Raw genomic sequence first — 45,070 nt, 5'->3', positions numbered from 1 at the left:
ACTCTGGTCATGGGTGGTCTGAGTCTCCTTTCTGACCCCGTTTCTCCGGGGCCCTCGGTGTATTTGGCTACACCTTCAGAATAACTCAGGCCGCCCTCTTTTTACAGGAGCCTCAGGACATCACCTTCTGACTTGCCGGGTGGGTCGCTTTTGCCCAGCCTCACCTGTGCGTGAGAACGATGGCCACGCGGGATCCCAAGGAGGCTAAGATCGCGGGGCTGGTTGGCACCGTGTGGGTTTGCCTCATGATGATAGGGTCGCTCTCCTTAGGCATCCTCGCGAGAGCCCTTTCCACCAAGATGGGCACCCCCTTGGCGGATCCCGAGACAGCAGCGCCGTTCCTTGTCAGCAACCTCTTCCACCCAGCTGTCGTAGGTCTCCTGACGGTTGCCACGCTAGCTGCGCTGATGTCAAGCGATTCTCAGTTGCTCATAGCCAGCACCAGCCTTGTCCGGGACCTGTACCACAAGATACTGGGGCGTGACTTATCGGCAAAGACTGAGCTTCTTTACTCTCGCATTGCCGGGTTGGTAGTCGTCGGCGTCCGCCCTGATTATCGCCCGAGTCCCCCCCCCCCCCCCAGGCAATCTACTTCCTGGTAGGGCTGGCATGGAACGGAATGGGTTCCATGTTCGGCCCTTCGTTGGTGGCAGCCCTCTGGTGGAAACGCGCAACAATAAGGAAGGTGTGCTGTCATCGATGATTGGTAGCTTCGTCGTGAGCATGATATGGAACAATACGCCAGCGCTTAAGGCGATGCTGCACTTCCAATGGGCCTCTCTAACAGTCACCCCCCTGTGTGCTGCTAATATTCGTCAGTCTTGCCACTCGGCCAGCCGAGGGTATCGAAGAGGGGTTCAGGTTGGTGGCACAGGCATCGGTTAAGCCGAGCGCGGACTATCGCCAGGCCCTAGCCCAGGAGAACCAGGCAACTACGAACTCTCTTCGCCAAGAGCAACCTGTCGTACTGTGGCCGGGTGTCGTCGGTCCAAACGATGTGAGGGGTTTCCATAAGGGGATAGCCAGTAACCCTTATCGCGGTTCCGTCGGCACCCGATTTTTCCCAGAGAGCACCAGCATACACATCTTACCACCATAGGCACCAGCCTTGGAGTACAAAGGGGGCACGCTGATGAATTCTAGAGAGCGGGTTCTAGCCGCGCTTAACCTTAGAGAGCCCGACAGGGTCCCCTATATAGAGCTGCAGGTTGGTGACGCCTTTGTAAACCATTTTCTTGGCTTGGATACCGGGAACAGAGGTGTCGGCCAGTCCCTGAACACCGTGAGGGACTGTGGCACCGAAAAGGCCTTTTCCTCGGCATTGGGCAAAGACAACATCATATCTTCAATAAGACCACCCTTCCTGGCTGAAAAAAGGATGGGAAGGGATGGAAGGGTGGTATACGGTCGGGGCCTCATTACTACCAAGGAAGACGTCCTGAACATCGACTTGGCTGATCCGACTGACAAGGCCTTGTACGATGCCGTCAGGCAGATGGCTTCGGAAAAAAGAGGACTTCGCAATGTGTGCCATGACCCGCTTGGGGATGTCCAATACGTGGATAGGAATGGGCCTTGAGAGATTCACGTACGCCCTTTGGATGACCCTATATTCGTCGAAGCAGTGTTGGACGTCTATGCCAGTTGGGATACATCTTACCTCAGTTGGGTAGGGGCAGACTGTTGCGGCCGTGATGCCGGTGAGGCGGTGGAGCTCGCTCTCAAATTGACATGATGATCTTACCTATTAGTTTAGTCGACCGGGGTTGTCCGTGAGGCATCGGGAAAAGAACGCTCAGGCCGTATCTTGCTCTTGCGCCGTTCGCTCTTCTGAATGACGCCGATCTCCCTCAGGAAGGCTGTCCTAGCTTTCTCCACATGCATTATGGCCAGGTGTTCGGCAAGGGAGGATTCTTTGTTTGCTATTGCCTCAACTATTTCACTGTGCTCCATCCAGGCCTCTTCTCTCCGTCCAGGAATCATGAGCGAAACTCGCCGGGTGCGGGTGAAGTAGTCGCTATATGTACTTAACAGGACAAAAAGCCTTTGGTTCTTCGAGGCCAGATAAAAGGCCTCGTTGAACTTGGCATGGGCTTGAAGAAGCTCCCTGATGTCTCCTTCACCCGACTTCTTAATGTGTTCCAGTGTTTCATAGAGACGGTCGATATCCTCATCGTCAGCAAACTGGGACGCTAGGCGAGCAGCATAGCCTTCGAGGATGGCCCGTATCCCGAAGATGTCCTCAAGTTCTTTAGGTGAAATCCGCTTAACTACCATTCCTTTTCTGGGCTGATGTTCAGCTAAACCCTCCAACTCCAGCTTACGGAGAGCCTCCCGTACCGGAGTGCGGCTAACTCCTAACTTCTCTGCAAGATCTAGCTCGATAAGTCTTTGTTCTTCGCTGAATAGCCCCTCAAGTATGGCCTTGCGAAGGAAACTGTAGACAATATCCCGGGCTGGTTGGTAGTTCTCACGCCTTATTGTCTTCAGAATATCATCCATTTCACTGCTGTCGAACATTGCGTGTCTCCTCTCGTTGAGGTCCGCAAGCCTCAACAAGTTCCTACTGGCTCATACCTAGAGAATACTCCGAAGGCTGACGAAGTCCTTCAGGAACTCACAGATGCTGCGAGGATGGTCAACCCTGAGTGGTTACGATGATCATCCCCATCACAGGACATAGGACGGGAAAATCTACTGTCTCGCCTTGGCCCCTCGACTCAAATACCCCTTGGGCATAGACGCCACGAGAGAGTAGTTGGTGTCCACGATGTTTCCAACATAAACCGCCCACCTGGGTGAAGAGCTGGTAGGCCTCCCAGCGAGAGTACCCGAACTCCTCCTCCATCCAGAGAATGATTTCGGTACAGGCGATGCGGGCGGCATCCTATCGGCCTTGCGCTTCCCACCACCATGGCCGCATCACTTGATTCAATCCGAGGCCATGCTATCTTTTTCTCCTTGACCACGTCAAAGACCACCGTCACCTTGCACGATATCTTCAGGACCACGCCGCAGGCTTCACCCTGACCCTGGTTTCCATGGCAGTCCCCGGTGTAGAAAAGGGCGCCGGGGTTGGAGACAGGCAGGAAGACGGTATTTCCCAGCCTCACGTCAGGGACATCCATGTTTCCTCCGAAGGGGCCCGGCGTCAGGGAGGATATGGCCTCCAACTCCGGAGCCACGGAGAATGTGCCCATGAAGGGACGCGAGGGCACCCTCACCCTCAAGTCCTCGCTGTACAGGCAAGGGCCATCCTCTCCCTCCTCCAGTCTCCATATCCACACCTTCTCCGGCAAGGGTTCCTGGAGTAGCCGGGTGAGTCCCGTTGACGTAAGTCCACCGAAAAAGGCATAAAGCAGCTGACCGCAAAATCCCGGGTGGGCTCTATGCTCTTGATGCGGACAGCCAGCGTGTCACCGGGTTCCGCCCCATTGATGAAGATGGGCCCTGTCTAGGGGTTTAGAAACTTGGCAGTTGCCAAGGCGATGTTCGGCAGGTCCTCTTTCGACTTTATCCGGCTCCCAAAGGTATCGTCAGTGTGAATGGTCACCCTGTCACCGGGGTTGACGTAGGCTACGGGAGTCTCATATGGGCTTAACACGTAACTGTACCTGTCGGGAAGCACTTCCACTGCCACTGCCTTTACCTCCCCTAGTACCGCTGCTGAGGTCCCTGAGATCACCACACCACTGAAGTGAAATCCTATCGTGCCTCGGTCAAAGCCTCGATCTTTCTTCCATGCCCTGGCAGCAAATCCTGCTAGTGTACGGCTCTGTGGTGGAAACCAGCAAGACTCACTGGCAACATCGGTTGGTAAAGGCGGGAACGCTGGGGACCCGCCGCTCCGGAGGCAGTCATTGACTTCCTCCAATTGCGAAGGTACAATTGTCCTGGAGGTGAAGGGATTTTGGCCAACATCAAATCGGCCGAGAAGAGGCAACGCCTCGCGGAACGGCGGAGACTGAGAAATGTTATGTGGAAGAGCCGGGTGAAAAAGTCCGTCCGTCGCTTCCTGGGAGCGCTGCCTGCCGGCCAGCCGGAGGCCGTTACGGCCTACAGGGAAGCCGCTCGGATTATCGATAAAGCGGTATCCAAGGGCGTCTATCACCGGAATTCCGGCGCTAGGAAGAAGTCCCGGATGGCCCGGAAGCTCAACCAGGCACTTGCCCAGTAGACAACCCTTTCTGAACCAGGAGACTGCCGGGAGAGAGCAGTCTTCTATCTTTCCAGGGGGTGAGTCCCTTGGTGCGTTCTCGGAGGCCCCCTCTGGGCTGGAAGGCAATCCTGCTGGCACTCGTGCTCCTCATGGCAGGAGCCGCCTACGGCGCCTACGCTGTGTACGCTGTGTACGAGGCCAACCCAGCCTCAGGGAGGCCCGCCGGTGAAGTCCTGCTGCTATGCGACACCGAGACCGCAGGCGTGGGACGCCAGCTGTCCGCCCTGTTCGAAGCTGCATACCCCGGCTGCCGGGTGGACCTCCGGGAAATGCCCTTTGCTGAAGCCCAGGCCCTTCTGGTGTTCGCCGAGGCTGACCTGGGACTCTACCCTGAGTCACAGGACTTGGGTGACCTTCACTACCAGCGCCTGTTCTTCCACCACCGGATAGCTGTTTCCCCCCTCTTCGGTCCCTGTGAATCGTTAACACTCTCCGAGGCTGAGACCTTGACTGGCGGCACCCTGAGTGATCCCTTCGGCACAACCTGTTTCCTTACCACTTGGGATCAGATGGAGCCCGGGATGCGCTTGGTGCCCGTCGAGGGCGTGCTCCCCAACCCTGAGAACCTCAAGAACGGTACCTACCCCTTGACCAAGCCTGTGGGTATGTACTGGGGCACGCCCCCTAGAAGAGGCATACTTGACCTCTTCCGGTCCCATCCGGAAAACGCCGGGAACATCGAGGACTTCCGCGAGCTGGCCGCATCCCCCGAGAGCGAGAAGGTCTACTACCCTGGCATGGTAAGCCACATCACCCTGCGGGCAGCCGGGGATATCATGTTGGGACGAGGTGTGGATACCCGCATGCAGGAGTTCGGCTGGGACTACCCCCTGGCCCAGGTTGCCCAGTACCTGTCCGAGGCTGACCTGTGCATCGCCAACCTCGAGTCCCCCATTGGCGTAAAGGGCCAGCCCCTGCCGGGCAAGATGATATGGTTTAGAGCCCGGCCGGAATCAGCCCAAGGCTTGGTCCAGGCGGGAATAGAAGCTGTGAACCTTGCCAACAATCACATCCTTGACTATGATACGGAAAACTTCCTGGAGACCATGGAAATCCTCGATAACCTGGGCATCCGGCACTTCGGAGGCGGCAGGGACATCCACGAATCGCGGAAACCCCTCATCCTGGAGTCTGGCGGCATCCAGGTGGCCTTCCTAGGCTACTGCGAGTTCGCTCACCCAGACCTGTTCTGGAGTGTCCAGTATCCCCGGACATTCGAAGCCAAAGAGGGCGTCCCCGGTATAACCCCCATAAACAAGGACTACATATCCGAGGATATCGCACTTGCTCGGGACGAAGCTGACGTCGTGGTCGCAATGTTCCACTGGGGGGCTGAGGACGTCCACTACCCGGAGCCCTTCTGGATAGACCAGGTGGAGATAGCGCGCTTCGCCGTGGATGCCGGCGCCGACCTGGTGCTCGGCACCCACCCCCACGCTGTTCAGGGCATTGAACTCTACAACGGGCGTTACATCGCCTACAGCCTGGGGAACTTCGTCATGGATCAGAGGAGGGAATTCCAGAAGGAATCCCTAATACTAACCTTTACCGTGACCGAGAGGGGCATCTCCTGCCTCGCCTTGGACCCCTGCTACATCACGGAGTGCCAGCCCAGCATCCTGCAGGGGGAGGCCAGGCGGGATCTCCTGGACAGGGTGGCACACTACTCTAGAGGCCTTCGCTAGGAGGACATCCATGATCCCCCGGGCTAAGCAATCCAGCCTTTCAGTGGTACTCATCGACGCCCAGCCGGCCTTCTGGGAGGCCATGTGTGGCGACCCAGAACCCGTACTCTCGCGCCTGGAGCAGCTCCTCATAGCCTGCGAGTGGTTTGATCTCCCCCTCCTGGCCACTTTCGAGGAACCCACGGAAGTGAAGGGCTGGCTTCCCCAGCGCCTGGAAAGGGTGTTCCCCCACCAGGGGCACCGTATGGTCAAGCGAACCTTCGATCTAATCCAGGAACCCACGATAGCCCGGGGACTGGCCCAGATGGGCCGGCCTCAACTGGCCCTGGCAGGCGCTGAAACCGACGTGTGCGTCCTCCAATCCGCCCTGGGACTTCTTGAGGCGGGCTACACAGTCTTCCTCCTGGAGGATTGCGTCTTCACCTCCGAGCCGGACCCCAGGACCGCACTTCGCAGGGCGTACCAGGCAGGAGCCGTCCCGTGCACCTACAAGACCCTCCACTACGAGCTACTGGCCACGGTGGATCCCCTGGCCTGGCAGGAGAAGCACCGTGAAGCCGTTTCCAGGGGATTTCGCGATCCCGAAAGCCTCCCTCCCATCTAGTCCCAGTTACCGAGCCACATTCACCCCTAGGCCCCAGCTGCATAACATGGCCTAGGAGGTGTCAAGCGCTTGGATCATGCCATCATTCTGGCAACCCGCCTGTTCCCCAACGGTTCGCCCGTTAGCGAGACCAGGCTTAACAGCCACACGATCCTGCAATACCAGCTGTCTTTGCTCCGCGCCTACCATGTTCCGAGCATAACCGTGATCACCAGCTCCCCTGCCCGTGGGGAGTTTGGCCGCCTTAAACCCAAGGGGCCTGTTTCGTCCCAGCTTTGGGAAGCCCTCTCCTCAACAGCCAGGGGCAACCATGTACTCCTGGCGGACGGGGCCTGTCTCTATTCAGGCTCGCACCTGGCTCACATACTAGACTGCCCCATAGAGGCGCTAATCACCGTAAAACCAGCGATAAGCCACAGTGAGCCAGGCGTGCGCGTGGTCACCGCCAGCTGCGGGCGGGTAAGGGATGCGGGCAAGGGTATTGATCCCCCTGTGTTTCCCTGGGACCTGTGGAGCGGGCTTCTCAGTCTCAGGCCCAGGGCGGCAAGGGCCATGAAGGCGCTCCTGGCCGGGACTGACTGCTCCGCCCTGGATCTCGGCAACATTCTCGGCTTTTTCGTCCGGTCCTACCCTGTTTACGCCTACGCCTTCGACGGGCGCTGGGTGAGGGTGGAGGATAGCGGCGATGTGGAAATGGCGCGAGGATTTGTAAGAAGCCACGGCTGAAGATCGCACATAACACTCTCCCGGGATGAAGGTGAGGCCTCGCACCTTCTCTTGCCTTCTTCGCCACCGGCGGGTGGCTACCTCCCCCCATGCCCTGGAAGGCGACCGCCCAGGGAAGTGCTATGTAGAGCTGGTCAGGTCAATGATGAGCCTCTTCAGGGCCTCGCCCCCCCCAGCCTCTCCTGTCTTGAGCGCGAGGTCGACCCTGAGAAGACCCTCCATGGCCTCCTCCAAGTCACGGGAGGAGAAGTTCTTAGCCTGCCTGTGGTATCTCTCAGCCAGGAAGGCTTGAACCTCCAGGAGTGAAGCCAGTTCACCAGCAGGCTTGTCCAGATCCTTCGTCCTTACCAGGTATCTTACGTGCCTGGCCAGCATGAATAGGATGTAGGCGGGCTGAGCCCCTCCCTCCAGGAGGTCCCCCAGAGCCCTCAGGGCCCCCCCCGTATCCCGGGCACCTAGGGCATCTGCAAGATTAAAGATGCCCTGGGCAGTCTTGTTGCTTAGAACCCTCTTCACGTGATCCTCCTCCACCCGGGGGGAATTGGCGTAGAGGAATGCCTTCTCTATCTCGTTGTCCAGCGCCCAGAGGTCCAAGACCCCAGCATGAGCCAGGAACGCCACAGCAGACCTGGTGGGGGTAGCGCCCCGGGCCTCGAACCTCTCCTGGATCCAGTTCTCCAGCATCTTGCCCTTCATGGGTCCGCAGTCCACGGTGGCGCAGGACTTCGCGAGCCCGCGACAGACAAGAACCGAGAGAGCACCCTTCTGGGGCACGGAAAACACCAGGATAGAATGGGCGGGGGGTTTCTCCAGGTAGGACAGGATCGAACTGAGGCCAGTGCCGGGTGACACCTTGTCGCCTTCCTTCCCCTTGGAGGCGAAGACGGGCCCGTCTCCCACCACGATTACTCGCACCCGCCCGAGGAAGGGAATGGTGCCCGCGAGCCCTGAGGCAGCCAGCAGGCCCTCATCAGTCCCCTCGAACCGGTGGAAGTTCAGGGTTTCGTCCCCTTTGGCGATCCAAGCCCTCTTCACCGCCTCGATGAACTCCTCGTGGAGAAAGAGCTCTTCACCGTGGAGGAGGTACGCAGGTCCTGGGCTTGCCTGGACGCTGTCGAGAGCCTCTTTGTACTTCATATACAACCCCCCGGATGCCCAGGATGCGTCGTCATTCCGGACGGCCTGGTGCAGGGCCATCCTCCAGGTGCACCGTGTGACCGGGTCCCGCCTAAACCCGGAATTGCACCAAGCCCAGGGAGCAGGCTCTCGGCCCAGCCTTCGCAGGAGACTGGGGTTATGCCAGGCGAGGAAGGAAGGCCCCTCGCGTAAGGGGGGCCAGCTAAGCCGGAGCCGGCGGTGCCCCCTTACTCCCCGTTACACCTAGTTCGGGAGGGCACCGGTCATGTCCTGCGTCAAACCACCCCAGAAAGCCCGTGCCGGGGTGGCCAACCCTTGGCGCCCCGGCACTCCACAATCTTCTAGCCGACGCTTCCGTCTGGGTTTACCGGAGGGGGTTCTTCATCTCCGCCTCCGGATTGACCACCGATGGGATCTGGGCCCGCGCTCGGATCCAGCAGCTTGCTGGGAACACAGATTACCTGCCCGGGGAAGATCAGGTTGGGATTGGCTATCTGTGGGTTGGCTCTGATGATTGCCTGCAAGCTCACCCCAAACCGCTGGGCAATGGTGAATAGGGTGTCCCCCCTGCGGACCGTGTAGAGGAACCCACCAGGGCACGCAGGCGGCGCCGGGCTGACCGGCACGCAGATCTGCTGCCCAGGGAATATCAGGTTCGGGTTAGCGATCTGAGGGTTGGCCGCGATCAGCGCGTTCAGGGACACGCCAAAGCGCCTGGCGATGAGGAATAGGGTGTCTCCCGGCCTTACAGTTACCAGGAAACCTTCAGGGCAGGGTGGCGGCGGTGGGATACGTTGCATCTTTGATTCACCTCCTGGGCCAACGTATGCGGGTTTTTCGCAAAGTGTGCCTGTGGTGAGCCAGGCCGTCACCCAGGGAAAAGTACGGGCCCCCCACAAGCGGGGGGCCCGGATTTACTTCTTCTGACGTCCCCTTTTAGTAGTCCATGTCAGGGGCTGGCGGGTAAGGAGGCTTCTTCTCCTTCTCAGGGACCTCAACCACCAGCACCTCAGTTGTCAGCACCATTGCAGCCACGCTTGCAGCGTTCTCCAGGGCGCTCCTTTGCACCTTGACAGGGTCAACGATACCGGCCTTGGCTAGGTCAACGATCTCCTCGGACATGGCGTCCAAGCCCCAGCCCTTCTTGTTCAGGCTCTTGACCTTCTCGACTATGACTGAGCCTTCGAGCCCCGCATTATGGGCAATCTGGCGGAGAGGCTCCTCCAGGGCCCTGCGAACGATGGCCACTCCCACCTTCTCATCGCCTTCAGCCTCTACCTTATCCATCTCGGGGATGATGTTGACGTAGGTGACACCTCCGCCGGCCACAATGCCCTCTTCCACAGCAGCCCTTGTGGCTGCCAGCGCATCCTCCACGCGGTGCTTCTTCTCCTTGAGCTCCGTCTCAGTGGCGGCACCCACCTTGACAACAGCCACGCCGCCAGCCAGCTTCGCCAGGCGCTCCTGGAGCTTCTCCCTGTCATAGTCCGAGTCCGTATCTTCTATCTGCTTGCGTATCTGGGAGATACGACCCTCGATCTTCTTCCTGTCACCCTTGCCCTCGACTATCGTGGTCTTCTCCTTGTTTATCTTCACCTTGTTGGCCTCACCGAGCATATTCATCTCGACGTTCTCCAGCTTGATCCCGATGTCTTCCGAGACGAACTGCCCGCCGGTGAGAATGGCGATGTCCTCCAGCATGGCCTTGCGCCGGTCACCGAAACCAGGCGCCTTCACGGCAGCACAGCTGAAGGTCCCGCGGAGCCTGTTGACCACAAGGGTTGCCAGGGCTTCGCCCTCGACGTCCTCGGCAATGACCAGGAGGGGCCTGCCGGAGCGGGCCACCTTCTCCAGCATGGGCAGGAGGTCTGTGACGGCGGAAATCTTCTTCTCAAAGATGAGGATGTAGGGGTTCTCAAGAACCGCCTCCATGGCCTCAGGGTTGGTGACAAAATAGGGGGAGATGTAACCACGGTCGAATTCCATGCCCTCCACCACTTCCACGGTGGTGGCAGTACCCTTGGATTCCTCTACGGTAATGACGCCGTCCTTGCCCACCTTCTCCATGGCTTCGGCTATGAGGGTTCCGATGGCGGAGTCATTCCCAGCGATGGCCGCTACATGGGCGATGTCTTCCTTGCCCTCGACGCTGACGCTGAGGCTCTTGATGGACTCCACGGCCTTGGCGACAGCCTTGTCAATGCCCCTCTTCAGGAAGATGGGGTTGGCACCGGCCGCCACGTTCTTGAGTCCCTCTTTCACAATGGCCTGGGCCAGGACCGTCGCCGTGGTCGTGCCGTCACCAGCGACATCGTTGGTCTTGGAGGCCACTTCTTTGCACAGTTGAGCCCCCATGTTCTCGTAGGGGTCTTCCAGCTCGATCTCCTTGGCTACAGTAACGCCGTCTTTGGTGATCTGCGGGGAGCCAAACTTCCTATCCAGCACCACATTGCGTCCCTTGGGTCCAAGGGTTACCCTGACAGCACGGGTCACAGCGTCAACGCCGCGCTCCAGGGCCTTCCTTGCTTCAACGTCAAAGGCCAGCTGCTTTGCCGGCAAGGCGCATCTACCTCCTTTTCCTAGATGATCCTTACTTGATGGCGAGAATATCGCTTTCCCGGAGGATCAGGTGCTCTTCACCATCGATCTTGATCTCCGTACCGCTGTACTTGGAGTACACTACAGTGTCCCCCACTTTTACCTCAGGGGCTACCCGCGTCCCGTTCTCCAGGAGCTTGCCGGGACCTACGGCTACCGCAGTCCCCTCCTGGGGCTTATCCTTGGCTGTGTCCGGCAGGACTATGCCGCCCTTGGTCTTCTCCTCGGCGGCGCTGGGCTTCACGACTACCCGGTCGGCAAGCGGTTTGATCACCTCATACCCTCCTTTCCGTGATTAGCACTCACCCAAGGCGAGTGCTAGTAGCAATTCATATATTAATAGACATTCCTGGCAGATGTCAATGGCCGCGGACAAGTTTTTCTAGGGAACCTCATCGCTACCTCATGGGTCAGAAACTGGTATAATCAACAACAGGGAAAGGAGGGAGGGGTGTGTCACCCATGTACTTACTGGGTAGGTCGTTCGCGGGCATTGTCTTCGTGCTCCTGTCCCTGGTGCCTCTCTTCATGGCCATCTACGCCTTGATCATGCTGAAGGCCGTCAAGGATAACACCGAGGCCACCCGGGAACTCCTCCAGGACATCAAAGAGGTACTCAGGCAGCAGGAGTAGATGCCCCGGGGTCCGTATCGCCAAGGCATCAAGCGCCCCGCCAAGACTGCTGGCGGGGCCGTGGGTTCTCGGGACCACGAGCAGCTCACTCTTGGGGCAAGCACCATCCAGATATCTCACAGTAGTGGCAGGCCTCCCGGTCTCCAGGGATCACCTCTTCGTCATCGTTTTCCCGGATGCGCCGGGCCACGTCACCCAGGATGGCCAGGGTATCCGTATCCCCCTCAGGGACCTCCCACAGGCTGCCCCCAGGGAGTTCCAGGAGGAACATCCGAGCCCCCTCAAGCGTGGGATCGACGCTGGCCGCGGCCATCCTGTAGAGCCTCACCTGGTGCCCGTATATATCCATCTCCTGTCTCACGCTGCCTGTCTTGTAATCGATGATCTCCGGGGCGGCCCCTGTTCCCCGCCGGATCCGGTCCACCACGCCAGCGAACTCCACTACGGTCCCGCCGGCCTCCAGCCGCCACCGGAGTTCCCTCTCCAGGTCCTGGGGGTCTGGCGTGTCCTGGGCGAGTTCCGTCCCTAGGTAACCCTGGAATAGTGCTAGGGCACGCTCCCGGTAAAGCCGCTGGTACTCCTCACCAGGGTACAGGCCTTCGCAATGGGCGGCCTCTTCCAAGAGCGTGGAGGTATCCCGAGGCTTGCCCCCCAGGTGATACCACACTATCGCCCGGTGTACCAGCCGGCCCAGAAGGGAGGCATCAACGCCGCCTTCGCCCGGCCGGGGCAGGGGCTCAAGGCCCCACTGGTAAAGGGCCCTGTAACGCCTGGGGCAGGTTAGGTAGGTCCTGAGGGCACTGAAGCTTAGAGAGAGCCTAGTCTTGACCAGCCGTTGTGACACGGGGGGGGACTCGGGCAGGGTCGTGGCAACACCCGCCAGGACCTCCCTGGCCTGTGGAGGGGACTCTACACCGGCCTTGGCTCCTTCCACCATGGGAGTAGCTTCCACCTCTATTCCCTCTATCCCCTCTATCCCCACCATCTCACCGGTGGACAGGCTCCCCCGGAGTTCCTCGAAGAACCGGCCCGCCTCTCCTGAAGATGTTATCCAGAGTCGATCCTTAGCCCTGGTAAGCGCCACATACCACACCCTTCTCTCCTCATCCCAGAAGTCTCTCTCACATACTTCCCGGCGGGACCACCAACCTGGAATGCCCTTGGGATTGAACTTAAGTGTCTCCTCTCCCTGGATATCCTTCCTCACGAGCAGCCCGATCCCCGGCTGGAAGTGGAGGGGACCGTAGTGGGGCTTCAGAGGGAAATGGTCCTTAGCAGCATCAACGACAAACACCAGGGGGAACTCCAGCCCCTTTGCCTGGTGAACCGTCATTAAGGTGACCACATCCAGCCCTGGAGGGGGCGCCTCAGGCTCAGCCACGGAGTCATCCAGGGAGAACATCACGTAATGGACGAATTCTCCCAGTCCTCGCATGCTCCCAGCCCTTTCGAACGAGGACGCCATGTTGAAGAGCTTGGTGAGGTTTCCCAGGGCCCTCCTTGAGTCATCCAGTGCCATGGAGTAAAGGTGCCTGGCGTAACCGCTCTCCTCCACAGCCCTGAGCAGGAACTCCCGCAGTGGCATCCTTGAACGGTATGCCATGAGCCAGTCTAGGAAGGCCAACACCCTAGCGGCCTCCGGCAGGCCTGACTCCTTAAGCGCATCATAGAGGTAAAGCCCGTGCCGGTCATCAGGCACCCTGGATGCCTCGCTTGAGGCTATCGCCTGCATGATCCCATCCCCTATGCTGAAGGGCGGCCGCTGCATCACCCTGACCAGCGCCAGGTTGTCGTAGGGGTTATGGGCGACCCTGATGAACGCCAGGATATCCCTGATCTCCTGCCGGTCATAGAACCCGCTCCCGCCCACGGCCCGGTAGGGAATCCCCAGGCGCCTGAGGGCATCCTCATAGGGCGCCGAGCGTTTCATGCTGCGCATGAGAATGGCCATGTCCTTATACTGGGAGCCACCATCGTGTTCCGACTGGATGGTCCTGGCCACGAAGGCGGCCTCCGGCAATGCGCCGGGGGCATGAGCCAGCACCACGCAAGGTCCAGGTGACTCTCCCTTGCATGCCTGGAGCTTGGGGGGAACACTCTGGCAGAACCTGCCCTCCCGTGTTATGCTGGTATGAGCCACCTCCAGGATCTGCCGGTAGGAGCGATAGTTGATATCAAGGGTTACCTCCCGGCCGCCCCAGTCCCTCGCGGCGAAGTCCTCCACGTTCTCGACCCTGGCGTTCCGCCAGCCGTAGATCGCCTGCTTCTCGTCGCCTACCACAGAGACGTTGGCCATGCCGGGCGCCGCCAGGAGCTCCAAGAGCCGGAACTGGGCCTCGTTGGTGTCCTGGAACTCGTCCACCAGGATGTGGCGATAGGCCTGTTGAAGCCGGGAGCGCAGGTCTCCATTGTTCTCTAACAGGTTCTTAGCGTACAGAAGCAGGTCTCCGAAGTCCATAAGGCCCCTCTTCCTCAGTGCCTCCTGGTACGCCTGGTAGATCTGGAAGATGGCCTCCGCCATGGCCTCCTCGTAGGTTGCCTCCCTGGCGGCGCGCTCAAGAAGCCCTTCCCTCCTCAAACCCGTAAGTGCCGTGTGCGGGCGAATGTGCTCAGGCAGGTGGTCAAGCCCTGCCCTGGCTGCGCCCAAGAAGGCCCTGGGGTCTATTGCCGAATCCTTGAGCCTCTGCACGAACCCGAACAACTCCTTGCGGAAGAACCCCAGCCTCTCGTAGGGCAACCCCGGGGGACGGCCCTGGGTGCCCGGGCCAAGGTAGTCCTCTACCACTCGAAGCCAGGTTAGCCTGGCTCCGGGCTCCTCGGTCACCTCCATGCCCGGGTCAAGGCCCGCCGCTATGGAGTGTTTCTTGAGGAGTCGCCCCGCGAAGGAATGGAAGGTCCCGATGAAGGCCTCCAGGAAGTCCTCCTCGCTTGCGAGACCCTCATGGCAGGCCTGCTTAACGATACGGTGCCTCATCTCGGCGGCAGCCTTGTTGGAAAAGGTGAGGGCCAGCACCTGGCTGGGACGGATGCCCGCCTGGCGCAGGCATTCAAGATACCTCAAGGCGAGTACCGTGGTCTTTCCTGTGCCCGCGCCAGCCACGACCTTAAGAGGCCTGTCCAGAGGGGAGTGGATCGCCTCCCTTTGCGCCTCATTCGGCTCCGTCATCCCCGTCACCCCCCTCCTCACAGTCACAGGCAAAGGCGAAGTCACACTGGGAACAGGCCCACCGGTCCTGCCTCTTGAGGTAGGAGCCACTGAGTATCTCTTCTATGACATCATCCAGGGCCTTGCTGGCCAGTGACAGGGCCTGGTCATCCAGGTCCCGGCCCTCACCCACATGAAGGCGGCGCTTGAAGGGAAGGCCCGTTCGTTTCGACCTGCAGCCCAGCTGGTACACCGAAAGGGTTCTTGGATTCTCCATCCGGCCAGCCATGGCAAGGTAGTAAAGGTACAGCTGCAGGTCCTTGGGTCGCCAGTTCTCCTCCCCGCTCGGCACGAAGGCCTTTAGAAGGGTGGCCTCGGCCTCCTTCTGGGACCCGGTCTTGTAGTCGATGACCTCCACGTCCCCGCCGGGCAGCCGGTCCACCCTGTCGATGATGCCTCGCAAGACCACCGGTCCATACGGGAGGCTGAAGCCAGTCTCTGTCCCCAGGAGTGTCCTTGGCTCCTCCTTCACCTCGGCCATGAGGTAAGGGTGAAGCATCTCTCCGGCAAGATCCCGCAGGCGGCCCTCGGAGGCCCCCCTAGTCTTCGGAGGGAACTCCCTGTCCCATTTATCCTGCACCCGCTTCTGAAGGCCCGGCCAGAGGGCCTCGGGGCTCTTGCCCACTACACTGCCGTGCTCCTCGTGAAACTCACGAAGCACAGCGTGGACCAGGGTGCCCAGGGTGGTTGCAGGCCCTGGGGACACCTCAAGCCTGAGCAGGTACTGGAAGAAGAAACGCCTCGGGCATGTGAGGTAGGTCCTGAGGGACGAAGCGCTGAGCCCGAAACCCGGGGGTACCAAGGCGGGGTCTCGCTCACGGCGAGGTGCCCCGGTACCCTTCAGGCCAGCCCTGAAGGCTGGCAGGCACAGCTGGGCCTCAGGCGGTACCTGAGGCCTCTCCCACTCCACAGCCAGGTCTATGAGGAAGGGGGACGGCCTGGCATCCTCCACGCCCGGGTAGGATTGGGACAGTGACAGGAAGGCCCCTCCCTGGGCGGACCCCAGGACTCGCAGGAATGCTGCCTTCTCCCGGGCCAGGTGGACTCCGGGCTCAAACCCCGGTTCCGGCTCTATTGGAGCCAGGGCCCCCAGCAGGGCCCAGCGCTGCTGGTCTGGCAAGAGCGGAGCAGTGGGAACCGGGAGTGGAACCATGGGAGACGATACGCCCATGAAGAATACGTAGCGGGTAATGTCCACGTCCCGGGGGTCGCTGACCCTGACAGCGTTTTCGACACCCCTGTGACCCAGGGGCAGGAAGGTTAGGCAGTCTTCCAGGTCCTGCATGAGCCGCCCCGGATCCCTGGCCCGGGTTCCCAGCCCCCCGATCTCCCTTACCATCCCCAGGAACACCCCAAGGCTCCTGAGAGCCGTGTCGCGCTGGGCGGGCGTAAGGGGGCCATGGGGGTCCATGGCCCTCCTCACCGCACCGGAAGCCTCAAGGAATTCGGTAAGGAGCACAGGCAGGGCCACCCCATGCCCCCACTTGTGCCTGTGGTCAAGAGCCATGTCCAGGAGGGGCCCGCACCCGCGGGCCCCACACCGGAGGGCATTCCCGGGATCCTCTCCCTTTCGCCTGGCCCTGTGGAACAGCCGCCCTATCTCAGCCGCATCAAGTCCCACGAGGGGAGAAGCCAGGAACCCCAGGGGGGATTCCTCCCGCCCCTCGAGGTACCTGAGGTACTCCCAAACCAGCCGGACCATGATATCCCCGTGAAAGGGAGCAAAGCCCGGGGCAATGTAGTCAATGCCATGGACCCCGAAGGCCTGCGCCAGGGCCTCTATGGCCTGGGGGTTGCCATTCACTACCAGCACATGACCGAGATTGGCCTCAGGGTCCCCCGCCATCAAATCGAGGATCCGGGATGCCACCAGACAGGCCTCCTCCTGAGGGTTCCCTGCCTCCATGACCTTGAGCGGTAGAGGCGCAGAGCCTCGTAAAGGGGTGCAGGCCAGAAGTGATGCCATCTCCTTATGCCTGTCCCGGCCCCACCGGCCCTTCCGAAGGAACCCCCTGGCAGGGTCCATCATCACGGCCACCCTAGGGCACTCCGGGATAAGGGTGAGGCACAAATCGAAGAAGGCCGGGGAAAACCCGTCAGCGCCCAGTAGCACGAGGCCCTGAGTTCTCCCGGCGGTATTACCCCGGAGCACCCGCCAGGCCATCCCGGGCATCTCGTGGAAGGACACTATGCCCTGGGAGGCGCACTGCTCGTGGAAGGCACCGTAGAGGCGATCCAGGTCCTCTAGGCGATCACTGTGCACCCCTGACTTCTGGACAGCCCTGGAAAGGGTCCTCGGGCTCTTGCCGTTAGCCTTGAGGGAGTTAAAGAAGGCCAGGACCTCCCGGGTGAACCCCTTGCCTCCCCGGACACCATCGTAGTCACTCCTCAGGCTGGTGTCTTCCAGGATATCCCTGAGCACCACCCACTGGGACGGCCCCCGGGTGGGACGGAACCCTGGCTTCACCCCGGCCCTCTCTGGCTCCCTCCTGACAATGCCTAGGCAAAAGCCATCGGCGGTGACGTTCAACCCCGCACCGCCGGTGGGAAACACTGTTGACGCCACCTCGCCGGCCTCATGGCGCAGTCCATGGGATGAGGAGATGATCCACAGGCGGTCCCCGGAGACCCCCTCTCTCATCCAGTCCTTCATGACCGCCCGGAGGCACGCCTTCTCGGCCTCCCTGAAGGTACCGCTCTCCATGAGGGAATGGCGCACGGGATTTCACCTCACTGTGACCAGGTGCCGCAGGCGTTCCACGGTCTTGGGACCGATGCCACTTACCCTGGCCAAGTCATCAACGGACTTAAAGGGCCCGTTAGCCTTGCGGTCATCTATGATGCGCTGGGCCAGCGCTGGCCCGATTCCGGGAAGGGTCTCAAGGGCCTGACGGCCAGCCCGGTTCAGGTTCACCAGGGATGGCTGGCCAAGGGGCGCAATCTCCCCTCTCTCCAACTCCTCCCGGGTGGGCACGTATAGTCTTTGCCCGTCCTCCAGGGGTTCGGCCAGGTTCAACGCGTGAGCTGCCCCTTCGGGGGTTGGCCCGCCTGCGGCCTCGAGCGCGTCCCAGGCCCTGCTCCCGCCAGGCATCACGTATACGCCGGGCTCATGAACCGCACCTGCCACGTGAACAACCAGGGTCTCTTCTTCCGGCTGGGGTTCGGGAATAGCCTCCAGGTCTTCCTCGCTTGAGACTACTTCCACCTGAGGGGCCTTGCCGCAGCCCCTCAGGAACAGTAGGGCACAGGCCAGGATAGCCACACAGGCTAGGGCGAGCAGGGCCCACCTTTCCTCAGGTTTCAAGTACACTATCACAGCCCCCCATTGGGGCCCTCTCCCCTTCCCGGTATGCCTTCTACGAGAGCCCCCCGTTTCCTGCGGCTCCCCCCTTGGAGGATCCCTTGGCGATGGGCGCAAGGAAGCCCTCCCCTCCCGTGCGGCCAATGCTAAAGGCACCGGTTCCCCCGGTGCCTCGTGAGCGCACTTCACCCGGTGTTTCTTCTACTTGGAGCCCATCATTGCCACCAGTACCTTGAACAGGTCCGTCTCGGTGACTATTCCCACGAGGTCGCCAGAGGCGTTCAACACGGGAAGGCCGCCGATCTTCTTGTCCTTCATGAGGACGGCCGCCTCCTCGATGGGGGAGTCCTCCCTAACGCTCACCACGTCCCTGGACATGGCATCCCTGAGGGTCATCTTACCCAAGAGGTAGTGGATCTCATGGATGCTCAAGGACGTAGCGGGTGAAGGGGACACCTTTAGCAGGTCGCTCATGGCGACTATGCCCACCATCTTACCCTTGTCCATCACCGGCAGGCGCCTGATGCCCTTCTCCTTCATGAGGCCGATGGCCTGGAGCACCGGCATGCTAGCCTCAGCCGTGACCGGGTTCCTGGACATGCATTCCTTGACCGTCACCCTCCCGCCTCCCTTCACCACTTGCTGGCCCCAGGGTTCTCCACATGTCCCCGAGATCCCTCTTCACTCACAACACCTCACCCAAGGTGCAGCTGGCCATCCCGCAGGCCTCCGCCACGGGCTTGCACACCACCTGGCCTCCGGCCACGTTCACACCCTTGGCCAGGCAGGGATCCTCGGTAACCGCCCGCTTCCATCCCTTGCTGGCTATGTCCAGGGCATACTTGACAGTAACGTTGGTCAAGGCTATGGTTGAGGTCCTGGGAACCGCGCCCGGCATGTTGGCCACAGCGTAGTGAATTACCCCGTGCTTCTCGAAGACAGGGTCGCTATGGGTTGTCGGTCCCTTGATGGTCTCCACGGACCCTCCCTGGTCTACCGCGACATCCACGATTACTGACCGGGGTTTCATGTTCTTCACCATGGCCTCGGTCACCAGCTTGGGTGCCCTGGCGCCCGGTATGAGCACTGCGCCGATGAGCAGGTCCGCCTCAGCGGACTTCTCGGAGATGTTGTAGAGGTTCGACATGGCGGTGTGCAAGCGCCCGCCGAAGATGTCATCGAGGTACCTGAGGCGCTCTACGCTCACGTCCAGGACTGTCACCTGGGCGCCGAGCCCCAGGGCCATCTTGGCGGCATTCGTGCCCACAGTCCCACCGCCAAGGATGACCACCTTGGCTGGGGACACGCCCGGCACCCCTCCCAGGAGCACCCCCAGGCCCCCATTGGGTCTTTGGCAGAACCATGCGCCCACCTGTACCGCCATCCGCCCCGCCACCTCACTCATGGGGGTCAAGAGGGGCAGGCTCCCGTTAGAGAGCTGGACAGTCTCGTAGGCGATGGACACTACCTTCCTCTCGGCGAGAACCTGTGTGAGCACAGGTTCAGCCGCCAGGTGAAGGTAGGTGTAGAGGATCTGGCCCTCCCTCAGGAGGGCATACTCGGGCTTTAGGGGCTCCTTCACCTTGACGATCATCTCGGCCCCTTCGTACACCTCGTGCGCGGTGGAAACCACCTCGGCACCCGCCCCAGCGTATTCCGGATCCGAAAAGCCGCTTCCATCGCCGCCCCCCTGCTGGACGAGAACCCGGTGGCCCGCCGCTACCAGGGTGTGCGCGGCCGACGGCGTCAGTCCAACACGGTTCTCGTTATCCTTGATCTCCTTGGGAACTCCAACTATCACTCACTCCACCCCCTTAGGTCTTCCATCCCTTTGTGCAGCCTCGGCTCCCCCAGTCCCATGGGGATCAGCCCTGCCGCAAAGGATCACTCGAATCCCTTTTTCCCTCATGGCCTCTATTTCTTCCGCGGGAGCGCTGCAATCCGTCACCACACAGTTAATCTTCTCTAGGGGAGCCACGGACACGAAGGCCCTTCTACTGAACTTGGAACCATCGGCCACGACTATGGCCTCCCGGGCCGACTCCAGCATCACTCTCCTGACATGGGCCTCAGCTACGTCGAAGTTACTCAGGCCGCTCTTGGCCGAAATCCCTCCGGTACCCATGATAACCTTGTCGGCGAAGTAGGAACGAAGGATCGCCTCAGTCACACTGCCCACGGTGGACATCTCCTGGCCTCGAAGGAGGCCGCCCAGGAGGTATACGGAGAAGTCCCTCCGGGATGCCATCTCCATGGCGATGAGCAGGGAGTTAGTAAGGATAGTAAGATTGTGGGCCCCGTTGAGGTTCCTGGCCACCTCCAGGGTGGTGGTGCCCACATCCATGATGAGGGTTTCCCCGTCTCGCACAAGCCTGGCCGCTTCTTTCCCGATGAGTCGTTTCTCCCTGAGGTTCCTCTCTTCCCGGACACCGAAGGGTGGCTCGTAGGCTGTGCTAACTGATGGAGACGCACCCCCGTGGATCCTCCGGAGGTAACCCAGGCTCGCCAGGCGATCCAGGTCTCTCCGGATGGTCATCTCGGAGACACCCAGGGTCTCAGACAGGGCCTTGACGGAGACGGCACCGCCGGCATTCACCATCTCCAGTATTCGGTTCCGGCGGTCTTCGGACAGCAAGCCGGTATCCTCCGATGTTAGGCTATGTTCGATTAGCGTTTATACTTGTGCGCTGGTGGTAGGATTCTATAAGCTGGTGGAATTCTCCTCCTGTGCAGAATTACAAAAAGGGCCCCCGGGATGGCCGGGAGCCTTGATTCTCGTCTTGGCTAGGAGACCACTATGTTCAAGAGTTTCTGGGGGACCCAGATCACCTTGAGGACCTTCTTCTCCCTGATGTTGGACTTTACCCTCTCTGACGCCAGGGCCAGTTCCCGCACGGCCTGTTCCGGGATGTCCACGGGCACGGTGAGGCGTTCCCTGACCCGGCCGTTCACCTGTACCACTATGGTGACATCCTCCGCCTTCACCGCCTCCGGGTCGTAGGCCGGCCAAGCCTCCAGGTGTATGCTCCCCTCCCGGCCGAGGGCCCGCCAGATCTCCTCGGCGATGTGAGGGGAGAATACCGCCAGCACCAGGGCGAGTTTCTCAATGGCCTCAGCGATCACCCAGAGGTTCTGCCTCTGTGGGTCGACCCTTTCCTTGTACGAATACAGCGCGTTCACCATCTCCATTATGGCGCTGATGGCCGTGTTGAAGTTGAAGCGCTGGGAGACGTCCTCGGTCACCTTCTTGACTGTCCTGTGTACCACCCGCCGGAGCGATATATCGTCTTCGATAAGACCGTGCTCGAATACTCCCTCCGGCTGTGGTCCTAAGCCCCTTATGGTCCCGGCGTAGGCGTTGACCAGCCTCCATACCCTGTTAAGGAAGCGGTAGGCCCCCTCGACTCCCGCGTCGCTCCACTCCAGGTCCTTCTCCGGGGGTGAAGCGAACAGGATGAAGAGCCGGGCAGTGTCCGCCCCGTATCTTCGCATGATGTCATCCGGGGCAACAACGTTCCCCTTGGACTTGGACATGACCGCCCCGTCCTTCAGTACCATGCCCTGGGTAAGCAGGTTAGTGAAGGGCTCCGGAGCTGGTACCATGCCGCTGTCATACAGAACCTTCATGAAGAACCTGGAATAAAGCAGGTGAAGAACGGCGTGTTCGATACCACCTATGTACTGGTCAACAGGCAGCCAGTACATGACGTCTTCCTCCTCAAACACCCTCTTGTCGGTCCACGGCGAGGCATACCGCAAGTAGTACCAGGATGAGCAGATGAAGGTGTCCATAGTATCCGTCTCTCTCTGGCCCATGGTGCCACAACCTGGGCACTTCACTTGAACGTACCCGGCGTTCCCAGCCAGCGGGGAGGGGCCACCCGGCTTGAACTCAACGTCTTCGGGGAGCTTCACGGGCAGGTCCTCAGCGGGCACAGGCACTTCCCCGCAGCCCGGGCAGTAGATTATGGGGATGGGCGTACCCCAGTACCGCTGGCGGGAGATCAGCCAGTCCCGGAGGCGGTAGTTGATAACCCTCTTGCCCAGGCCCTTCTCCTCTATGAAGTCCGCGATCTTGTCCAGGGCACCGGTGGAGGACATGCCTGTGAAGGGACCGGACTTGTCCATGAGGCCCGGCTCTGTGTAGGCCTCCGTCATGTCCTCCTCCACCAGGTGTGTCCCAGGGGGCTGGATGACAACCCGCAGGCCAAGCCCGTACTTCTTCACAAACTCGAAGTCCCTCTGGTCATGGGCGGGCACCCCCATCACAGCGCCTGTACCGTACTCCATCAGAACATAGTTGGCCACCCAAATGGGAACCTCCTCGCCGTTCAATGGGTTGATGGCGCAGGCCCCCAGGAAGTGCCCTTCCTTCTCTGCCTCCAGGGAGGTCCTCTCTACTTCGCTCAGGCACCTCATGCCTTCAACGAACCGGGTCACCTTTTCCTCGTGGGGGGTGCCCCTTACCAGCTTGGGAACCAACGGGTGCTCAGGCGCCAGTACCATATAGGTTACGCCGTAGAGCGTGTCGTGGCGTGTTGTGAAGATCCTGATGGAGTCATCCATGCCCTTGACCGGGAACCCCACCTCAACCCCCTCGCTCCGCCCGATCCAGTTCTCCTGCATAACCTTGACCCTCTCTGGCCAGCCCTCCAGCAACTGGAGGTCATCCAGGAGGCGATCGGCGTAGGAGGTGATCCGGAGAAACCACTGCTCCAACTCCTTCTTCACTACCAGGGTCCCACAGCGCCAGCAACCCCCGTCCTCCACCTGCTCGTTGGCCAGCACTGTGGCGCACTGGGGGCACCAGTTGACTGCGGCCTTCTTCCGGTAGGCCAGCCCCTTCTCGTACATGAGGAGGAAGAGCCACTGGGACCAGCGGTAGTAGTCGGGTTTGCAGCTGGCCACCTCGCGGCGCCAGTCATAGCTCATGCCCATCTGCTTCAGCTGGTCGCGCATCCGGGCGATGTTGGAGTAGGTCCACTGGGCGGGGTGGATGTTGTGCTTCATGGCGGCATTCTCCGCCGGGAGGCCAAAGGCGTCCCACCCCATGGGGTGCAATACCTGCCGGCCCTGCATCCTGTTGAAGCGTGCCACCACATCCCCGATGGTATAGTTCCTGACGTGGCCCATGTGGAGGTCTCCAGAAGGGTAAGGGAACATTTCCAGGCAGTAGTACTTGGGTTTGCCGGGGTCCCTGTCTATATTGTACAGGCCCATTTCTGCCCATGCCTGCTGCCACTTGGATTCTACGTCCCGGAAATCGTAGCGCTCCTTCACATACCTGTCCCCTTTCAAGGGCCTCTCCCCCGGAGAATGGTGGGGCCGGCCTCAGCCTTGGCGGTTCTAGCTTGTCTCCTGGTATTATATCACCAGCAAGCAGTGCAGGTGAAGAACGCATCCTGAGCAGCCCGCCCTGGGGGCAGGTGTGGATATGCAGGGTGCCCTAACCTACTTGACTATGAGTACGGAGGTCTTGGCGTTATGAATGACCTTGTTGCTTACACTGCCCAGTACAAGTCCCTTTATGGTGCCAAGACCCCTGCTGCCTATGACTATGAGGTCGAACTTCCCCTCCTCGGCAACACGGCATATCACATCCGCAGGCTGGCCTTTGGCCAGGACCGTCTTCACTTCCAGGCCGTTTTCCTGGAAAAACCCCCGGGTCTTCTCCAGGGTCTCGCTGGCGGCCTCCTCCATGTCCTTCTCCAGCATGGCCAGTTGCTCGCCGTCAAAGAGCGCCCCGTGGTAGCCCGCAGCCCTGTACACCGGTATCACCTGCACGACTGACAGCACCGTGACACCGGCCTTCAACGGAACGGCCATCTCCAGGGTCTTCCGGGCTGCCTTGGAGGCGCTCTCGGAACCGTCCGCGGCCAGGAGTATCTTGTACACAGGTGACCCCCCCAATGAGAATTGGAATCTGGTTTGAAGATGCCCACGCGATTTTGTAGTTCTTCGTCCATCCCGAGCCAATCCCTCTAATCCGCAGGCCGCTTATTCAAACCTAGACCAGGTGAATTCGTCTGCTTTGGACTCGTTGACAAGGGGCAAAGAATAACTGCTTCGACGAATAGGGCCATTCAAAGGGAGGAATCGACAGTGCTTCTCTTCAAGTTCGCGTTCTGTCATGAATTCGACCGCAAGTTAGAGGAGCTATCCGAGATTGCGTCACGTGAGCCCTGGAGATGCTCTGATGAAGAGGGTCTTCCGATATTGCGGGATTACGTTCTTTATACGTTTAACCGATTGGCTGATGAGTGCAAGTATGAAGAAGGTGAACTAGGTCCAGAGACCAAAATATCCGTGGTGGATACCAACGCCTGCTTTAACACTGGCCTTTTTACACAGCACTTCGAGCGAGTCTTCGGGCTCTTCTGCAAGAGTACCAGGGAAGGTACACAACCGTGGTTCTTCCAAGGTTTCGTAAAGGAAAGTGACCCCCGCCTCAGACAATTCGCCCAACTGCCTGAACGTGCGTCATACTTTAGCAGTGTTTCGGAGCTGGTGTTCGACTATCGCCTAGAGATTGGGATCAACAAAGACCACATACTATCCGATGACAGGAACCTTTCCAGATTGCCAGCAGAGCTCAAGAACCCGGTTGCATTCGAAGGCTCAGTCAACATCGCCAAGAAGAAGGTGCCGGCCAACTACAGGTTAGCGATTCCTCAATACCACGAAGGCAGAATTCAGCTGCTCATACCACTGGGATACCGATCGGAAAGAGCAGACGTGGCACTGGTGATTTCGAAGGCTAGCCATTTTTGCACTGGCCATACTTGCCTTAGCCTGAAGATAGCGTACAACAATGCCACGCTTATTGCCAAACCCGATGCTGATTGGCTCTCTCCTAGATAACTCGGAATTAGTACGCCAAGAGTGGCAAGGTGGTGCTGAAGTTCTGTCTCTTCCAGCAGCACTGGGAGGAGTGACGCAATCTGACAGGTAGCGCCAGCTACAACCGCCACGATGGTCTGCAACCCCATAAACACCATGGGACATCCTAACCTATGCCCTTGGCATCTTCATGGACAGGCTGATCCGCTTCCTTTCCACATCCACCCCCAGTACCCTTACATCAACAACATCTCCCACCTTGACCACATCCGACGGGTGCCTCACGAAGGCATCCCGCATCTGGGATATGTGCACCAACCCGTCCTGGTGTACCCCAATATCTATAAAGGCGCCGAAGTCCACCACGTTTCTCACGATGCCCTGGAGTTCCATGCCCTCTTTGAGATCCTCCAGCTTCACGATTCCCTTCTTGAACACTGGCTTTGGAAGGTCATCCCTGGGATCCCGGCCCGGCTTCCCCATCTCCGCCAGTATGTCCCTAAGGGTGGGTTCGCCCACACCCAGGCGGCTGGCGAGCCCCTGGATGTCAACGCCCTGAAGGGACAGCGCCCGCCCCAGATCCTCTCCGGAGACCCCCAGGGCCTCCATGACCCTCTCGGCCACCCCATACGACTCAGGGTGAACGGCGCTCCGGTCAAAGTAGTATTCCGCATCGGGGAGGCGCAGGAAGCCGGCACACTGCTGGAAGGTACGGGGACCCAGTTTGGGAACCTCCCTTAGTTCCAGGCGGCTCCTGAACCCACCCCTCTCATTCCTGAATGCCACGATGTTTGACGCCACTGGCCTGTTGATCCCGGCCACCCTCTCCAGGAGCGCCGGCGAGGCGGTGTTCAGGTCTACCCCCACCTCGTTCACACACGCCTCTACCACCCCGTCCAGCACCTGTCCCAGGCGTCCCTGGTTCACATCGTGCTGGTATTGCCCGACACCTATGGACTTGGGGTCAATCTTCACCAGTTCGGCCATGGGATCCTGGAGCCTGCGGGCGATGGATACGGCACTCCTCTGGGCCACATCCAGGTCCGGGAATTCCTCCTTTGCCAAGGGCGAAGCCGAATAGACGCTGGCACCCGCCTCGTTCACCACCGTGTATTCCACGGTGTCTCCAATTGCCTCCGCGAAGAACTCCTCGGTCTCCCGGCCTGCTGTGCCGTTGCCAATAGCCACTGCGTTAATCTGGTGCCGTTCGACGAGGTCCGCCACTACCTTGGCAGAAGGCTCTCTCTCCTTCCGTGGCGGTGTGGGATAGATGATCGCGGTCTCCAGGAGCTTGGAGTGCTGGTCCACGCAGGCAAGCTTGCAGCCGGTCCTGTACCCGGGGTCAACCCCGAGTACCCTCCGGCCCTTCACAGGAGGGGACATCAGCAGGTTCCTCAGGTTGTCCTTGAACACCTTCAGTGCCTGTTCCTCTGCATTCTCCGTTAGCTCGTTCCTGAGTTCGCGCTCCAGAGACGGGAAAAGAAGCCTCTTCCAGGAATCCCTTACCGCCTCCATCAACTGCTCCCGGGCGGCCGGGTGAATCCCTTCTTTGAGGTAGAACCGGTTAGCGAGGTCTAGCGCCTGGTCCTCCCGCACCTCCACCCTGACGCTGAGGACCTCCTCTTTCTCCCCCCTGTTCACGGCGAGGACCCGGTGAGGCGCTATCCTACGAACAGGCTCCCGGAAGTCATAGTACATCTCATAGGGGCTCTCCGAGGACTGCAAGCCCCTGGTGGCGATATAACCCTGGCGGGACATGAACCGCCGGAGGGCCCGGCGCACCCTGGCATCGTCCGAAATCATCTCGGCGATGATGTCCCTGGCACCGGCCAGTGCCTGATCCTCCGAGAGAATGCCCTTCTCCTCGGATATGAAGGCCCTAGACAGTCCCTGGAGGTCCCCCTCCCCTTTGACTATGGCCTGAGCCAGCGGCTCCAGGCCTTGCTCCCTGGCCACCGTGGCCCGGGTCCTCTTCTTGGGCCTATATGGGCGGTAGATGTCCTCAAGCTCCGTAACGCTGGCGGCGGATTGCGCGGCGCCCTCCAGCTCGGGAGTCAACACCCCTTGTTCCTCAAGGAGCCTGAGGATATCCGCCCTCCGCTTCTCCAGGTTCCCGTAGAGGGTCAGGCGCTCTTCAAACAGGCGGAGTTGTTCGTCGTTCATCCCGCCGCTGGCTTCCTTCCGGTACCGGGCAATGAAGGGAACCGTGTTGCCCTCACCCAGCAGGCCAGCCACCACTGTAACCTGGGAATACTCTAAACCCATCTCCTGGGCCAGCCTTTGAAGTACCCTGTCACTCCTGTCGTCGCTTTCTGGCAACTCGACGCCTCCTCTAGAGGGTCTGCCTCCACAGGGCCCCATTTGTTGGGAAAGGCCCGGGAGCCTCCGCACGCCCCTTAGTTCTACGCCCAGCCGTGGAAACCTTCGCTGGCAGTCTGGCCAACCCTCCACCGTGTTTCGCGGGAAAAAGGGTTTCCCGGTAACTCGGGGAAGGCTCCCGCCTCTTGGATGCCGGGTGATGAATGGTCTTATGAGGCCATTGCACGGGCGCCGCTGCCAAGGAGAACTCAGGGCGGCTCCGGGGATGGGTGGAAGGAGATGCACACTCTTGCGCCCAGCCAGGGAACTAGCCTGCTAGCCCATGGGACAGGGACGGCCTTGGCCGCCCCTGGGCGTTCGCCTTGCCCTGCGAGGCCCCCGGAGGCATCTAGGGCTTATCGCTATAGAGCACCCCCGCAATAGCATAGTTCTCCTTCTTCATGTCCTGGAAAACGATGGTCACAGCCTCGGCTGGTGTCTTGAAGATCCCGCTGACGGCCTCGGTGACCGCCTTGGCCAGATCTCGCTTTTGGTCCAGCGTGCGGCCTTCGAACGCCTCGATTCTCACTATAGGCATTGTCTCCACCCTTCCTTTGCGAGGTTCTTGAATCACTTCCCAAACCCCCGGGCATCTCCTTTGAAAAAGCCCCTCCAAGACACCGCTGTGCTATGGGCCAGTCTCGCAGGCGATTTTGGTCTCAGGACCTCTATCCAAGGGGTGGTTATGATGCCGGGCCCGTCCAATCTCCACTCAGACCCCACCTCCCTCTTCCGGAGATACGAGGGGAACCTTATATTGCGCGTTACGATTGGCCATGCCCCGCCAATGCGGCCTTCAATCCCGGAGCCCTCCGGCGAGACGGCGAAACACTCCTCCTGACCAGGGTTGAGAACATGAGGGGCTATTCTCACTTGCCCCTGACCAGGAGCCCTGAAGGGATGTCCGGCTGGCTGGTATCGGATCGCCCCACCTTGGAGGCAGACCTGGCTTATCACGAAGAACGCTGGGGCATCGACGACCCTCGCATAGTATGGATGGAGGAACTGGGGAGGTATGCCGTAACGTGTGTATCCTTCTCCAAGGACAGGACACAACGAGCAGACCGTGAGAGCTACGGCTGAGAGCCATAGTGAGGTCACGGCCACCCTCCCCTGATTCCAGGTTACCCATTCTGGTCCGCGGGCAGCTCCCAGTGGAAGTCCCCCACTCCGGCTGTGAGGAGGCCCTCCTTTACCACCCCACATATGTGCCTAAGATCCTCGGTGGACCGGGCCTCGCAGCGGGCCACCAGCACCGGCTCAGTGTTGGACGCCCTCACCAGGCCCCATCCTGTGGGGAACTCAATGCGGGCCCCATCGACATCGATGACCGTGTGCCCCTCCTCGCGGAACCGCTGGGTGATGGCGGCTACGGTGTCCCGCTTGATGTCATCGGGACACGGAACCCGGGTCTCCGGGGTTGAGTAGTACACCGGGAGGTCCCCCAGGAGTCCTGACAGGCTCTGGCTACCCCGTGCCAGGATCCTCAAGAGGCGGGCAGTGGCGTATAGCGCGTCATCATAGCCGAAGTACTCGTCGGCAAAGAAGAAGTGGCCTGACATCTCCCCGGCGAAGGGGATACCGGTCTCCCTCATCTTCGCCTTGATGAGACTGTGGCCTGTCTTGTAGTAGAAGGGCTTGGCCCCTAGTTTCTGGAGCTCCTCGAACAGTGTTTTACTGCACTTTACCTCCACGATGGCCATGGACCCCGGGTAGCGAGGGAGGATCTCCCGCCAGAAGAGCACCTGGAGGATGTCCCCCCACACGATGTGGCCCTGGTCATCTACGACCCCCAGCCTGTCGCCATCCCCGTCGTAGCTCACACCCAGGTCTGCGCCCTCACGCCTGACGGTGTCGATGAGATCCCTCAGGTTGGTCACAACCGTGGGGTCTGGGTGGTGATGGGGAAAGGTTGGGTCCGACTCGCAGTACAGGGGAATAACATCGCAGCCCATCTCCCCAAGAAGGCGAACAGCCACGGGCCCCGCGGTCCCGTTGCCGCCGTCCGCAACGACCTTGAGGGGCCTATCGAGCCTTACGCCCGAGGCTATCCTGGCTATGTACTGGTCCTCAGGGTAAGCCTGGCTTGAGCTACCCTCTCCTGAAAGAAAGTCCCCCTCCTCAAGGATGGCCCGGATCCGGAGGATCTCCTCACCGTGAATGGTCCCGGCCCCTAGGTATATCTTGAAGCCATTATCCTCGGGAGGGTTGTGGCTCCCGGTTATCATCACGCCAGCCCTCCTGTGGTACAGGTGGTGAGAGAAGTAGAAGACCGGGGTGATGGTCTCCCCTATGTCAAGGACGTCAAGCCCGGTTGTCACCAACTCCCGGGTCAGTGCATGGCTGAGACGGGGGGAGTGGGACCTGTTATCCCGGGCAACTATGACGCGATCCTCCCCGCGCTGGCGGAAGTAGGTGCCCATGGCCCTGGCAAGCCTCACCATCTCATGGCCGGGGAAGTCCCTATCTGCCTTTCCGCGAATGTCGTACATCCGGAAGACGTGGCAGTTCATGTTCTTACCTCTCCACCCGCATGGCTGCTGCGGCCGTACCTGTCCTCGAGCCTCACCACGTCATCCAGCTCTGGTGTGGAGATCTCCAGGATGGTCAGGTCCTTGCTGGCCTGGACCCTGTGGGCTGTTCGGGGGGATATAGTAACCACCATGGGAGGGGTTATCTCAGAGACCTGCCCATCCATCTCTATTTGGCCAGACCCAGCAAGGAAGAGCATGGTCTCGTGCTTGTGCTCATGATACTGAAGGCTCAGGGCTTCTCCCGCCTTGACCTGGAGTATCTTGCCCGCATAGTGGGGCGTCACGCTCCACCACACCTCTTTGCCCCAGGGCTTCTCAGCCACGTGACATCCCCCGCTCAATGCCTTGCAGAGGTCTCCCACCACCAGATTGGGGACCCCTGTTGGACGCTCCTGGAAGGCCCCCAGGCCGCTCTTCCGGAGGTGGCTGAGGACCTTCTTCAGGTCACAGGCTCGTCTCTTGGAGGCAACGAACACCACATCATCAGTATCCACTACGATGGCATCCTCCAGCCCCAATGTGGCCACGAGGCGGGACGGGGAGCTGGACTTCACTATGCTACCCTTGGTGTCCACCGAGAGCACCTGCCCAATGAGGCGGTTGCCGTGGGCGTCCCCAGGGAGCACACGGTCCAGGGCACTCCAGCTCCCCAGATCGTCCCACTGGAAACGAGCGGGGATAACCCACACGTTGCTGGCCTTCTCCATCACGGCGTAGTCGATGGAGGCATTAGGCAGGTGGCCGTAGGAGTTCCACACCACCTCGGCAAAGTCCTCCCGTCCCACCGCCGCTTCAATTGGCCTGATGCCCTCGGCCAGCTCGGGAAGGTGCCGGGCAATGGCATTCTTGATGGCATCCACAGTCCACACGAACATGCCGCTGTTCCAGAGGTACCGGCCCGAGGCTAGGTAGCCCTGGGCTGCCTCCATATCTGGCTTCTCGATGAACCTCTCCACGTTTGTGACACCGGGCAACCCTGGGGTTTGCTGGCCCCCCACCAGGATGTAGCCGAATGCCGGCTCAGGCCTGGTGGGCTTGACCCCGGTTGTCACCAAGCCGCCCATGGCAACGGCCGCTTGGATCCCCAGGCTCATGGTCTTTACGAACTCGTCGTCCCCCATGATGAGGTGGTCAGAGGGGAGCACCACCATGACTGTAGAGGGGTCAACAGACTCAAGGCAGCAGGCAGCCATGGCTATGCAGGGAGCGGTATCCCTGCCCACCGGCTCGCAGAAGACATTCCTGCGGGGCAGATCTGGTACCTGGCTCCTGAGGACATCGTAGTGGGCCCTGCCAGTGAACACCAAGATGTTCTCGACGGGTGTGAGCAGCAGGGCCCGCCTGAAGGTATCCTGGATCATGCTGGTCTCTCCAAGGATCTTCAGGAACTGCTTTGGCCTGTCCTTGCGGCTCAAGGGCCAGAAGCGTTCGCCGGAGCCTCCTGCCATGATTACCACGGCAACTCTCACAGGGGATCACCTGGCCTCTTAGGTCATTTTGGGGGGAGTCGATATCCCTCCTTCCGGTGTGCCTTCTCTCAGAGCGTCAGATGGAGAAGAACTTGGGTAGTACCAGTGTGCCTGTAAAGACCGGGATTCAACCCTGGATGGCACAGGGTCATGCCGCGGGCGTGATGGTTGATCGTTTCCCACCATTCACCCATATTGCCTAGCCGGTGGTGTTATGCGGGGGAAGACTATCCCTGGGGGCAAGGTGATGTGAGATGCTGGAACGGGTGACCTGCGTGTGGTGTAGGGGCAAGTTGCTGGCTATTGGTGGGCCATAGGAACTAGGCCGCGTGCCCGGTCAGGCACCACGGCCCGTCCAGAGACTCCCCATCCGGGTTTATCCCTGCTTCATTCCCTCGATTATCTCCTCGACTTCCTCTTCGCCCCTCCTGTAGAGCTCCTCCTCATCCGGTGCCAAGTGCTTGAGGAGCCTGAGGAACTCACCGGCGTGGACGCGTTCTTCATCGGCAATGTCCTTGAGAACAGCCTGGGACAAGGGATCATCCGTGGATTCGGCCAGCTGCATGTACAGTTGCACGGCCTCGTACTCAGCAGCCACCATGAACCGGATGGCCCTCACCAGCTCCTCATGAGTGAGCTTACGGTCATGTTTAAGACCTGAGAAAGGCGCTCCAAAATCAGGCACGCTCTGAACCTCCCTACTCAACTGGGTTTGGGGACGCCTGATACCTTACACACCAAGTCCCGATCTTCCTTCCTTAGTATGCGTACGCAAGGTTCAAGTAATCTATGTGCTAGCGCACTAGCGCAAGTATAGTAGTACGCTACTTGTAGAGAGGGGAAGGGCTCATCACCTGCACGGTGACATCGTAAGCGAGGTACGCTACACAGGCAAGACCTCGAAGGTAGCCGGGTGATAGCCATTAGGGTTCTGGTGACGGCCACTGTTTCTTGGAAATAGCGGTTGAGTGTCCATGCCGCCACAGGTTGCGTATTCCGCACCAAACCGGCCGCCTTTCTCGGTGGATGGCGGCGCCACCCCATTTGGGATTTAGACCGGCCAACTTGACTGATCCCGGCCACCCGGATATATTATCCATAACAATCCGCGTCGCTTCGCTCCGTCCCGGCGAAAACTCCGGAACAGATGGCCGGTTTCACGGGAATCTGCAACAACTTGCCTAGGCTTTACACCAACTACTTTGAGCCGGTAATGGTCCTTGAACGCAAGGAAAGGCAGGGCTCAAAGGTGAAGAAAACGTGCAACAAAGTCCAAACACCATACCAGCGAGTCGCGGCCCACCCCAGTACCCCTCTAGAGGCCAAGACAACGCTTACCGAACTCCAGTCAGTTCTTTTACTGCTGGCCCCTTACTATACCTGAATCCAGGTTTGATTGCTTTCTACCTAATGCAACGTTTCCATAAAGTACCTTTCTTGTTGATAAGAATAGAAATAATGAATTTTTTCCATCCATTAACCTTATTATTAGACTCTTTTCCTTTTGGGAAAAAAGGTGTTGAATTCTGAAACCATAATTATGTATAATGAGTAATGAAGCTTAAGGAGGAGGAAGAGATTGACTATATCATTTAAGAAATCATTCTTAGGATATAAACCTGAAGATGTGCATAATGAGATTAAGCGTCTTGACATTGCATATGAGAAAGAAACAACTGCTTTGCAGGCTGAGATTGAAAAAACAAAGAGCGAATTGGAACAAGTTGAAACCGAAGTTACAACCCTGCAGTTAAAATTGGAAAACTATATAGCCCGCGAGCAATCTATTGTTGAAGTAATGGTATTGGCCCAGAAGAAAGCGGTGCAGCTTGAGGAAGATGCCCGCCGGCAGGCAAAGGCCATGTTGGAGTTGACAGAAAAGGAACTCTTGGAAAAAAGACAGGAATTGGAACGGTTGCAGGAAAAGCTGGCCCTTTTTAAGCAGGAGTTTAAGGAGCTGCTCGACGGGTACCGCTTTTCCATTGAAAATGTAGGCACTTTACCTAAAGAACCTGCGCCCCAGCTGACGTTGTTAGAAAACGAGAGAGCAACGGAGGCGATCAAAAGTATACTGCGTAAAAGGGTTGGTTCCTGAGGGGGCGAGTCGCCATTACTCCAAGCCATACAAGGTTGCTTTCCTCCTCCTCTAAGTCCCAAAAAGAATTAAAAGAAGAATTGCGCAACTTGCTCGAAAAGAAACGATTGAGCGAAGGAAAAAAAAGGAATCTGCTCGCATCAATTGAGGATAAGACAAAGGAAAGCCAAGACATTGAAGTGGCAATTCTCAAGGCCGATGAACTTGCCCAGGAGATTGAGAAAAAAGCCAATTTTGAAGTGGAACGTATCTTGGCGGAGGCAGGGGCGAGGGTTGCACTCACCAAAGCCAATCTAACCCTGATAGAAAAAGAAATAGTGCAGGCTAAGGAAGAGCTCTCCTTTTATCAAAGCCTGGTTTATGATACCACAGCAAGCGAGGTGGGGGAAGAAAGCGATTATGTCGATGCTGGGGCAGTAAGGGAGGGCAAGGGGGTTCCCTCCGCCACGCAGGTGGGCGGTTTTTTTGTTGATCCTTCAGCCTACACGATCCAGCTTGTTTCTTTCCTCAACGCGCGGCACTATGTTATCCTTGACGGAAATCAGGGGCCGATCCATGCCCACTCCTGGCAGATCCATACTAAGATTAAAATACCTCCCGAAAAAAGCGAACTGATACCTTTTGCCAAGATCATGGGGTCCATAAACTCAGTTATAGCCTGTTACGAGAAAACATTGCTTAATGAGCAGCACCCTTTTAATCTTTTCCAGCCCGCTACAGAGAACATAGCCATGTTTTTCTTCAACCGTTTTGAGGATATTCTCCTTGAATTTGGCCTGGCACAGGGCAAATTATCTGTATGGGAAACTCCTACGAAGGGTATTGAGGTCGCCCGGCGCAATCCCGAGTTTGACAACATCCCGCTGGATCTGGTCAAAGACGTGGTGGCCACGGCGGCTGCCGGTCCCTCCTTAGACCAAGGGGAAAAAATGCCGCCATCGCCCTCTAGGGGCAAAAAAGATAAAGGGGCGATACGGGAACTCCGCCTTGGCAGACCACCAGGCACCCCTTCAACCAGTTATTCTTATCCTGCCTATCGCTACGCCCTGCATGGGCTGCTCATAACGCTTGTAACCTTCCTTGCTTATTACCAGGTGGTTAACCCTCAGCTCAGGTTGCACTATCCCTGGGGATCCGATACATGGGGCCATCTTTATAAGGCCGAGTTCTTGTTTGAGCAGCTGCTGCAGGGGAATTATTTTCCCCAATTCACCGAATACTGGTATAGCGGTGTCCAGCCATTTCGTTATTGGGCGCCGCTCTCCTACTACGTAATATCCCTGCTGAGATTCATTAGCACCGACATTTTTATGGCCGGCAATTATTATGTTTTTGTGTCCGCCCTCCTGGGAGGTTTGTCCCTGCTTTTTTTTGCCGGCAGGATCGGTATCTGGCCTGCCACACTGGCAGGCGTCATCTGGGCTGTCTGGATCGATAATGTAAGGGTTGCCTTTTCTGAAGGGAACCTCCCCAGGGTATTGTCCACAGCGCTGCTGCCGTTACTCTTCTTTCTGTTTTTGAAATTGTTGGAAGAACGGAAGAAGAACTACTTAATAATACTGCTAACTGTTTTGCTGGTACACCTGACCATCCTCTGCCATGCCATGATGGGGGCAGTATATTGCCTCAGCCTTGCCCTCTTTGGTCTCTTTTTCTGGGCTTTTGGCGGTTGCCGGCTGAGGGATTTAGTGTGGGTTTATTTCGTGACATTTGTCGGTGTGATCTCCGCAGGCTGGTGGCTGCTGCCCAGTTTAAGGGGCGGTATAATTATGATTGATCCTGAAGCTGTCCGTGCTGCTATACAGTTCGTGCCGGCTGCTACCTCCCTAGACCCTTTTTATCGCTTTGTCAACCGGGAAACATTTTACTGGGGCGTCAGTCTGCTATTTGCCTTTGGCGTCTTGCTCTTGGCTTGGCGGAACAGTACGGCCTGGGTAAAAAGCCTTGTGATCTGTAGTTTTCTTCTAATTGTTATTACCTTCCCCTCCATGCGCCTTTTTATTCTGTTGATGCCTTTAAGCCACCTCCTCTGGCCGCTACGCTTCTCCAGTTTTGCTTCGCTGGCGCTAATAATAGGGAGCATGGCCCTCTATCCTTTTAAGGATAAATTCCCGGTGCCCGCTGGCAGCATTAAGAAGGCTGTAATAGTATCTCTCCTTGGCCTTAGTCTCCTGGTTGATTGCTTTTTTTCCCTGCGCTTGCTTGCTTATACAGGGGCGAAATCGTATGTGCTGCTGGAGGGGACGGAGCTGCTGAAGGCAGCGCCCGGATGGCGTATTGCCACCATTGATCTCAGCAGGCTTGGTTCGGCCCCCTCTTACCTCTTTTCTGAAACAGCCGGCAGAGGGCAGGTCTTCGGTTGGGCCTGGCAGGGAGCCACAACTTCCTATAACATTATGCTCCTCAATATGGGTCTCGAGTACCAGTATTACCCCTTTTTATTTCGCTCCTCTGTGTTGCTGGGGGGCACAGACCTGCTGGTTAAAGACGACGTGATTAGCGAACCAGAAGTATTTGCCGATCTGGCCGCAAAAATGGGTTACGAGCAGACTGCAAGTATTGACGGCCTCACCCTCTGGCGCGGGCCGGTTAATCGTCCTTACCTCGTTGTAAAAAAGGATCATACCCTGGTTATCGGCAGGCATGCGGGGACGATCGCCATCCAGTTTCCCAGTGTGGAGGTGGGGCCTTCCCCATATCTGGACAGATATTCGCTGGCAGAATTAATGAGATATCCCAGCATTGTTCTTGCCGGCGCAGAATGGTGGTCAAAGACAAAAGCGGAACAACTCGTGCGTGAGTATATCTCTTTCGGGGGCAAGGTACTTGTTGAGCTCTCCGGGCTGCCGGAAAACATCCTGGCCAAACAGCCGGAGTTTCTCGGTATCTATGGCGAGACAGTTACGCTGAGCGGCCAGCTAGAGCTTTTTGACCGTGGCGGTAGGAGTATTGTATTAGACCCTTTTGTTACGAATGACATGGGAATTTGGATGACATATGTGCCCCAGGGACTGGACGTTGTAGAGGTATACTTTGAATACTATGGCGTAAATGCTCCTCTTTTGGGGTACAAGCTGGTCGAAGGGCAAAAGGTATGGTTTTTAGGAGGCAACCTCTCATATCACACCTTCCTGACCAAGGACCCCGAGGCACTGCGTGTCATTGAGGAGACATTCGGTTATCAGCGGGAATATATGGTTGAGGAGCTGGTTCCCCTGGATGCTTATACGGCTACGGAAAACGGCTACCTGATGCGATACAGTAGCGAACGGGACTTAGATGTGGTCGTCCCTGTCGCCGCGCTGGACGGGATGAGGGCGGAGATCGATGGGAACCCATGGCCTCATACTACATTTGAAAACCTTGTACGTATGGAGCTGCCTGCGGGTGAACATGAGATTGCTGTCATATTGGAACGGACCCCCGTTTATCTGTGGGGCCTTGTACTCTCCCTTGTTTCGCCAGCAGTGCTGCTTGGCGGTTTGGTGTTTATAAAAAAACGGGATAGAGATGTGAAAAAACATGGGCAAGTTACCGCATAGAATAGCCGTTTTCCTGGCTGCCCTTATCGTAACAATATATTTCCTGCCTTCTGGCATGCTGTTTGTGCAAGATATACAGATAGATGGCCAGTTACAGGAGTGGCGGGGCCGGGCCTCGCTTAGCGAAGCTACAGGGAAAGGAGCCAACCTTTTTGCATCGTTACACTGGGCCACGAACGAAAACGAAAGGAAGATATATTTTGCGGTAAAACTGCAAAACCCTGCGGCACCAGGAGATCATCTCCTGTGCAGGCTCTTTCTCGATATAGACGATAACGGATCATATACGGATAGGATCGATAAGTATGCGGAGATCTCTTGCATACCCGGTTTTGCAGGGGGCACAGTGGAAGTTAAACTTTATTCCTCCAGCGGGAATCTGATTAATGGGTACGAGGGAATGTGGGGGCAGGAGAGCGACAGCGGCAGGGGCGGCTTTGAATTTTACCTGCCCATGTCCGATCTGAACATTTACCCGGCGCAGCCAATCCGCTTTTATCTTGCAGCAGCCGGCCTCAGCGCTGACCGCCTGCCTGTTGATGGAGACGTGCAGTGGAAGGTCTTTCCAGTGGTTACCCGAGACAGGTCCGGCATTGCCATTTTTGCCATATGCTGGCTGCTTGCCACAGCGGCCCTCTACCATTACCGCATCTGGCCCCTCTACTATGTCTTGGGCGCTGTGGGCTTCACCATCATTGTTATCCTGGCGGTCAGGGGTACGCTGCTGGAGTACACCATTGAGTACTGGACAGGTATGGTCCTGCACCATATTCTTAATGAATTTGGCATATTGACTTATGTCTTCGATAAATCACCGGGCACGATCCTGGTCTTTATCAAGACAGACAATAGCTGGACCACACTAAATATTGATATTGAAAGTTCAGCCCTATTTGAAATTGCTGTTTTGCTCGGCCTTGTGCTATTCTATCCTGCCTACGGCGCTGGCCGTAAATTGTACTATATCCTCGTGGGCACCGCGACGCTTGGGTTTTTTAACTTGGTGCGCCTCTTGCTCATTACCACCTTAATCTATTGGGGTGGGCGTAGTTTTAACTTCGTGGCGCACACTTTGTTCGGTCGGGTTTTCTTTTTTGCCGTGATTATCGCTCTCTACTGGCATATTTTGACACAGCCTTCCATTAACAAAGTACGGGGAGATGTTAAGCGTGCCTGAAATTCTATGGGAGCGGAGTATAAGCTTGCTCCTCTCTTGGAGCATCTGGTTACTGGCGCCACTGCTGGTGGATGTGTCAGCTATGGCCAAGTGTTTTGCCGGTTTGTTCTTAGACGAAGGGAACAGCGCAAGAACAAAGGGGAAAATATCACGGGGCACAGGCAGTTTGGCTTTTTATCCTTTAGTTACACTGGTTATACCTGTTCACAATTCGGCCGGCACCCTTTACCAGTGCCTGGATTCTATGTACAAGCAGAACTATCCCAAGGAGAAGCTTGAAATCATTTGCGTAAATAACGGCAGCAAGGATGATAGCTTTACAGTGTTCCAGGAATTCCAATACGCTCATGCGGACATAAATACCAACTGGATCTCTATGGAGCGAGCGGGAAAATCCATTGCCCTAAATGCAGGGTTTTATCACGGCAACGGGACATATATGATGAACGTGGATTCGGATACATGGCTGGACAAAAACGCCGTCTTAAAGGCAGTTGAGTCTTTTGAGAATGACGGCTCATTGGCTGCCGCTACTGGGCTTATACGCGTGGATAAAGAAATCGGGGACGGCTACAATTTTGTCGATTTGCTGAATTATTGCGAAGTCATTGAGTATATGCTAGCCTTCAACATAGGCCGCCGTTACCATGGGCTTAGAGATTCTATTTTTACTCTGTCCGGCGCATTTTCCATTTTTCGCCGCGATGTGCTCCTTCAGACCTTTTTATACCAGGACCGGACGGTTTCCGAAGATACGGACCTCACTTTTTGTATAAAACATGCGCAAGAGAAACAACAACGTCGTGTTGGCTGTGTGCTTGACGCGGTGGCTTATGTTGAGCCCATTAATTCCCTTGCCCAGCTGTACGCCCAGCGTTTGCGCTGGCAGCGGGGTCAGATTGAAGCGATAGCAATAAATGAGCAACATGGAATAAGCCTTTTAAGCGACCTCAGGAACTTTGTTGGGCGCATGTTTATCTCAGATCATACGCTGGCGCTGGTTCGTTTTAGCTGGACATTCCTTTTGTTTTTTTTGTATTTTATCGGCTACTCTATCGATACGGTGTTTCTTGCCTTGATCGTATTGCTGGCCTGCTATACCATCCTAGATACGGCTAGCTTTCTTATGGTCTATAAATACAGCCCCAAGCTCTACCGCTGCGAAATGAAGAAAATCTGGTGGATTGTTTTTCTACTGCCTGTATACAGGCACCTCATTTACTGGTTTCGCTTGGCCGGGATTATTACGGTGCTCACAGAAGAGAAAAGCTGGCGAGTGCAATATCCAGTCGACCAGTTAAAGGAGATATTTAGGGGCTATAGACGTCAATTTCGCAGGGCAATAGGTTTGTGAATAACAAATAGGCGGTGAAAAAACTTGAATAGTACTCTAGCCAGCTTATTCATCTCAATCTTCTTGGGAGCATGCGGCCAGATTTTGCTGAAATTTGCGACCCATAATATGGGAGAGAGCAACTTGGCCTGGCCGTCGATCCCCTATACCCTTATGCGAATATTCTGGAATGGCTGGGTTCTTTCCGCTATATTTTGCTTTGTCGCCAGTATGGTCCTTTGGATTAAGGTCATTGCGAGCATGGAGCTTAGTAGGGCCTACCCGAGCGTTAGTATCTCTTATATCATGGTTTTTCTCTTCTCCGTTCTGTTCTTTAAGGAGGCGGTTAGCGGCTCTAAGCTTCTAGGGTTTTCCATGATCCTTGCAGGGGTTTTTTTTCTGCACCGCTGAGCGTCAATATGTTGTTCTGAGAAACTATCTATTGGAGTGATATGTCATGCGGGATGATCTTGTTGCCATAATTCTCCCCATGTACAACGAGGCAGAATCAATTCCTGCCTTACAAAGGATGTTTAAGGAAATCCCATTGCCGCCAGGTTATAGCCCGCTCATCATCATAGTCAATGATGGCAGCAGCGATAACACTCTTGAGCTTGCCACCAAATGGGTATTGGCCGGCAGCAGGGCAATCATTGTCTCCCATACGCAAAACAGGGGCCTGGGGGAGGCGATTATCACAGGTTTCACCGAGGCTATGAAAGCCCGGGCGACCTGTATTGTTACTATGGACGCGGACGCCACTCACCCGGGGGAGATTATCGCCGAACTTGTCGCTAAAATTGGCGCCGGCGCTGATATTGCCATCGCTTCACGCTATATTAAAGGGGGAGGGCAGGACGGAGTGCCTTTCTTGCGCAGCTTTTTGAGTATTGGGGCAAAGATATTTTACCATCTGGCCTTTCCGCTGCGTGGAGTTACAGACTATACAATCAATTTTCGCGCCTACCGCAGTTCGCTTGTCAGCCAGGCCCTCGCCACTGGCAAATGGCCTTTCTTGGCTTCCCGGAGCTTCTCGGCAACGGTGGAGCTGCTCTTAAAACTGGCCCCCTTTGCGGGTACCATCGAAGAAGTGCCGTTTACCGTTAGATACGGGGCCAAAAAAAGCGCCAGCAAGTTAAAAATACTGGCCACCGTCTACGACAGCCTGCGCTTATTGTTTCTGCCGAAAAGAAGGTGTCCCCTTGGCAGAGGGCTACGTATTAGTTAGTTCGACCTGAAAGCTCGGGAGAGTGCCGCTGGTAGAGGGTGAGGCAGGAGTTAGAAGAATAGAGGATCTGAGTAATTTCCGGTTACTGTAACCAGGAATTTGAGGCATCGATGTCAAATCCCCATGTAGAGGGGAGGCGACAGGAAATGTTGGTGCTTGAAGGCTCCAAGAAAGACCAGGTGGATATATGAAAGGCTACTTTACCGGCGCTTTTCTAGTTGGGAGAGGAACTGGAACAAGTGGACAGGGTGCTGAGGGACCAGCGGTTCTTGGAGCCGTTTTTTAGAAAGATGCAGGAGTCCAAGGTCAAGTTACACATGGGCAGACCGTGCGTGCCGGTAGATCAATGCCTGAGGCTTATGTACCTGAAACATGCCTACCAGTTGAGTTACGAAAGCTTGGTACGGGAGGTTTCCGACAGTATAAAGTGGAGAACGTTTTACGGTTTCTCTATGGCGGATAAGCTGCCTGACCCGGGTACGCTGGTGAAACTGACAAGAAGTTCGGGCCCGAAGTGGTAAAGCAGCTTAATTTCAATGATCTCGTGGTGCAGAAGGCTAAAGAGGAGAAGGTGCTAAGGAGTCTGACGGTGCGCGTGGATACCACGGTGGTGGGAGCGAACATACATCACCCGACGGATGCAAGTCTTTTGCTGGATGGCATAAAGAAGATAACCCGGGTGGTGAAGAAGTTAGTAGACCTCGGGCACGTCGGACAAGGAGCGCCAAGAAGCGGCTAGTAAAGGTCAATCAAGCGGCCCGGATGAGTAAGAAGGGCTTTATGGAGAAGATCAACGGGCTCACCCAGGAAATTGTGGGGATCGCGCACGCGAGACGATGAAGGCTGCCCGGACTGGCCTGGATGAAGCCAGGCGGAGATTGGAGGAACTGGGTAGTAAGGCCGGGTACCAAGCCCACCGGGCAGTCACTGTGCTGAATTGGACGATGTGCCTGGCGGAGCGACTGATCCAGCAGGCATGTGAGGTGATAAAGGGGAACCGGAGATCATGTTCATGAGCATGGCGCAAGGCCAATCGTGAAAGGCAAGGCGGGGAAAAGGACGGAGTTTGGAAGGAAGGTCTGCATCACTGAAACCAAAGGAGGGGTTCGTTAGCCACTATGAGGTCAAGGGGGAACCTGCCTGACGGGGAGATTGTAATCGATGCGGCCAAGGGACATGAAGAAAGCACCGGGTCTCTTCCCAAGACCCTGACGGCGGCCCCCGGGATGAGCGGGATAAAGCCTTGAGGAAGAGTCAAGGGACATTGGGGTCAATAAAGGAACGGACGGAGGTCCAAAGAGCGGCGACTTTTGGAGGCAAAGCCCTCCTTCCGCCGGACCATGCGCTGGCGAGGGGGGATTGAAAGAAAGAGTCTCATGGACGGCCTTGATGGAACACAGTGCTGGGTGAGGCTTGGCATCCTGACCCACAATATCACTCGTCTTGCCAGCCTCAGTCCGGCTACATAGCCCCAACTCACCAAAGTGAGGGGATAGGGCATGTGGTAGGTATCAACACCAATGCCCTTTCGTTAGATCGAACCAGCTAGGAATACACTGGTTTTGCAGGAGACTAATATGTCCGCTCCTAAACAACAGGAAGGTCTTATTAAATCAAGGCTAAAGCTAGACGCCGCCGTAGCTTGCTGGTGTTATCTTGTTCCTGCTTTGGCAATCGCCTGCACCGCTGTCATCTGGCCTCTCCTTAGCGCTTCCAACGAGCTTTTTCCATATGGCATTGACACAATGGGACATCTGACCAAAGTTGCATACCTGGCAGAACGCTGGCGGAACCTGCAATTCTCTGATTGGTTTCCAGGATGGTACGCCGGTGCAACTGTTGTTCAATACTATCCTCCCTTGAGCGTCTGGGTTGGTGCTTTAGTGCAGATGCTAACAGGGAATATCATGCTTACCTTTAAGATTCTGATATGGAGTTGCCTATTCTTGGGAGGAATATTCACTGCCAAGCTTTCAAAAAAGCTCGGCGGAGACGATGTTGCAGCGTTATGTTCCGCTTTTCTCTATACCCTTGGACATTATACCCTTTTTACTGTTTTTAATGATGGCACATTAGGAAGGGCGATTACCATCCCCCTTTATCCCCTGCTTTTTTATAAGATGCTAAGTTTGGGCGAAAGACCGGCAAAAGGAACCTTGTTTTACTGTTCACTGCTTATTGCTTTAATGATCCTGGCCCATGCAATGCATGCATATCTTCTATGTATAGGGATTGGTTTGTTCTACCTGATCTGGTGTTTACAATGGCATAGGCCGTGGAACAAAGTGGTAATGGCTGCAGAAGTCCTCTTGGTCGGTGTAACATTAACCGGCTATTGGTCTGTACCTGGAGTAACGCAGTGGGAAACTTCAGGTGTTCCATGGCTCCCAGCAGGCATAGCCCAGATTTTTGTAATTACGATAAGAGATTTATTAGTTCCCAGCTTTTCCCCGGTTATATCTTTTCCTGCATATGCCCTTGCTTTATTGGGTGCGCTACTGGGTTATTATCTAATTGAGCGAACGTTTATCTGGTTAGGCCTTGTTCTTATGTGGATAGTAACGACTTCTTTAGCTATTGGAGATAATAATCCGCTTTTTTCTCTTTTGCCAATGAAGGATAGCCTTGCGCCTGTGCGTTTCTTAAACGCGGCAGACTTACCTGCGGCATTATTGGGTGGGTTTTTAATTAAAGGCTTTACTCAGTGGACAATAAGAAACTATAAACCATGTAGAATGAGTAAATTTCTTGGGTTGATTATTGGAGTGCCACTATCGTTATTTATTGTTTTTTCTTCTGCACTTATTCCGATAAAAGAACCTACGGATTACGTCCATATGAGATATTTAATAAGTACCATACCCAATTCCGGCAGTAATCCATTCCAGAATGGACGTATTGCTGCTGAACTTCCCGACACGGGCAGTGAGTCGGCTTTCTTCCCCGTTAGCTACGGCTTAAACACAATATATGGCTGGAATATTGAGGGAACAGCGCATGCGCAAAGAATCATTAAACACAACATTTCTTACGACGAAGATTATCTTGATTATATCCTGCGAAATTGGTATTTACTAAACGTCCGGTCATCTATTTTAGATCAAAGATTTGGTCACCTGAAGAATATTTCGACTTACATTGAGGAATTGGGATGGTCATTACATGCAAACAGTAATGGTACAGCTGTATTTACTTGGGATTACCCCTCCACCTACCTTATGAAACTCCATTCCGATGTGCTTGTCATTGGAAGAAGCAGCTATTACGTGGCGCGGCTCTTTCCCTGGGTAAGCGAGGGGAGGGCGCCGAATCCTTTGGAGTATGACGAGGCGTATATTGACCTTTTTGAAGTTATCTATCTCTATGATATCCCCGGACTTAATATTGCTGAGCTAGAGAAACGCATTGAAGGATGGCTGCGTAAAGGGAAGACCGTCATTTTGGACCTTTCGGCAACGGATAAGATTCCGGAGATATTTGGCGTGTGGCACTTTGAGAAGCCTGTGAATGGGGTAGTAAACCTTCTGCCCACAAGCGATAATCTTAATATATATAGCGAAGATGTAATTGTTAAATTAAAAGAAGGAAGAGGGGCGTTCTATAAAAAACTGGACAGGGTATTGCTTACTTTTTACGGCGATCAAGGGGCATATGCCGCCGTAGGTGTAAAAGAAACCGCGCAGGGAGAGATCTATCTTACGGGGCTGCATGTACCAAGGCTTATCCAGCCTGAGTCTAAGGAAGCAGCGCGTCTGCTCTTAGAGCCGTTACTAGACCTGGGGAAACCTAGGAAAGGGATAACCCCTGAACCTTTCGAGACGATATGGACTCACTGGGATCACAAAGGTGTCTCCTTTGCGTATGAAGCAAAGGAAACAGAGCCGATAATTGTTTCCGTTACCCATACCCCGCGCTGGCACGCTTACCTTGATGGCGAACCTATCCCTGCATACAGGCACGAGGATCTCGTCCTTCTAATTCTTCCGCCGGGGAAGCACACAGTCACCATGCATTATGGGGCGAGCGCTGCCGTGTATACAGGTTGGTTTGTGACTATACTGGCTGCAGGCTGGCTGCTGTGGCGGGGTAGGCGGCTGCATCAGGCCTAATTTTAAACTCTAACACATCTTCCGCACACTTAATACGAACGCTAGAATGAAACTGATCCACTTGGAGGTGTTGCGCTGTCGTTGTTATACGATAAAGACAGTACTTAACCAATAAGGGAAAATGTCAGTATGGGAGAACTGACATTGACCCTGTCAGCAACAGGTTTAGAATCCCCAAAAGGAGCAGAATGAAATTCCCCACCCCCCATCAAAGAGGGAACATCAATACCGGTGAAGGTGGAGGTGTTCCCAGTGATAGGGAGTGGGGAATGGTTGG

At 56.9% G+C, this 45,070-nt stretch carries 39 protein-coding genes; 19 read left to right on the top strand and 20 right to left on the bottom strand.

Going from position 1 to position 45,070, the window contains the following annotated elements; all coding sequences use genetic code 11:
* Positions 1 to 179: 179 nt before the first annotated feature.
* The gene (locus AB1576_01585) at positions 180 to 602 is read left to right on the top strand and encodes a hypothetical protein (protein MEW6080489.1); all 423 of its coding nucleotides are present in this window, start codon (positions 180 to 182) and stop codon (positions 600 to 602) included.
* 506 nt (positions 603 to 1,108) lie between these two features.
* Entirely contained in the window at positions 1,109 to 1,579 is a 471-nt protein-coding gene (locus AB1576_01580; protein MEW6080488.1) for a hypothetical protein, read from the top strand.
* A gap of 173 nt (positions 1,580 to 1,752) precedes the next feature.
* Here the strand turns inward: AB1576_01580 and AB1576_01575 are convergent, their stop codons facing one another.
* From AB1576_01575 to AB1576_01565, 3 genes are all read right to left on the bottom strand, one after another.
* Positions 1,753 to 2,556, bottom strand: coding sequence for a GntR family transcriptional regulator (locus tag AB1576_01575; protein ID MEW6080487.1), 804 nt, complete (start codon positions 2,554 to 2,556; stop codon positions 1,753 to 1,755).
* Positions 2,557 to 2,720: 164 nt separating this feature from the next.
* Positions 2,721 to 3,287, bottom strand: coding sequence for an acetamidase/formamidase family protein (locus AB1576_01570; protein MEW6080486.1), 567 nt, complete (start codon positions 3,285 to 3,287; stop codon positions 2,721 to 2,723).
* A 167-nt stretch (positions 3,288 to 3,454) separates the two neighbouring features.
* The gene (locus tag AB1576_01565; GenBank protein ID MEW6080485.1) at positions 3,455 to 3,640 is read right to left on the bottom strand and encodes a hypothetical protein; all 186 of its coding nucleotides are present in this window, start codon (positions 3,638 to 3,640) and stop codon (positions 3,455 to 3,457) included.
* A gap of 270 nt (positions 3,641 to 3,910) precedes the next feature.
* On the opposite strand from AB1576_01565, the gene rpsT reads away from it, so the two are divergent.
* The 4 genes from rpsT (at position 3,911) to AB1576_01545 (ending at position 7,234) form a co-directional block, all read left to right on the top strand.
* The gene (gene rpsT, locus AB1576_01560) at positions 3,911 to 4,177 is read left to right on the top strand and encodes a 30S ribosomal protein S20 (GenBank protein MEW6080484.1); all 267 of its coding nucleotides are present in this window, start codon (positions 3,911 to 3,913) and stop codon (positions 4,175 to 4,177) included.
* 71 nt (positions 4,178 to 4,248) lie between these two features.
* Complete coding sequence (locus AB1576_01555) at positions 4,249 to 5,904, top strand: CapA family protein (protein MEW6080483.1); 1,656 nt, start codon at positions 4,249 to 4,251, stop codon at positions 5,902 to 5,904.
* Positions 5,905 to 5,914: 10 nt separating this feature from the next.
* Positions 5,915 to 6,508: an isochorismatase family protein gene (locus tag AB1576_01550; protein ID MEW6080482.1), complete on the top strand. Its 594-nt coding sequence runs from the start codon at positions 5,915 to 5,917 to the stop codon at positions 6,506 to 6,508.
* Positions 6,509 to 6,577: 69 nt separating this feature from the next.
* Positions 6,578 to 7,234 (top strand): hypothetical protein, encoded by a 657-nt coding sequence (locus AB1576_01545; protein MEW6080481.1) that lies wholly within the window; start codon positions 6,578 to 6,580, stop codon positions 7,232 to 7,234.
* A 120-nt stretch (positions 7,235 to 7,354) separates the two neighbouring features.
* Here the strand turns inward: AB1576_01545 and holA are convergent, their stop codons facing one another.
* From holA to groES, 4 genes are all read right to left on the bottom strand, one after another.
* On the bottom strand, positions 7,355 to 8,371 hold the full coding sequence (gene holA, locus AB1576_01540) for a DNA polymerase III subunit delta (GenBank protein MEW6080480.1): 1,017 nt from the start codon (positions 8,369 to 8,371) through the stop codon (positions 7,355 to 7,357).
* Between the two features lie 341 nt (positions 8,372 to 8,712).
* Entirely contained in the window at positions 8,713 to 9,171 is a 459-nt protein-coding gene (gene safA / locus AB1576_01535) for a SafA/ExsA family spore coat assembly protein (protein MEW6080479.1), read from the bottom strand.
* 136 nt (positions 9,172 to 9,307) lie between these two features.
* Positions 9,308 to 10,930 carry a chaperonin GroEL gene (gene groL, locus AB1576_01530; protein ID MEW6080478.1) on the bottom strand — a complete coding sequence of 541 codons (1,623 nt, stop codon included), beginning with the start codon at positions 10,928 to 10,930 and terminating at the stop codon, positions 9,308 to 9,310.
* A 31-nt stretch (positions 10,931 to 10,961) separates the two neighbouring features.
* Complete coding sequence (gene groES, locus AB1576_01525) at positions 10,962 to 11,243, bottom strand: co-chaperone GroES (protein MEW6080477.1); 282 nt, start codon at positions 11,241 to 11,243, stop codon at positions 10,962 to 10,964.
* Positions 11,244 to 11,422: 179 nt separating this feature from the next.
* Between groES and AB1576_01520 the strand changes: the two genes are divergently transcribed.
* On the top strand, positions 11,423 to 11,602 hold the full coding sequence (locus AB1576_01520) for a hypothetical protein (GenBank protein ID MEW6080476.1): 180 nt from the start codon (positions 11,423 to 11,425) through the stop codon (positions 11,600 to 11,602).
* An 85-nt stretch (positions 11,603 to 11,687) separates the two neighbouring features.
* Here AB1576_01520 and AB1576_01515 read toward each other — a convergent pair whose 3' ends face one another.
* The 8 genes from AB1576_01515 to AB1576_01480 form a co-directional block, all read right to left on the bottom strand.
* Complete coding sequence (locus AB1576_01515; protein ID MEW6080475.1) at positions 11,688 to 14,768, bottom strand: ATP-dependent DNA helicase; 3,081 nt, start codon at positions 14,766 to 14,768, stop codon at positions 11,688 to 11,690.
* Positions 14,752 to 17,526 (bottom strand): PD-(D/E)XK nuclease family protein, encoded by a 2,775-nt coding sequence (locus AB1576_01510; protein ID MEW6080474.1) that lies wholly within the window; start codon positions 17,524 to 17,526, stop codon positions 14,752 to 14,754. The genes AB1576_01515 and AB1576_01510 overlap by 17 nt, the downstream gene beginning before the upstream one ends.
* Before the next feature lie 6 nt (positions 17,527 to 17,532).
* Entirely contained in the window at positions 17,533 to 18,123 is a 591-nt protein-coding gene (locus tag AB1576_01505; GenBank protein ID MEW6080473.1) for a ComEA family DNA-binding protein, read from the bottom strand.
* Between the two features lie 186 nt (positions 18,124 to 18,309).
* A complete protein-coding gene (locus tag AB1576_01500; GenBank protein MEW6080472.1) occupies positions 18,310 to 18,726 on the bottom strand; it encodes a CBS domain-containing protein in 417 nt (138 codons plus the stop codon).
* Between the two features lie 67 nt (positions 18,727 to 18,793).
* A complete protein-coding gene (gene ald, locus AB1576_01495) occupies positions 18,794 to 19,909 on the bottom strand; it encodes an alanine dehydrogenase (protein MEW6080471.1) in 1,116 nt (371 codons plus the stop codon).
* Positions 19,910 to 20,743 (bottom strand): DeoR/GlpR family DNA-binding transcription regulator, encoded by an 834-nt coding sequence (locus tag AB1576_01490; protein ID MEW6080470.1) that lies wholly within the window; start codon positions 20,741 to 20,743, stop codon positions 19,910 to 19,912.
* Positions 20,744 to 20,892: 149 nt separating this feature from the next.
* On the bottom strand, positions 20,893 to 23,388 hold the full coding sequence (leuS, locus tag AB1576_01485; protein ID MEW6080469.1) for a leucine--tRNA ligase: 2,496 nt from the start codon (positions 23,386 to 23,388) through the stop codon (positions 20,893 to 20,895).
* A gap of 171 nt (positions 23,389 to 23,559) precedes the next feature.
* A complete protein-coding gene (locus tag AB1576_01480; GenBank protein ID MEW6080468.1) occupies positions 23,560 to 24,003 on the bottom strand; it encodes a universal stress protein in 444 nt (147 codons plus the stop codon).
* A gap of 207 nt (positions 24,004 to 24,210) precedes the next feature.
* On the opposite strand from AB1576_01480, the gene AB1576_01475 reads away from it, so the two are divergent.
* Positions 24,211 to 24,969, top strand: coding sequence for a DUF3825 domain-containing protein (locus tag AB1576_01475; protein MEW6080467.1), 759 nt, complete (start codon positions 24,211 to 24,213; stop codon positions 24,967 to 24,969).
* Positions 24,970 to 25,119: 150 nt separating this feature from the next.
* On the opposite strand, the gene AB1576_01470 is transcribed toward AB1576_01475, so the two are convergent.
* Positions 25,120 to 27,213: a Tex family protein gene (locus AB1576_01470; GenBank protein MEW6080466.1), complete on the bottom strand. Its 2,094-nt coding sequence runs from the start codon at positions 27,211 to 27,213 to the stop codon at positions 25,120 to 25,122.
* A gap of 442 nt (positions 27,214 to 27,655) precedes the next feature.
* A complete protein-coding gene (locus AB1576_01465; GenBank protein MEW6080465.1) occupies positions 27,656 to 27,877 on the bottom strand; it encodes a 2-hydroxymuconate tautomerase in 222 nt (73 codons plus the stop codon).
* Positions 27,878 to 28,206: 329 nt separating this feature from the next.
* Between AB1576_01465 and AB1576_01460 the strand changes: the two genes are divergently transcribed.
* Positions 28,207 to 28,389: a hypothetical protein gene (locus AB1576_01460; GenBank protein ID MEW6080464.1), complete on the top strand. Its 183-nt coding sequence runs from the start codon at positions 28,207 to 28,209 to the stop codon at positions 28,387 to 28,389.
* 41 nt (positions 28,390 to 28,430) lie between these two features.
* Here the strand turns inward: AB1576_01460 and AB1576_01455 are convergent, their stop codons facing one another.
* The 3 genes from AB1576_01455 to AB1576_01445 form a co-directional block, all read right to left on the bottom strand.
* Positions 28,431 to 29,819 carry a phosphomannomutase/phosphoglucomutase gene (locus tag AB1576_01455; GenBank protein MEW6080463.1) on the bottom strand — a complete coding sequence of 463 codons (1,389 nt, stop codon included), beginning with the start codon at positions 29,817 to 29,819 and terminating at the stop codon, positions 28,431 to 28,433.
* Positions 29,816 to 31,309, bottom strand: a complete 1,494-nt coding sequence (locus AB1576_01450) for a mannose-1-phosphate guanylyltransferase (protein ID MEW6080462.1) — start codon at positions 31,307 to 31,309, stop codon at positions 29,816 to 29,818. The genes AB1576_01455 and AB1576_01450 overlap by 4 nt, the downstream gene beginning before the upstream one ends.
* 376 nt (positions 31,310 to 31,685) lie before the next feature.
* Positions 31,686 to 31,994: a ferritin family protein gene (locus AB1576_01445; protein MEW6080461.1), complete on the bottom strand. Its 309-nt coding sequence runs from the start codon at positions 31,992 to 31,994 to the stop codon at positions 31,686 to 31,688.
* Between the two features lie 894 nt (positions 31,995 to 32,888).
* Between AB1576_01445 and AB1576_01440 the strand changes: the two genes are divergently transcribed.
* From AB1576_01440 to AB1576_01395, 10 genes are all read left to right on the top strand, one after another.
* Positions 32,889 to 33,404 carry a DivIVA domain-containing protein gene (locus AB1576_01440; GenBank protein ID MEW6080460.1) on the top strand — a complete coding sequence of 172 codons (516 nt, stop codon included), beginning with the start codon at positions 32,889 to 32,891 and terminating at the stop codon, positions 33,402 to 33,404.
* Positions 33,405 to 33,493: 89 nt separating this feature from the next.
* Positions 33,494 to 36,946 (top strand): 6-pyruvoyl-tetrahydropterin synthase-related protein, encoded by a 3,453-nt coding sequence (locus AB1576_01435; GenBank protein MEW6080459.1) that lies wholly within the window; start codon positions 33,494 to 33,496, stop codon positions 36,944 to 36,946.
* A complete protein-coding gene (locus AB1576_01430) occupies positions 36,927 to 38,123 on the top strand; it encodes a hypothetical protein (GenBank protein ID MEW6080458.1) in 1,197 nt (398 codons plus the stop codon). The genes AB1576_01435 and AB1576_01430 overlap by 20 nt, the downstream gene beginning before the upstream one ends.
* The gene (locus AB1576_01425) at positions 38,116 to 39,477 is read left to right on the top strand and encodes a TIGR03111 family XrtG-associated glycosyltransferase (GenBank protein ID MEW6080457.1); all 1,362 of its coding nucleotides are present in this window, start codon (positions 38,116 to 38,118) and stop codon (positions 39,475 to 39,477) included. The genes AB1576_01430 and AB1576_01425 overlap by 8 nt, the downstream gene beginning before the upstream one ends.
* Before the next feature lie 108 nt (positions 39,478 to 39,585).
* A complete protein-coding gene (locus tag AB1576_01420; protein MEW6080456.1) occupies positions 39,586 to 39,867 on the top strand; it encodes an EamA family transporter in 282 nt (93 codons plus the stop codon).
* A 46-nt stretch (positions 39,868 to 39,913) separates the two neighbouring features.
* Positions 39,914 to 40,684, top strand: coding sequence for a glycosyltransferase (locus AB1576_01415; GenBank protein MEW6080455.1), 771 nt, complete (start codon positions 39,914 to 39,916; stop codon positions 40,682 to 40,684).
* A 290-nt stretch (positions 40,685 to 40,974) separates the two neighbouring features.
* Positions 40,975 to 41,205, top strand: a complete 231-nt coding sequence (locus tag AB1576_01410; GenBank protein ID MEW6080454.1) for a transposase — start codon at positions 40,975 to 40,977, stop codon at positions 41,203 to 41,205.
* Positions 41,199 to 41,423 (top strand): hypothetical protein, encoded by a 225-nt coding sequence (locus tag AB1576_01405; protein MEW6080453.1) that lies wholly within the window; start codon positions 41,199 to 41,201, stop codon positions 41,421 to 41,423. The genes AB1576_01410 and AB1576_01405 overlap by 7 nt, the downstream gene beginning before the upstream one ends.
* A gap of 379 nt (positions 41,424 to 41,802) precedes the next feature.
* Positions 41,803 to 41,931 (top strand): hypothetical protein, encoded by a 129-nt coding sequence (locus tag AB1576_01400; GenBank protein ID MEW6080452.1) that lies wholly within the window; start codon positions 41,803 to 41,805, stop codon positions 41,929 to 41,931.
* A gap of 330 nt (positions 41,932 to 42,261) precedes the next feature.
* Positions 42,262 to 44,793 carry a 6-pyruvoyl-tetrahydropterin synthase-related protein gene (locus AB1576_01395; GenBank protein MEW6080451.1) on the top strand — a complete coding sequence of 844 codons (2,532 nt, stop codon included), beginning with the start codon at positions 42,262 to 42,264 and terminating at the stop codon, positions 44,791 to 44,793.
* Positions 44,794 to 45,070 lie beyond the last annotated feature (277 nt).

The organism is Bacillota bacterium (assembly GCA_040754315.1).
Taxonomy (GTDB): Bacteria; Bacillota; Sulfobacillia; order DUSP01; family JBFMCS01; genus JBFMCS01.
Note: the sequence above shows the minus strand (reverse complement) of the source record. Positions and strands in the feature narration are given on the sequence as shown.

Bases quoted from the DNA above. Each gene is read 5' to 3' on its own strand.
- AB1576_01585 (MEW6080489.1), top strand. From the start codon at position 180: ATGGCCACGCGGGATCCCAAGGAGGCTAAGATCGCGGGGCTGGTTGGC.
- AB1576_01550 (MEW6080482.1), top strand. From the start codon at position 5,915: ATGATCCCCCGGGCTAAGCAATCCAGCCTTTCAGTGGTACTCATCGAC.
- holA (MEW6080480.1), bottom strand. From the start codon at position 8,371: ATGAAGTACAAAGAGGCTCTCGACAGCGTCCAGGCAAGCCCAGGACCT.
- safA (MEW6080479.1), bottom strand. From the start codon at position 9,171: ATGCAACGTATCCCACCGCCGCCACCCTGCCCTGAAGGTTTCCTGGTA.
- AB1576_01515 (MEW6080475.1), bottom strand. From the start codon at position 14,768: ATGACGGAGCCGAATGAGGCGCAAAGGGAGGCGATCCACTCCCCTCTG.
- AB1576_01470 (MEW6080466.1), bottom strand. From the start codon at position 27,213: ATGGGTTTAGAGTATTCCCAGGTTACAGTGGTGGCTGGCCTGCTGGGT.
- AB1576_01460 (MEW6080464.1), top strand. From the start codon at position 28,207: ATGTCCGGCTGGCTGGTATCGGATCGCCCCACCTTGGAGGCAGACCTG.
- AB1576_01455 (MEW6080463.1), bottom strand. From the start codon at position 29,819: ATGAACTGCCACGTCTTCCGGATGTACGACATTCGCGGAAAGGCAGAT.
- AB1576_01430 (MEW6080458.1), top strand. From the start codon at position 36,927: ATGGGCAAGTTACCGCATAGAATAGCCGTTTTCCTGGCTGCCCTTATC.
- AB1576_01420 (MEW6080456.1), top strand. From the start codon at position 39,586: ATGGGAGAGAGCAACTTGGCCTGGCCGTCGATCCCCTATACCCTTATG.
- AB1576_01415 (MEW6080455.1), top strand. From the start codon at position 39,914: ATGCGGGATGATCTTGTTGCCATAATTCTCCCCATGTACAACGAGGCA.
- AB1576_01410 (MEW6080454.1), top strand. From the start codon at position 40,975: ATGCAGGAGTCCAAGGTCAAGTTACACATGGGCAGACCGTGCGTGCCG.
- AB1576_01400 (MEW6080452.1), top strand. From the start codon at position 41,803: ATGAGGTCAAGGGGGAACCTGCCTGACGGGGAGATTGTAATCGATGCG.
- AB1576_01395 (MEW6080451.1), top strand. From the start codon at position 42,262: ATGTCCGCTCCTAAACAACAGGAAGGTCTTATTAAATCAAGGCTAAAG.